This is a genomic window from Empedobacter sp. UBA1574 (genome assembly GCF_002322895.1).
Lineage (GTDB): Bacteria > Bacteroidota > Bacteroidia > Flavobacteriales > Weeksellaceae > Empedobacter > Empedobacter falsenii_B.
This window is the reverse complement of the sequence record NZ_DCOI01000017.1, coordinates 56,611-114,281: the sequence shown is the minus strand read 5'-3', so window position 1 is coordinate 114,281 and position 57,671 is coordinate 56,611. Positions and strand designations below refer to the sequence as shown.

Here is a 57,671-nt window from a genome sequence, read left to right as displayed (position 1 = left end):
GTTTGGCAATGGTAAAATTGTTGTTAGAACCTTATAATGTCTTGATTTTAGATGAGCCAACAAATCACTTGGATATGAAAACAAAGGATATTATCAAAGATGCGTTGAAAGAATTTGAAGGAACAGTAATTTTAGTTTCTCACGATCGTGATTTCCTAGATGGATTGGCAGAGAAAGTTTTCGAATTTGGAAATAAACGTGTCAAAGAACATTTCGAAGATATCAAAGGTTTTCTTGCAACAAAGAAAATGGAAAACTTGAAAGAAATAGAAAAGTAAATTTTAGATAAAAACAAAAAATCCACTCAACTGAGTGGATTTTTTTATGCTTGTTTTTTCACGAATTTCGTTAAAATAACGATTAATTGTCCGTCAACTTTTCCTTCAATTTGTTCGGTATTATCATGAACTAAACGAATGTTTCGAACAGCAGTTCCAATTTTTGCATTGATAGAAGAACCTTTTACATCCAAATCTTTAATCAATGTCACCGTATCTCCATTCACCAAAATATTTCCATTGCTATCTTTGTGCAAATCCACACTTCCGTCACCTTCGTGATCGCCAGAAGCTTTTGCCCACTCCATATTTTCGTCATCTAAATACATCATGTCTAAAGCATCAGCAGCCCAAGATTCGTTTCTAAAGCGATTTAGCATTCGCCAAGAAAGCACTTGTACGGCAGGAACTTCGCTCCACATAGAAGAAAGTAAAAATGATTCCCAAAAAGAAGCATCTAATTCCTCTTTCTTTTCAATTTGGTTGATACATTTTTGTGTAATGTAAACATTTCGATCAGGATTACTACTTGCATCAGGATTCACTTCATAAATAGCTAAATCCTCTGTAAATCCTGTCAACTCACATTGGTTGCCACTTCTTTCTTGTAAAAATGTTTCTAATTTCATATGTTGATTTTAAAGCTTTGCAAAGATAACCTTTATTTAGAATTTAAACTTTTAAGGATTTTTAATCAGAATTATTTAAATTCGTTAAGAATAAAATTCAACCTTAAAATATGTTAGTAAAGAAAAACTCAGGTGAGTTAATTCCATATAATCCAAAAGCTTTAAAACGTTCATTAACGAAATCTGGCGCAAAAAAAGAGGAAGTTGAAGAAGTTTTCGAATTAGTTTCGAAAGATCTTTACGAGGGTATTCCGACAAGAGAATTGTATAAAATTGCTTTTGCCCATCTCAAAAATTATAGAAATTCGTATGCGGCGCGTTATAGCTTGAAAAGAGCTTTGCGAGATTTGGGACCAGAAGGATACTATTTCGAAAAGTGGATTGGAAAAGTGATGCAAGCGGCAGGATATCAATCTTTGCATTCAGAAATTGTACAAGGAAATGCGGTAACGCACGAAATAGATGTGGTGGCTTCTAAAGGTGATCAGTTACTTTTTTGCGAATGTAAATTTAGAAATGACGAAGATGCCAAAATTTCGGTGACAACACCGATGTATTTTTTATCACGAATGAAAGATGTAGAAGGTCATACGTATCATTTTTTTGGACGAGATATGAAACCAACAAAAGGTTTCTTGGTAACAAATGCTTATTTGACAACTGATAGTATAGATTTTGCAAATTATTATGGAATTGGATTAATTTCTTGGGATTATCCAGAAACAAATAGTATCAAATATTTGGTTGATAATGCGGCTTTGTATCCAATTACATGTTTAACGACTTTGACGCCAGAGCAAGAAAAAGTTCTTTTGTCAAAAGAATGTATTTTGGTGAAAGATTTAAAACAAAATAATAAGTTTTTAGATTCATTAAATTTGTCTCAAGAACAACGAAACGAAGTTTTGGAAGAAACGAATGAATTGTTAGAAATCGAGAATTTTACGTGCGAAATTGCTTAAAATGAAATAAAAAAGAAGCTCAATATTGAGCTTCTTTTGCTTTATAATTCTTTAAAAATCTCAAAACTATCTTTGTGATCGCACCAAAATTCATCCAAATTAATCATTCGATCTTTTAGGAACGGAATAATTTGCGGCCAATCGGTTTCTCTAAAAATACTAATGTTTTCTAAACGTATTTTTATTGTCGAAATCATTTTTCCGTCTTCGTCATAATCTTCTTTTGTCCAAATCCATTTTTCGCCAAGATAATTTTCCAAAACATTTTCATATTCCTCAAACTGTTCATAGATCATCAGTTGAACTGACGGATCTGGATGCGAAATTTCAATCGAAACCTCTGCAAACTTGCGTTCGACATCCGTTCTAAAATAAACACCTTTTATATCCGTTTTGTAATTTATCCAATTAATACGCGTTCCTTCGGCATTCATCTGCAATTTCATATACGTTCCATACGAAATCCAAAAATCCTTTTTTATGCGATAAGCATCTTCTTTTGAAAACAAATTGATTATTTTTTTACAAAAATCGGTTTAATATTCTATTCAACAAAATTTCGAGAAAAATAGCTTGGATTGATTCTTGTTCTATTACATTTGAACAAATATTTTTAAAAAGTAAATATGAAACTATTTTCTTTCCTTGGTTTAATGGGAATTTTGGCTTTTTCTACTGTAAATGCACAATCTGTGGAAACTGTAAAATATGAAGCTTTACACGAAAAAATCACAACTTATAAAGATCAAGTTGTTGTCGTTAATTTTTGGGCAACATGGTGTGCTCCTTGCGTTGAAGAAATTCCTGCATTTATGGAAATTAATGAAAAATACAAAGACAATCCCAATTTCAAAATGCTGTTGGTATCTTTGGATCGACCAAAAGTATTGGATAAAGTAAAGAAATTTATAACAGATTATCACATCAATACAGAAGTTGTTTTACTGGATGACACCAAGCGGATGAATGAATGGATTCCTTCTTTCGATTCCAAGTGGGGTGGAAATATTCCTGTTACAATTATTTACAATAAAGGAGAAAAAGTTGTTTTTCATGATCAAGCCATGACCAAATACGAACTGGAGGATGAAATCAATGAAATTCTTCCATAAAATCAGATGTGATATTTTTTCAATTTAACTTCCATTCTTGCAAACTATTATGTACCTGTAATTGTTTCTATTGTTAAAATATGATTTTATTCATGTTTTTAATAAATATTATTGTATTTTTAGTAGACACTAATTAAATAACACTAATTAAATAACAATAATATGAACAAACTTATCTTTACATTAGCTACACTTGCTGTATTCACAGCTTGTAGTGATGACACTAAAAACGAAATGGATCCTCAAGCAGAATCTGCTAATCAAAAAGTTGCAAGTCGAACGTGCGCTTCTGATGAAGTTTTAAAATTACAGCTATCAGAAAATCCTAATCTGGCCTCAAAAATGGCAGATATTGAAGCCCATGCCCAAAACTTTGAAAAAATGCAAGGAAAACTAGTCAATGGAACTATTGTTATCCCTGTTGTTGTAAATGTTTTGTATAAAACGGCCGCTGAAAATATTTCTTTAGCTCAGATTCAATCTCAAATTGATGTTTTAAATAAAGATTTCAATGCACAGAATGCTGATTTTTCACAGGTACCCGCTTTGTTTTCAAATGTAAAAGCAAATGTTGGGATTAAATTTGAATTAGAAACGGTGAACAGAAAACAAACAACAAAAACTTCTTGGGGAACAAATGATGCCATGAAGAAAAGTACAGGAATTCTGCCAACTTCCCCTACAACAAAACTTAATTTATGGGTTTGTACAATCGGAAGTGGTATTCTGGGTTATGCACAATTTCCCGGGGGTAGTTCTGCAACAGACGGAGTGGTAATTGATTCAAGATATTTTGGAAATACAGGAACAGCAACTTACCCGTTCAATTTAGGGAGAACAGCTACTCATGAAGTTGGGCACTGGATGAATTTACGTCACATTTGGGGAGATGGTGGTGGATGTCTAACAGATTATGTGAACGATACGCCTTATCATAATGCACCAAACTATGGTGTCCCTGCATACCCTCATTATAGTACATGTTCAGGATCTCCTGTCGAAATGACCATGAATTATATGGATTATAGTGACGATAGAGGATTATATATGTTCTCTGAAGGACAAAAAAGTAGAATGTTATCTATTTTCAGTCCGGGAGGTGCACGCTATAGCTTCGCTCAATAACATCAGGATAATTAAATATAGTAGTAAAAAACTCTTGAATGAATAGTTCAGGAGTTTTTTATTTTTTGTAAGTTTATCTAAACTTAAAACTACAAAAATGAATAAAAAACATATCAGAAAAGATGTCATTCAGCATCTTATTCAACTTAAACAAGATGAAATAAACGCCTTAAAAGAATCGGAGCGAATTTATACTGAAAGTGCTGATTTAGATGAAGAATCGAGTTTAGAGCTTGATGATTTTGCACAACAAAGTCAGTCGACAGATTCCGCCAGAAATTTACAAATAAGAATTAATCAAGCAACAGAAGATTTAAATAACTTCAGAGTACTTCGCCCTGAGTTGATTGATGAAATAACGGAAGGAAATGTTGTTTTGACTGACAAAGTTAATTTTGTCATTGGTTTATCTTTCAAAGATTTCGAATGGGAAAATAAAAAGTTTGTAGGAATTAGTACACAAGCACCTATTTTTGAAGCGTTGGTTGGAAAACGAGCCGGCGATAAAATAGAATTTAATGGAATAAAATATACCATAGAAGAAATATTATAGCATGCCAAAAATACATACAATAGACCTGAATTTTCAAAATGAAAAGGAAGCTATCGCAACTTATTTAATCGAAACAGAACAGGGACCGGTTTTAGTCGATCCGGGCCCATACTCCACTTTCGAAAATCTGAAAACAGGAATAGAAGCTTTAGGTTGGCGGGTAATCGATATTGAAAACATATTAATTACACATATTCATTTTGATCACGCTGGTGCTGCATGGAAATTTACAGAACATGGCGCAACAATTTTTTTAAATCCGATTGGTTTACCGCATCTGAAAAATCCTGAGAAATTGTGGGAATCTGCAAAAATGATTTATGGTGACGATATGGATCGTTTGTGGGGAGAAATGAAACCAATTGACGAAGAATATTTGGTTGGTTTGGCAGATGGACAAAGTGTGGAGTTTGGTGATGCTGTTTTTCAGACTGTTTATACGCCTGGACATGCTGTTCATCACAATGCTTATGTGTTGGACGATGTTATTTTTACAGGTGATGTAGCGGGGGTGAAGATAGAAAATGGACCTGTTTCGCCTCCTTGTCCGCCGCCAGATATTAATATTGAATTGTGGAAAGAATCGATTGCTAAATTGAGAAAAATTAATGCAAAAGGAATTTATCCGACGCATTATGGTTATCACGAAGATTTAGAAAATCATTTTGATCAATTAGAAAAAGCTTTAGATGATTGGTCAAATTATATCAAACCGATGTATGATGATAAAATTCCGACCGAAGAAATTGTCCCTGTTTTTGTCGATTATGTCACAAAAAACTATAAAGACTTAGGTTTAACAGAAGATCAAATTCAGGTGTATGAATATGCCAATCCATGCTGGATGTCTGTTAATGGACTAATGCGTTATTGGAAATTAAAAGAACAAGGAAGATTATAAAACGAAAAGCTGTCAAAAATTTTTGACAGCTTTTTTATAGTGTTTAAAACTGAACGATGATTATAATCGAATTAATTTATCTTTTGCAACTTGATAATCTACTAATAAATCGTCGAAAACTTCTGCAACTGTCGGAATAGAATCGATTAATGACGAAACTTGACCAATTTCTAATTCTCCATTTACCAAATCGCCTTCAAACATTCCTTTCTTAGAACGTCCTCTACCCAAAAGTTCTTTCAAATCTTCTGCGGTTGTGCCTTGTTGATATTTTTCTTGAACTTGATTATAAAACTCATTTTTAATCAATCGAACAGGAGCCAATTCTTTCAATGTAAGTTGCGTGTCACCTTCTTGCGCATTTACAATCACATCTTTGAAAGCTTGATTAGCAGAAGATTCCTGAGTTGCAGCAAAACGAGAACCAATTTGTACTCCATCTGCACCTAATGCAAATGCTGCTAAAATTTGAGAACCTGTTCCAATTCCTCCAGCAGCAATTAATGGAATATCGATTTGACGTTTCACATTCGGAATAAGACAAAGTGTAGTGGTTTCTTCTCTGCCATTATGTCCGCCAGCTTCAAAACCTTCTGCCACGACAGCATCCACTCCTGCATCTTGAGATTTTAATGCAAATTTGGCACTACTGACAACATGTGCAACAGTTATTCCTTCTTTTTTTAAAGTTTCTGTCCACGTTTTTGGATTTCCGGCAGAAGTAAAAACAACTTTTACACCTTCCTCCACAATAATTTGCATAATTTCTTCAATATTCGGATAAAGCATTGGAACATTAACGCCAAAAGAATGATTTGTAGCAGCTTTACACTTCTTTATATGCTCGCGTAAAACATCAGGATACATGCTTCCAGCACCTATTAAACCTAGTCCTCCAGCATTACTTACAGCTGACGCTAATCGCCAACCACTATTCCAAATCATACCACCTTGAATAATTGGATATTTTATTGCAAATAATTTTGTTATATTCGTGTCCATTTTCGTTATATTTAGGCATAAAATTAAATAAATATAGAGAACGAAAAAATTTAATTTTAACATAAATACTGACAGTTTGACTTTGGCAGATTATTTGATTTGCAAAAAATCAAATTTTAGAAAATAAATTAGAGTTTAATTGTCTCTACTAATAATAAAAAATATAAGCTATGTATTGGACTTTAGAATTAGCATCTTATTTAAGTGATGCACCTTGGCCAGCAACAAAAGATGAATTAATTGATTACGCAATTCGTACTGGTGCACCTTTGGAAGTTGTAGAAAACTTACAATCTATTGAGGATGAAGGAGATTCTTACGAAAGCATTGAAGAAATTTGGGCTGACTATCCAACGGACGACGATTTCCTTTGGAACGAGGACGAATATTAAAAATAAAAAAGCCCAAATTGGGGCTTTTTTCGATTCTATAATCTATAACTAACATAGTTAACGTATATTTGCATCTTAATTAGTCTCAAATATATTGTGGCTAATTTTGACGAAGAACGCAGAAAAATATGAATATTTTAAACAAAATTTTACAAGGTTTCTTAGGTGATAAGAATGCCAAAGATGTAAAAGAATTACGAAAATATGTTGACTTAGCGAATGAAGCTGGTCAAAAGCTTAGTTCATTATCAATTGATGAATTAAGAGGGCAAACTTTAGAGTTTAAAGCTAAATTAGCTGATGCGACTAAAGATTTCAAAACTCAAATTGAAGAGTTAAAAAAACAAGTTGAGGAAACAGAAGATTTTGGTGTAAAAGAAGATTTATACGCTAAAATTGATAAAATCAATAAAGAAGCATACGAAGTAGAAGAGAAGATTTTATTAGAAATCTTACCAGAAGCTTTTGCTGTAATGCGCGAAACAGGGAAACGTTTTACTGAAAACGAAACGTTAGAAGTTACAGCTTCTGAGTTTGATAAAGTTTTGGTAAATCGTGGACACGATTTCGTTTCTCTTAAAGATGATAATACTGCAATCTGGAAAAACTCTTGGGATGCAGCAGGTCGTCAAGTAACATGGGATATGTCTCATTACGATGTTCAGTTTATTGGAGGTACCGCTTTACACTTAGGTCGTATTGCGGAGATGCAAACAGGGGAAGGTAAAACGTTGGTTGCAACTTTACCTATTTACTTAAATGCACTAACTGGTCGTGGAGTTCACTTAGTAACGGTGAATGATTACTTGGCAAAACGTGATATGGCGTGGATGCGTCCAATTTTCTCTTTTCATGGTTTATCAGTAGATTGTATCGATAATCACCAACCAAACTCTCCAGGTCGTCGCGATGCGTATGCATCTGATATTGTTTATGGAACAAATAACGAATTTGGTTTCGACTATTTACGTGACAATATGGCAAATACACCAGATGCTTTGGTACAACGTGAATTAAATTTTGCGATTGTCGATGAGGTCGATTCAGTTTTAATTGATGATGCTCGTACACCATTGATTATTTCTGGTCCAGTTCCACAAGGAGATCGTCACGAATTTGATGTATTAAGACCAAAAATTGATCGTTTATATCAAATGCAACGTGAGATGTTAGGAAAAACATTAAACGAAGCAAAAACATTATTCAAACAAGGAGATTTAAAAGAAGGTGGTTTCAAATTATACCAAGTTTACCGTGGTTTACCAAAATACAAACCATTAATCAAATTCTTATCTCAAGATGGTATTCGTGCTCAATTACAAAAAACAGAAGCGCATTTTATTCAGGATAATAACCGTGAAATGCCAAAAGTTGACGAGCATTTATACTTTGTTATTGATGAAAAACAAAATCAATCAGATTTAACAGATAAAGGAATCGAGTATTTGTCTAAAGGAATGGAAGATGAGAATTTCTTCATTTTACCAGATGTTTCGACAAATATTGGAGCAATTGAAAATTCAGGAAAAACTAAAGAAGAAATTCTTCAAATGAAAGAAGAATTTTTCCGTGATTTCTCAATCAAATCTGAGCGTATCCATACTTTAAGCCAATTGTTAAAAGCATATACATTATTCGAAAAAGATATCGAGTATGTTGTGGTTGAAGGTGAAGTAAAAATCGTTGACGAATCGACAGGTCGTATTATGGATGGTCGTCGTTATTCGGATGGATTGCACCAAGCAATTGAAGCGAAAGAGAATGTAAAAATTGAAGCAGCTACACAAACGTTTGCGACAATTACATTACAAAACTATTTCCGTATGTACAATAAGTTAGGAGGTATGACTGGTACAGCGGAAACTGAGGCAGGTGAGTTCTGGGAAATTTACAAATTAGATGTTGTTTCTATTCCAACAAACCGCCCAATTTTACGTAACGATAAAAACGATATTGTTTTCAAAACAAATCGTGAAAAATATAAAGCAGTAATCGAGGAAATTGTTCGTTTATCTCAAGATGACAAACGTCCAGTTTTAGTTGGAACAACTAATGTTGAGATTTCTGAGTTATTATCAAAAGCATTAAAATTACGTGGAATTAATCACAATGTTTTAAATGCAAAATTACACAAAAGCGAGGCTGATATTGTAACAGAAGCTGGTAAACCAGGAGCTGTAACAATTGCAACGAATATGGCTGGTCGTGGTACCGATATTAAATTAACGAAAGAAGTAAAAGAATCTGGAGGTTTAGCAATTATTGGTACTGAACGTCACGATTCTCGTCGTGTAGACCGTCAGTTACGTGGTCGTGCTGGTCGTCAAGGAGATCCAGGATCATCTCAATTCTTCGTTTCATTAGAAGATTCATTAATGCGTTTATTCGGTTCAGAAAGAATTGCAAAATTAATGGACCGTATGGGACACAAAGATGGTGATGTGATTGAACATTCTATGATTACAAAATCTATCGAGCGTGCACAGAAAAAAGTAGAAGAAAATAACTTCGGTATTCGTAAACGTTTGTTAGAGTATGATGATGTAATGAATAAACAACGTGAAGTAATTTACAAACGTCGTCACAATGCATTGTTCGGAGATCGTTTGGAAGTTGATATTGCAAATATGATTTATGATGTTGCGGCTTCTGTTGTAAAATCTAACAAAGATTTCGAAGATTTTGATCAATATGAATTAGATTTAATTAAATTCTTTACAATGGGAACTCCTGTTACTGAAGATGAATTTAGATCTAAATCAATCAAAGATTTAACAAATATTACGTACGACGCAGCAATTGAAGATTACAAAGCACGTATGAAATATGTTGCAGAAACAGCTTTCCCAGTAATTTCGAATGTTTTCGAGAATCAAGGACATATGTTCTCTCGTATTCAAGTACCATTTACAGACGGAATTCGTCAAATGACAGTTGTTTGTGATTTGAAAGAAGCATACGAATCTCAAGGTAAAACTTTAATAAAAGATTTCGAAAAATCAGTTGTATTAAGTTTGATTGATGATAACTGGAAAGAGCATTTACGTGATGTTGATGACTTACGTAAAACGTCTCAAAATGCGGTTTACGAACAAAAAGATCCATTGGTTGTTTACAAACAAGAGTCTTTCCATATCTTCCAAAGAATGTTAGACACAGTGAACAAAGAAATTATTTCGTTCTTGTTCAAAGGAGAATTACCAAATACTCAAAAAGAAGAATCTGTAGAGGAAACTGAATCAGTAAACTAAAAAGATTTTTTTATATAACTTTAACCCTTTCTGAAATTTTCTGAAAGGGTTTTTTAGTATTTTTACATTAACTACTGAAAGTTTTCAGTATCAAATTATTAAAATTTTAAACAAATGAAATTTGCATACTTACACGGCTACCAAGGTTTTGTAACAGATGAAAAGAGAGAATATTTAGATTCTTTGGGAGAATGTTATGCACCATCAATTGATTACGATAATGCTCCAACTTTGATTCAAGATTTGATTGAACATTTTACAAAGGAACCAATCGAATTTATTGCAGGGACAAGTTTAGGCGGAATGATAAGTTATTATTTGGGATTATTGTTAAATGTTCCAGTTTTGATGTTTAATCCTGCTGTAATAGCGGTAGAACGTTTAAAACCTTTTTTGCCAGAACAATTATTAAAAGGAGTTCCAACAAAATCAAATTTAATTTTTACAGGATTAAAAGATGATGTGATCGAACCAAAATTTCAGATTGAATTTGTAGAAAATCTTCAAAAACAAAACGGAAATATCGAACAGATTTTTGATGCTGAAATGACACATTTAATCACATTAGAAGAATTCGAAAAAGCTTTTGAAACTTTTTTGGAGAACAAAAAGTAGATAAAAAATCCCAATAAATTAATTTATTGGGATTTTTAAATTTTATTTATACAAACGCGCTAAATCCTGTGATAGATCGACCTACAATAAGCGAATTGATTTCTTTTGTGCCTTCGTAGCTGTAAATGGCTTCGGAGTCGGCAACAAAACGAGCGACGTCATGCTCTAATAATATTCCATTTCCGCCCATTACTTCTCGTGCTCGTGAAACGACATCGCGTGTTCTCATTGTACAAAAAACTTTAGCTAAAGATGCGTGTTCGTCTAGTAAAATTCCCTCGTCTTGCATTTCAGATAAGCGAAAAACTAAAGTTTGCATTGCTGTTAAATTAGATAACATTTCTACCAAATGTCCTTGTATCATTTGAAAAGAAGCAATTGGTTTTCCAAATTGTTTTCGATTTCGAGTGTAATCCAAAGCGCTTTCATATGCTCCACGAGCGCATCCAGTTGCCATCCAAGCAACTCCAGCTCTCGTCATTCGCAATACTTTTGCCGTGTCTTTAAATGAATTAGCATTTTGTAAACGATTTTCTTCTGTAATTAAACAATCTTTCAGAGTAATCAAGCCATTCTGAACAATTCGTAAAGCCATTTTTCCTTTAATTTTTTCTACAGAAAAGCCAGGATTATTATTCTCGACAATAAAACCTTTTACTTCACCATCATCTAAATCCCTTGCCCAAATAATCACTAAATCTGCAAAAGTCGCATTTCCAATCCATTTCTTTTGACCGTTTAAAATCCAACCTTCTTCTGTTTTTTTACACGTTGTTGTTAAACCTCCTGCCGCACCAGAACCAACTTCGGGTTCAGTTAATCCAAAAGCTCCAACTTTATCAAATTTTTGCATTTGTGGTAACCATTTTGCTTTTTGTTCTTCCGATCCACACATATAAATTGATCCCATAGACAAACCAGATTGTACGCCAAAAAAAGTTGCAATCGAAGCATCTACACGAGCCATTTCCATAGCCAAAACGCCTTCCATAATAAAAGGTAAATTTGGACAACCATAACCATCATAAGTGACGCCACAAATGTTGAGTTCTTTAAATTTTGGAATTAATTCAAAAGGAAATTGATCGCGAAGCCAATAATCATTAACAATTGGTTTAACTTCTTTTTCCATAAAAGCTCTTACTTTTAATTGTAATTCACGCTGTTCTGGAGTTAAAGTGTGAAAAACATCGTAGAAATCACCATCAATTGGAGGAAGTTCTTTGTGTTTTTTATTTGGATTTAACATTTTCATCATTCCTTGAAGTTGTTTATCATCAAGTTTAGAAAAGTTTTCCATTAAAAGAGGTAAATCTACTTTTTGAGAAATTTTATTTAATTGCTCTAAATTAACAGATTTTAGTAGATGGACGATATTTTTTAAATTAGAAAATGCTCCTGACATATTTTGTGGTTTTTTAACCAAAAATTATCAAAGAGCATTCCTAAAATATTGTATTGTAAGAAAAAATTAAGCTTTACCTAATTTTATTTTCAAATTGTCTAACATTGTAGTTGTCATTTTATCGATATCAAATTTTGGTTCAAATCCCCAATCTGCTTTTGCAACAGAATCATCGATAGAAGACGGCCAAGAATCTGCAATAGCTTGACGGAAATCTGGTGCATAATCGATTGTGAAATTTGGAATATGTTTTTTGATTTCTGCTGCTAAATGTTCTGGTGCGAAGCTTAAACCTCCTAAATTATAAGATTTAAATTCACCTAATTGTTTTGGATCAGCAGACATTAATTCAATAATGGCATTTATTGCATCATCCATATACAACATTGGTAAATAAGTTCCTTCTTTCAAGAAAGAAGTATATTTTCCATCTTCAATTGCTTTGTAATAAATATCAACTGCATAATCTGTAGTTCCACCTCCAGCAGGAGTTTTCCAAGAAATAAGACCAGGAAAGCGAACAGAACGAACGTCTACATTATGATTTTGTTGGTACCATTTGCACCAATATTCTCCTGACAATTTGGAAATGCCATAAACTGTAGAAGGAGTTTGAATTGTATTTTGTGGTGTATTGTCTTTTGGTGTATCTGGACCAAAAACACCAATAGAAGAAGGCCAAAAGATTTTATCGATTACTTTATCTTTCGCTAATTCAAGGAAAGTAAGCAAAGTGTCCATGTTTAATTTCCAACCAAACATTGGATTTTTTTCAGCTGTACCAGAAAGTAGAGCCGCTAAATGATAAACAGTTTTAATATTGTGTTTTGCAATGACTTCTTTTATTCGATCAGCATCCATTACGTCAATTACTTCGTAAATTCCGTCGTAATCAACATCTTTAGGATCACGTATATCAGAAATAATTACATTATTTTTTCCATGAATGGTTTTTAATTTCTCAGCCAATTCAGAACCAATTTGTCCTAAAGCGCCGGTGATCAAAATCGTATTGGTTTCCATCTTAAAAAGTTACTTTTGTTTGGTTCCAAATTTAAAGATTTTCTATTGAATATGGATATAGTAAAATAATATTTAGATATTAATAAAGAAATCGATTGTTTTTTGTTAAATATATAAATATGGAATGATATATATAGAAAAATTTTCTGTTTTAATAAGCTTTTTACAATATAAAATATCTTAAATGATAAAGAGTTTTGGTTTGAAAGTTTTAAAAATGTTAATCTTCCTCTTCAAAAGTGTCAAAAATTGCACGAATAATTAATACTTTATTTAGTAAATTTGTAACAAAGGTCGTATTAATTTCGACATATCATATCAAAAATACTTAGTAGAAATATGAAAAAACAACTATTTGTTGCTGCATTTGCATGTACTTCTGTTTTAGCAATTGCGCAAGAATCATATCAGGCTTTTAATCCAAATTATATGGATAAGTCTGTTCGTCCACAAGATGATTTATATAATTATGTAAATGGTAATTGGATGAAAATTACAGAAATTCCATCTGATAGAGCAAGATGGGGAAGTTTCGATGAATTGAGAGAGAATACAGATAAGGTTTCTTTGAAATTGGTAAAAGATTTATTGAATAATAAATATGCTCAAGATTCTAATGAACAAAAAATTTCTGACTTATACTCAGCTTACACAAACATGGAAGCTAGAAATAAAACAGGAATTGCTCCAATTCAGAAATATTTTAAGCAAATTGATGCAATCAAAAATTTGACAGATTTACAAGCGTATTTAACAGAAGTTACTCCAATTGGAGAGAATCCATTTTATGGTGTTTCTGTTTATACTGATATGAAAAATAGTACGCAAAATGCTGTTTATTTAGGAAGTGTTGGATTAACTTTAGGTAAAACATATTACCAAAAAGAGGATGCCAAAAATACTGAAACTTTAGCTAACTTAAATCAATATATCGATCAAGTTTTTCCTTTTACAGGATCTAAAACTCGTGATTTAAAAGGACCAAAAATTGTTGCTTTCGAGAAAATGATGGCAAAATATATCAAAACTGTTGAAGAAAGCCGTGATCCAAATAAATCTTATAATTTAGTAACATTATCGGAAGCAGGAGCTTTTTCTAAGAATGTTGATGTAGTGAAGTTTGTAAAGTCTTTCGGAATTAATCCTGACAAAGTAATCATCCGTGAATTAGATTATTACAAAAATTTAGATAAAATCATAAATCAAGAGAATTTACCAATCATCAAAGATTATTTGAAATTCAAATTGATTGATTCTTTTTCTAATTCTTCTACAACTGAATTAGAAAAAATTAATTTTGACTTCTATGGTAAAAAATTATCTGGTCAAAAAGAACAAAGAGCTTTAGATAAAAGAGGTTTGGCTTATGTAAATGGAACAGTTGGTGAGTTATTAGGACAAATTTATGTGAAAGATAATTTTCCACCAGAGGCAAAAGCAAAAGCGCAAGAATTGATTAGTTATTTATTTAAATCGTTTGATATGCACATCAATAATTTAGAGTGGATGTCAAAGGATACAAAAGTAAAAGCAATTGAAAAGTTAAATAAATTTACGGTTAAAATTGGTTACCCTGATAAATGGAAAGATTATTCAGGATTTAAAGTTAAATCAATTAAAAATGGAGGATCTTTAATTGAAAATAATTTAGCTTACAGTCAATGGAGATTCCAAGATAATTTGAAAGATTTTGGAAAACCAGTAGATAAAACACGTTGGGGAATGTCTCCACAAACAGTTAATGCTTATTTTAATCCAACAAATAACGAAATTGTATTCCCAGCAGCAATTTTACAAGCACCATTCTATGATTATAGAGCAGATGCAGCTGTAAACTTTGGAGGAATTGGAGCAGTTATTGGTCACGAAATTTCTCATGGATTTGATGATTCGGGAGCTAAATTTGACGGAGATGGAAATTTAGTGAACTGGTGGACACCTCAAGATGAAGAAAAATTTAAAGCAGCAACAGGTGCTTTAGCAAGACAATATGATGCTTACGAACCAGTAGCAGGAACACATGTAAATGGAATTTTTACATCTGGAGAAAATATTGGAGATTTAGGAGGAGCTTCTGTTGCTTTTGATGCTTTGCAAATGTATTTAAAAGATAAAGGAACTTACGGAAACATAGATGGATATACTCCGCAACAACGTTTCTTCTTATCTTGGGCAACTATTTGGAGAACAAAAGCGACTGACGAAGCTTTAGTAAATCAAGTGAAAACAGATCCACATTCTCCTGGATATTACCGTTCTTTTGGACCAATCGTTAATATTGATGCGTTCCACGATGCGTTTAAAACAAAACCAGGAGATAAATTGTACAAAGCACCAAAAGACCGTATTAGAATTTGGTAAGATGCTTGGCAAAATTATTGATTGGATAAAAAATAGAAATAGAATTATTAAAATGACAACAGTTGAAGCAATAAACAATGCTAATGTAACATTAGTGGATGTTCGTGAGCCTTTTGAATTGGATACAGATGGATTTGTTCCAAATGCAATCAATATTCCATTAGGAGAAGTTCCTACAAGAGTAGAGGAATTTAAAGCAATGTCAAGACCTATAGTAGTTTTTTGTAGAAGCGGTAACCGTTCAGGTCAAGCTGCACAATATTTGCAAGCGCAAGGTGTAGACAAAATTTTTAATGGAGGAGGTTTTCAAGATGTCTTAGATGTTTTGGAGAAATAATTCGTAATTAATTATTATTCATAAAAAACCGATAAATTTTTATTTGTCGGTTTTTTTTTGTATATTATTGTATTTTAAATAGATATTCGATTAAATTAAAATTATTTAATTTTTTTTGATAAAAAAAGCTAAAAAAATGAGTGACCAAATAAGAATAGGTGTGTCATATTAAATGTAAGCAGTTAAAATGTCAAAAGATTCTATAGAAAATATTGCAGATGACATTTTGGTGTATAAGATTGTCGAAACAAAAAATCAGCATTTGTTCGGTATATTGTATGATAGGTATGCACATACGGTATATAATAAATGTTTGAGTTTTGTAGAGGATCAAGCTGAGGCACAAGATATGACGCACGATATATTTGTAAAGTTGTTTGTAAAACTGAAAACATATCAATCAAAATCTAAATTCTCTACTTGGTTATATTCTTTTACATATAATTTTTGTGTCAATCATGTGCAACGAAAGATAAAAGAAGAAAGAAAAAATTATTCGGTAACGGATGATTTGGTTGATAACTATAATGATGAAATTATTGATGACAAAGAAATTTTTGAATTAAAAATCGAAAAACTAACGCAGTCCCTAAAGGAGTTGGATGTCGAAGAGAAATCTATATTACTCATGAAATATCAAGATGAATTTTCAATCAAAGAAATTTCAGAAACTTTAGAGATTGGTGAAAGTGCAACTAAGATGAGATTGAATAGAGCAAAAAATCGTTTACTAAAAATTTATAACGCTTTGTAAAATGGAAAATCCTTTTAAGACTATACTAGCCAATGAAAAGCTTCCAGAAACAATAAAACAAAAAGTTATGGATGATGTTGCTTTAATAAAATTATCGTTGGAGGTAGCCGATTTGGTTTCAGTAAAATATCCAAGCACAATTGGAAATTTCTTCGGAATCGGAAAAAAATCAACTAACAAACCGAACAAAAAAGATAAAGAAGGTTAACTATAAATAGATTATATTAATATAGGTTTAAATTTTAGCTTGTTAGAAAGTTTATATCAAGAAATGGTACTCGTTTTTCCTAAAGTTGTAGGAGGTATTATATTCATTATCCTGTCATATATCTTGCTAAGATTGATTCTAATATTGACTAAGTACATATTAAAATTATCTAAGATAGATAAATTAAAAAATGCTTTAAACAACAGTGAAGCGTTGAAAAACTCCTCTATTGAAATAGATCCTTCTAAGATTATTTTACAATTTGTACGATTGTTTATTATTTTGTTAATCATTATTATAGGATCTGATATTTTTGGATTAACAGTCGTTTCTAACCAAATAGGAAGAATTGTAGATTATCTGCCACAATTTTTTAGTGCAGTGTTAATATTTGCTGGAGGATTTTATTTGGCTAACTATATCAAAACTTTTTTAAGAAGTTTAATTAAATCAATTGATTTAAACGGAGCAAATATTATTAGTAATATCATTTTTTATATCATCCTTATTTTTACGATAATTACTTCATTAAATCAAGCAGGTGTTAATACAGAGCTAATTACAAATAATCTGTCATTAATTTTAGGATCAATATTTTTGACATTGGCAATTGCATTTGGATTAGGTTCTAAAGATATTATTTATAGATTATTATTGTCGTTTTACACAAATAGGAATTTTGAAATTGGACAAAAAGTAATCATAGAAGATGAGACAAAAGGCGTGATAATTGCAATTAATAATATATGTATGACAATACAAACAGAAAATGAAAAAATTGTGTATCCGATAAAAGTTATCACGAATAAAAAAATACGAATTATAGAAGATTAATCTTACCTACCCAAACCTATTTTTAATAATTATTAACCAACCTATTAATTACTTATTAAAAAACTAAGCCGACTTTTAACCTACCAACCAAAAATCGTGAAAGCAAGTCTTTTACAACTAACAAACCTATCTGATTTAGTAGAAAATTAAAACATCACTTTCTATTATCTATCTAAATCAAACTAAACCAAATTTTTAAAAAGTGACCGAATTAACCAATCGGTCACTTTTATTTTTGTACAAAGTTTATTATTTCATATAATAGTTGTACATTTGCACCTCATTACATAATAATTATTAAATAATATTGGCATGTACTTAACATCAGAAGTAAAAAGCGAATTATTCGCAAAGCATGGTAAATCTGCAACAGATACAGGATCTGCAGAAGGGCAAATCGCATTATTCACTTACAGAATTAACCACTTAACTGGTCACTTGAAAAAAAATCACAAAGATTTTAATACAGAAAGATCATTAGTTATGTTAGTTGGTAAGCGTAAAGCGTTATTAAACTACTTAAAGAAAAAAGATATCACAAGATACCGTGCGATTATCGCTGAATTAGGATTACGTAAGTAATTTTAAACACAATATAAAAGGGCAATTACGTAGAAATTGCCTTTTTTTTTGTTATAAATTAAAATAAGATATTTATCTTTATATAATGCAGTTAAAGCAAACGGCTTTAACTTTAGACGAATTAAATACTAAGAAGACGAATGATTCCACAGGCGATCACAGAAAAAATTACTCTTTCAGACGGAAGAGAAATTACAATCGAAACAGGGAAATTAGCAAAACAAGCTGACGGATCTGTGGTTGTACGCATGGGCGACACCATGTTATTAGCTACAGTTGTAGCAAACAAAGAAGCAAATCCAGGTGTAGATTTTTTACCTTTAACAGTAGATTATAGAGAAAAATTTTACGCTGCAGGACGCATCCCAGGGAATTTCTTCAGAAGAGAAGCAAAACCATCAGATGATGAAGTATTAACAATGCGTCTTGTAGACCGTGTTTTACGCCCAATGTTTCCAGAAGACTTTCATGCTGAGGTTCAGGTCATGATCTCACTTATTTCTTACGACAAAAATGTAATGCCAGAAGCTTTAGCTGGTTTAGCTGCATCAGCAGCCATTGCAATTACAGATATTCCTTTCACATTAATTTCAGAAGCTCGCGTTATTCGTTTGAATGGTGAGTTAATGATTAATCCTTCAAAAGAACAATTAGACCAAGCAGATATCGACATTATGGTTGGTGCTTCTAAAGATTCTGTTGTAATGGTAGAAGGGGAGATGAGCGAAATTTCTGAACGTGAAATGTTAGACGCAATTGAATTTGCTCATGCTGAGATTAAAAAACAAATTGAAGCACAAGAAAGTTTAGCAGCGAAAGTAGGTAAATCTTTACCAAAACGTGAATATAGCCACGAAACACACGACGAAGAAATTCGCGAAAAAGTATGGGCTTATGGATATGATAAATTTTATGATATCGCTAAACACCCATCTGATAAACACGAAAGAGGTGATAAATTTGCTCAAGTTGAAGCAGATTTCTTAGCTCAATACGAAGGAGATGAAGAAGAGTTAGCTCGTGTAACTCCTTTTGCTCACATTTACTTCCACGATGTACAAAAAGAAGCTGTACGTCAATTAATCTTAAACGAAGGAATTCGTTTAGATGGACGTGATCCAAAAACGATTCGTCCAATTTGGACAGAAGTTGATTATTTACCATCAACTCATGGTTCTGCAATCTTCACACGTGGGGAAACTCAAGCATTAGCTACAGTAACTTTAGGTTCTTCTAAAGATGCTAATATGGTTGATGGAGTTGTAACAAACTTCGACGAAAAATTCTTTTTACACTATAATTTCCCTCCATTCTCAACAGGTGAAGCTCGTCCATTAAGAGGAACTTCTCGTCGTGAAGTTGGTCACGGAAACTTAGCACAACGTGCTTTAGCGCAAATGTTACCTGACGATTGTCCTTATACAGTTCGTATTGTTTCTGAAGTATTAGAATCTAACGGTTCTTCTTCTATGGCAACAGTTTGTGCAGGAACATTAGCAATTATGGACTCTGGTTTACAAATGAAGAAACCAGTTTCAGGTATTGCAATGGGGTTAATCACAGATACTAAATCAGGGAAATTTACAGTATTGTCTGATATCTTAGGAGATGAAGATCACTTAGGAGATATGGACTTTAAAGTAACAGGAACTGCAGACGGTATCACAGCTTGTCAAATGGATATTAAAGTACAAGGTTTATCTATGGAAATCATGGAAACAGCTTTGTTACAAGCAAAAGAAGGTCGTGAGCACATTTTAGGTAAATTATTAGAAACTTTACCAGCACCTCGTCCACAATTGAAACCAAATGCACCAAAAGTTGTTGTAATTGAAATTCCTAAAGAATTCATTGGAGCAGTAATCGGACCTGGAGGAAAAGTAATTCAAGAAATGCAAAAAGAAACTGAAACAGTTATTGCAATTACTGAGTTAGATACAACAGGACGTGTAGAAATCAATGGTGTGATTCAAGAAAACATCGATCGTGTTGTAGAAAGAATCAAACAAATTGCTTTCGTTCCAGAAGTTGGTGAAACATATCATTCAGTTGTAAAATCTATCAAACCATTTGGAGCGTTTGTAGAGATTGCAAAAGGAGTTGAAGGTTTAGTTCACATTTCTGAATTAGAGCACAGACGTCTTGAAAAAGTTGAAGATTCTGTAAACATCGGTGATAAAATTGATGTTAAATTCTTAGGTTACGATGATAAAAAGAAAATGAAATTATCTCGTAAAGCTTTGTTGCCAAAACCAGAGAGAACAGAAAAACCTGCTAAATCAGCAGAGAAAAAAGAGGATAAACCTCAAGATAATAAAGAAGCTTAATTAAGTTTTGATATAAAGTAAAAAGTCCGAGATTTTCTCGGATTTTTTTGTTCTATAAAACCAATCATAACCTAAAGTAGATTAATGATTTTAATTTTTACTTTCACGATTCAAATTTTGTGTTAATTAAATAAAAATAATCTTTTTTTAACAATAAAACCTCAGTAAAACTTTATTAAATACTTAAAGATTAGGAGAACTTCAGATAATCAATTATTTTAGCAATTCGTAAAATTGAAGACAAACAAATAATGAAAAAATTTTTATTATCCACGCTTTTAGTGGTTATGCTTTTTCCTTTTAAAGTGAAAGCTGACGAAGGAATGTGGTTTTTGATGTTCATCGAGCGTCTGAATCACCGTGATATGCAAAAACAAGGTTTACAATTAACTTCAGAAGAAATTTATAGTATCAACAATAACTCTTTAAAAGATGCTATTGTACAATTTGGTGGTGGATGTACTGCTGAAATGGTTTCTGGACAAGGTTTAGTTTTGACAAATCACCACTGTGGTTATGGTGCTATTGCTGAATTATCTGCTCCAGAACATGATTACTTAAAAGATGGTTTTTGGGCGAAAGATAAAGCTGCTGAGTTAAAACCAAAAAGCTTAAAAGTACGTTTCTTCGTTCGTATGGATGATGTTTCTAAACGTATTTTAGGTGTTGTAAATGATAAAATGTCTGAGTTAGATCGTGAAAAAGCGATTAACCAAGAGATTGCAAAAATTGAAAAAGAGAACAGTGAAAACGGAAAATATGTTGTTTCTGTTCGTTCATTCTTCCAAGGAAATGAATATTACTATTTTGTTTACCAAGACTATGAGGATGTACGTTTAGTAGGAACACCTCCAAGTTCTATTGGAAAATATGGTGGAGATACAGATAACTGGGAATGGCCACGTCACACAGGAGATTTCTCTATGTTCCGCGTATATGGTGACAAAGATGGAAATCCTGCAGCTTATTCTACAAGCAATGTTCCGTTGCAACCAAAACATCATTTACCAGTTTCTTTAAAAGGATATCAACCAAATGATTTCGCTATGATTTTAGGTTATCCAGGTCGTACAAATCGTTGGATGCCAGCGCAAGGTGTTGCTCAAAATGTAGAGTACGCTTATCCTGCATGGGTTGAAGCTTCTAAAGTGACAATGGATCAAATGAAAAAATATATGGAGCAAAATCAAAAAGTAAATATTGATTATGCTTCTAAATATGCTGGAGTTGCGAACTATTGGAAAAATCGTGATGGAATGATCGAAGCTTTAAAACTTCACGGAACTGTTGCGAAGAAAACAAAAGAAGAAGAAAAATTCAATAAATGGGCTCAAAAAGGAGCAAACAAAGCCGAATATGGTGATGTTGTTTCGAATTTGAATAATTATTATGCGAAAACAAATTTAGATGCTCGTCATAACAATTACATCAACATTTTATTGCGTTACTCAACTTTAGCAAGTGCGCCATATTCTATTGGAAAAGCATTAGAAAACTATGCAGCAGCGAATGATGCAAAACGTGATGAAATGCGTCCGAAAATTCAGAATGCAATCAATGCATATTACGAAAAAATGTATTTACCTTTAGAAAAAGATTTATTGGCTGCTCAATTAAATCTTTATGCTTCTAAAGCGAGCGAAGCTGGTTTAGCGCCTTATGTTGCTGATTTAGCGAAGCAAAATAACAAGAACTTTACAGCTTATGTAAATGATGCTGTTGAAAGAAGTTTCTTCGCTGATCAAAAACAAGTTGAGAATTTCTTAATTTCTCCAGATGTAGAAGTCTTGAAAAAAGATCCTTTATATGTTTTGTCAAATGCTTTAGTAGAAAGAGCTTCTAAGCAAACTGATGAACAAGCAAAATTGAATGATGTTTATTCTAAAAACTTCCGTTTATTGGTAAAAGGTTTACGTGAGTCTAAAATCGGAAATATTTTATATCCAGATGCTAACTCTACGTTACGTTTAACTTACGGTTCTATTCAAAATTTACCAAAAAGTACAAATCCAAAACGTCAACCAGATGTTGCTTCTAACTATTTCACAACATTAGAAGGTACAGTTGCAAAACACATCGCAGGTGACGAAGAGTTCGAAAATCCACAACGTTTATTAGATTTAGCGAAAGCGAAAGATTATGGACAATATGGAGATAAAGATGGATATTTACACGTAAATTTCTTATCAAACAATGATATTACAGGAGGTAACTCTGGTTCTCCGGTAATGAATGGTAAAGGTGAATTAATCGGTATTGCATTCGACGGAAACATTGAAGCAATGGCTGGTGACGTTATCTTTGATCCTAAATTACAACGTACGATTTCTGTAGATATTCGTTATGTTTTATGGGTTGTTGATAAATTTGCTGGAGCAAAACACATCGTTGATGAAATGACAATTGTAAAATAAGATTTGAATCATAATAATTTTTAAGGCTTCCTATTTTGGAAGCCTTTTTTTGTAGAGAGAATCTAAACGAATTACCTTTGTAAAAAATAAAAGTAAATGAAAGTTATTCCTCTTTTAGAAGGTGTTTTTCATGTTGATGCAAAAAAAGAGTTTCATTATTTAGGTGATAATATTGATGTTAAAAATCCCGCTGACGGATATAATCTTATTGTTCGTCCATTTTTGATACAAATTGGAGATGAAAATATTTTGATTGATTGTGGTTTCGGAACTGAAGTAGATTGTGAACCTATCATTCTAAAAAAATTACGCGAATATAATATTAATCCAAATCAAATTACGAAAGTATTGATTTCGCATTTACATAAAGATCATATCAACGGAATTGGAAATTGGGTAGGGGATCAGTTTGTATGTAACTTTCCTGAAGCAAAAATTTATATTCAACAACGCGAGTATGATTATGCGGTTGTTCAAACAAATAATTCTTATAACTATGATCGTTTAGAAAAGTTGAAATCATTCAAAAATATTGTATGGATGAATGATGATAGTGGAAATATAACGGATAATATCAAATTCGAAGTAACAGGAGGACACGTTCCGTTTCAACAAGTTTTTTGGATCAAAGAAAATGATGAAATTGTATTTTATGGAGCTGACAATCTACCTCAATTAAATTATTTTAAATATCATGCTGCTTTCAAGAATGATGTAGATGGTGTAAAAGCGATGGAAGATCGTTTGCGGTGGGAAGTTGATGCGAAAACAGAACACTGGAAAATACTTTTCTATCACGGAAAAAGAACAGATATAAAACAATTTTAGAAATTATATTATAAATGAAAAGCTTTGTATTTGCAAGGTTTTTTGTATTTGAATTATATTTCAGTTTAACTTCGAGTACCTTTGTTGATTTTAAAATTAATTGACATAAACTATGCTAAAACTCTTAAAAAGATATTAACGTTTTATGATTTGTTTTTTATGGATTTAATAAAAACGTTTATTGAAAATACATTTTATATAAAAAATCCCCAACATGTGTTGAGGATTTCGTGTGTAGTTTTTTACATTTTTTCTTCGCTATATTCGCCGAGTAAAGCATAATATCCAAAAAGTGCCATTCCAATAACTATAATTGGTGTAAGGACAAATAGAATAATAATTCCGAATACTAAATCATCTTGCGAACCTGATGATAATTTTGGAATTCCAAATTCCATGATACAAAAGTAGGCTAAAACAAGTGATAATGCGATCCAAACGATTCCTAATATTTTTTTAATTGTTTCCATTTCTAATTAGTTTTTTAGTTAACATTTCTGTCTTTATTACTGATATAAATTGCTCCGATGATAAAACAAACAGCCGCAATTCCAATAGGATACCAAAGACCCTCTAAGTAAAACTGTGGATCTCCGTTGTTTTTGGCATTTGTTACCAAATAAGTAGAAACAGCAGGTAAAAGACCTCCAAAAATTCCGTTTCCTACGTGGTAAGGCAAAGACATCGATGTATATCTAATTTTAACAGGGAACATTTCTACTAAGAACGCAGCAATTGGACCATAAACCATTGTGATAAAAATAATTTGAATCCAAATTAATCCAACTAATTTCCATTTATCACCACTATTAATATGTGTCGATTTTTTTACAATTTCACTTACTTTTCCATCTACAATTTTTGCTTGACCATTTTCTAAATGAAGCGTTGTAACTTGTTTATAAGTCGTGCCATCTGTAAATGATTTTTGAATTGTATAAATAGAATCAGATTTTTCGTCAACATTTTTGATTTCAGCTTTTTCAATTGTTTGTGCTGCAATTACTTCTTTATTTTCAAGATTTGTTGTTTGATACATTGATTCGTAAATTGGTCGATACGAGAATACAGCGACAATCATTCCGATTAACATCACCCATTTTCGACCAACTTTATCACTCAGCCATCCAAAGAACACAAAGAAAGGTGTACCAAATAATAAAGCAATTCCTAACAAAGAATCTACTTGATCAGATTCTACATTCATCACCGTTTTCATGTAACTCATCGAGTAAAACTGACCTGTATACCACACAACTCCTTGTCCCATCACAGCTCCAAAAAGTGCTAATAAAACGAATTTCATATTGTAACGATTCCCGAAAGATTCTTTCAAAGGATTTTTAGAAGTTGTTCCTTCATCTTTTGCTTTTTTGAAAGCTGGCGATTCGTCCATATTTTTACGAATCAAATATGAAACGTAAACCATTAAGATTGATAAGATAAATGGAACTCGCCATCCCCAAAGGTCAAACTGCTCTTCTGATAATAATGTTTTCGTTAATAAAATAACCAATAACGAAACAAATAAACCAACTGTTGCAGTGGTTTGTATCCAAGAAGTCCAATATCCTCTTTCTCCGTCTGGTGCGTGTTCTGCTACGTATGTTGCAGCACCTCCATATTCGCCTCCAAGTGCTAAACCTTGTAATAAACGTAAGATTAATACTAATAAAGGTGCGATAAAACCAATTGATTCGTAAGATGGAATACATCCTATTAAAAAAGTTGCTCCTCCCATTAATACTAAAGTTGCCATAAATGTATATTTACGACCAATAATATCTCCTAATCGACCAAAGAATAACGCGCCAAATGGACGTACAACAAATCCAGCAGCAAATGTTGCTAATGTTGATAAAAAGGCAGCTGTAGGATTGTCAGCAGGGAAAAATTTAGTAGAAATTACAACAGCTAAACTTCCAAAAATAAAGAAGTCATACCATTCAATTAGCGTTCCCATCGAGGAAGCACCAATCACTTTCCAGATTGTTTTTTTGTTAGCAGTTTCGCTCATAAATAATGTGTTTTTGTGTTAATTCTTGTGTGTTTTTTTATAATAATATCATTGCTTGTATTGTTATCATGTCGTCCATGTGTTTTGGTTGATCGAAAGATTTTTGATATTCTACAGAAATTTTAGCATTCTGACCATCAATGTACCAGTTTCCACCTAATTTTAATTCGTTTGCAGGCTTTACTAGACCTTTGAAATCTCTGTAAGAATATCCTACATACGGCTGAATTCTATTACGGAATTTTCCTTCTCCTTCTTTGATGTTTTTAGGCAATAAATACCCGACATGTCCAGAAAACTGATTTCCATCTCCTACAACATTTCCTTGTACATAATTTTCGCCCATGTCCGAATTTTGATATTTCGCATAAGCTGTTATCGAAGAAGATTTTCCGATTGGCGCATCATAAAAAGCATCAACAGCAAGATGAGTTACATTTTCTCCAATCAAATTATCATTTTCTTTTTTGACAATTGCATTACTTTGATTGAAAAATCCTGCTCCGATGTTAAATACTTTTTTAGTTCCTAAATAGGTTCCAACGCGATAAGGTAAAGCATTTGATTCTTGATCTAAAAATTGATAATCAAAATATCCTGAAACCGCATATTTTCCTTCTCCAAGTATCGCTTTTCCTAAATACTTTTCTTGTCCGTTTTCTAAAACTGTCGAAGAGTTTCCATCTAAAGTATTAGTAATAGCATCACTTAATGCTAAACGATAATTCAGTTTTCCAATTCGCCCTTTTGCAAACATTCCCAAATGATTTGAAAATTGATCAGACAAACCAAGTGTTGACCAGTCAGCTCTGTTATTATCTAAGGTCAACATATTGATAGAACCTTGACCATTTCCACGAGAAATTCCACCAAAATTGTGAACTCCAGCACCAATTGCTAAATTGTTTGTTACCTTATATTGTAAAAACATTTCATGCAAGAAAAACGATACATCTGTACTTTTTCCCATCGGAGAAAGATTATTATCATAGATTCCATTTGCACCAAAATGTGTTAAAATCATAAATCGATCATTGATTTGTGAATAAGCAAGAACGCGCGCTCGTTTGATAGAAAATCCATCATTGGCGTGTTTTCCTTCGTAATCCTGAAACCAAGTTTGTCCCCAAAGAATAAATCGGACATATTTACTTCCTTCTGGATTTAATTTAACGACCAAACCGCCGTCATATTCAGAAGCATATTGAGCCTTCAATTCCGTGGCTCCAAAAATGGATAGTAGAGCAATTGCGACAAAAATTTTTTTCATTTTTTAATAAATGGTGTTAGTTGTACATTATTTGTGATTTTGTATTGACTTAATTAATAGACTTAAGTTTATCTAAAATAATGTATTGAATAATAATAATGCTTTTTTTGATAAAGAATTTCTTTTTTATTTTATTAGTGTAAATAATACGCTAATATTTTTTTTAATTTCTTTAAAAAATGTCAAGAAAAGTTTTAAGTTGATAATCTGAGTTGGATTTATTTCAGAAAATTTATCAAAAAAAGATGCAATAATAATCTTATTATTTATTAAATCAAGAAATAATTATTGACTAATTGATAAAATATAGAAGTAATTTATTCTAAAATGTTATGATTTAGTAAAATATAATCTGAAATTATTTATTCTGATTAGAATAGTATAAGTAGAAAGCATAAAAAAGGTTTCGATTTTATTCGAAACCTTTTTTTAATTTATTGTAATTCTAAGATAATCTAATAATCCAACACAATTTTCTTTGGAAAACTGCGCGCCTTTCAATTGATTATCATTCGGATTTATCGTGAAATTATAAGCCGTTTTGAAGTTGGCTTGCTTTAAATTGGTCTGATAGAAAATGGTGTGAGCCAAATTACAATTCATAAAATAAGCTTGACTAAGATCTGCGAAAGAAAATTCTACATTTTGTAAAGAACAATTGCTAAACTTTGTCTTTTTTAGCGGTAATTCATAAAAAGATGAGTCGTTTAACGTACAATTTTCAAATGAAATGCTTAACCCAAATTTGTTCGAATTTTCGAGATTAAAACCTATCATTTTACAATTCATAAACTCAACTTGCTGAAAGCTTGTGTTTTCTAAAGTTACATTACTCAAATTACATTCGATAAATTGACATTGAATAAATTTGATATCGCTTAAATCTAATCCATTCAAATCACAATTTATAAACTCGCAATTCTCGTATTCACCAGATATATTTTGATTTTCTGAGAAATTAATTTGTTCAAATTTTTCTTCGAAATGATAATCCATAAGTTATTTTTTTACGATTAAGTTTCTTAAGGCTAACCAGAAAATCATCACAATCATGTCAATATAAATAGTAACTTTTAGTTGATCGATTTGCGAACAAAGATTTTTTCCTGTTACAGTAGAAATACAAGTGTCAACTCCGTCGGTTTCATATTTTATACTAACCATAGTGTTAATAATCATGTAAAAAACAATTGGAATAATAAGAATAATTATCGCTAAAATAATGTTGTAATATCGTTTTGAGATCATAATTAATCTTCGAATGTAACTTCTATTTCTTGTCCAAATTGTAAGATATAACCATTGTTGTCGTAGATTGCAAACTCGCGCATATCCCATTCAAAGGTCTCAATTTCATATACAACTTCGCAATCATCTTTTACTTGATTCCACAACTCGTCTACGTTGTCTACAACAAAATAAAAAGAACCTGTGAAATTAGCTCGTTCAAAATCTGCTCCTTCATTTGGATAAGCCAACATAATTTCTACATCGTCTTTTTGCAAGCAAGCCCAAATCCAATCTTCATTTTGATCAGCAATCTTAAATCCTAATTTTTTATAGAATTTTGTTGTTTTTTGTAAATCTTTCGTCCAAATAATTGGGCGCAAACTTTTAAAAGCCATGTTATATTATTTTGGATAAAATTACTTCAATTTTTCTTAACTCTCAATTCCATTTTTAATGAAAATTAAGCTATTTATTCATATTATTTTACTGAAAGTTTATTCCATAAAAAACTCCTAACACGTAGGAGTTTCATACTATAAATCAAAATTGATTTATGGATTATATTTTTTGTTTAATGCTTTCAAGATTGCCCAAGTTTCAGCATCTACAACTCCATCGTATTTTTCTGGACGGAAATGCATCTGAAATGCCACAATTGCATTTTTTGTTTGCGCGTCTATCATTCCATTTGTAGGAACGTTGTACCCATATTTCTTAAGATCAGTTTGCACTTGTGTGATAAAAACGGAACTTGTTGTATCCCAAGGATATTGTTGCAAAAATACATACTTGTCTGTATCATCGTACCAAGCACCAACACCGTAATCTGTATATAATTTTTTCCAAGGGAAAAGTGGACCCGGATCTGGTTTTCTTCCTGGCGCAACATCAGAATGCCCAATTACATTAAAAGGAGAAATATTATAACGTTTTACAATATCTTGTGTCAATTCACCTACTTTTTTGATTTGATAATCTGGATAAGGCGTGTAATTTGGATAAGCATCCGTTCCTTTGTTTCCAAGATTAACGATTTCGATACCAATAGAAGAAAAGTTTATATTATCCAATCCTTTCCAACTACTAACACCTGCATGCCATGCACGTTTTGTTTCGTCAACTAAAAGATTAATTGTTTTGTCATCATAATCATTTACCAAATAATGTGCACTTACATCTTTCTGAGTCAATACTTTTAACGATAACTCTGTGTTGATTGCTGTGTAGTGTAACACTAAAAATCGTACACGTTCATCTTGCGAAATAGATGGATAATAATCTGTTGTCACCTTGTACTTGTCGAGTTTTGCAGCTCGAGTCATTTCCGGTTGATCTGTTTTTGAATTGATAATGACTGTGTCACGAATTACTTTTGTAATTGTTTTTGGTGGAACTGTTTTAGTTGCACAACTAGCCAAAATAAAAAAACAAGAAATTGCCGAAAATACTAATCCTTTAAAATTCATTCTTTTAGTTCTAAATAGTCTTTTGAATAGCCAAAATTAAGCCAAATAATTTAATTTTTTTTCTAAAAAGACTTGTTTTGCAATAAAAGTCAATATATATTTGCAACCGCTTTATGAGACTAATCAGTCTTATTTTTAAAAGTTAGGAGAGGTGCCAGAGCGGTAATGGAGCAGATTGCTAATCTGTCATCGGGAAACCGATGCCAGGGTTCGAGTCCCTGTCTCTCCGCTTTTTTAAAGCTAGAAATAAAACACCACTCGGGGTGTAGCGTAGCCCGGTCATCGCGCCTGCTTTGGGAGCAGGAGGTCGCAGGTTCGAATCCTGCCACCCCGACGAATTTTAGTAATAGAATTTTGGATTGGTCCAGTAGCTCAGCTGGATAGAGCAACTGCCTTCTAAGCAGTAGGTCTCAGGTTCGAATCCTGACTGGATCACAATCTAAAGAAAACCCATACTGATTATCAGTATGGGTTTTTTGTTTATTACTGCTTCAATACAATCAAATTTTAAGCAAAATTGTAAATCACTATTTTCAGTGAGATGCTTTCTGTAAAGTTTACTTATTTTTATTCAAATAAATTGTATGAATCAGCCAACCAAAATCAACATATCAAGAGTATTTATAGGATTGACAATATTCTTCTTTCTATGCTTTATTGTTATGTATAGTATTGATGGAACTGAAATAGCAAGAAATCAAAATTTTATGTTCGATTTTATAGCTATTACTGGATTTGGGTCTTTTATTTTATGTCCACTTTTTTCAGTAATATCCATTATTTTTAACTATAAAAATAGGAAATTATATCTTGTATTACTTTTAAGTTTTATTCCTTTTTTTGGAATTTTAAAACTATTTGAAGGTGCTAATTTCGGAGGAAGTTTTTAATAAATTTTCGTCTTTTATTGATTTTTCAAAAAACGAAGATTCATAAAGATACTAAAAAGTTAGAATAATTATAAAAAAAACATTTTTTGTGTCCGTATTTGTCCTATCATTATTTATTCAATTAGTAAAAAGAAAAATTCTTTTTTATGCCTCTATTTATCATCGTTTTGAGCGATATGAATTTTTAGTTGTTTTTTAGTTTGTTCGATTGTTGTTCGACCATTCTTCGACCGTTGTTCGACGAAACGGCATTTTCGTCGAACAACGGTCGAAGAAACCTCGAAGGAAAGTAGGAGAAAAAATGTAGAATTCTATTTTTTCAACAATGGATATTGTGTTGTTATTTAATTGTGTTTTTAGAGAAAATTATTTCAGCATATTATTGTAAAAAATCTTTTCCTTTTTCACTCAATTGTTTAAAGTTAATTGCAGGAATAGTTGGATTCAATTTAGATTTGAAATTAGTCACACTTGGCGTTTCAAAAAAATCTAATTCGTACAAACCATCTTCCACGAATTGAGAATCATCGGTTAAAATATAGATTTTAGGAAAACTTGGTTTTCGTTCTATTTTTACTTTTTTGATGTTATTTTGATCAGTAAAAACTTCTCCTTTCTTTGTGTTCGCCATTGTTTCTTATTTAGAGAACAAATTTCTTAATAAAATTGAATATTTAAAAAATCAATCCGTAATATTCAAAATATTTCTACCTTCGTTACAAATAAAACCACGTGAAATATACAATTCAAGCAATACTTTTGTTTTTTGTTTTAGGATTAACAAGTTGTTTACCAACCAAAACAGTTTCCGAAACTAAAGTTGTGACTTCAGAAATTAGCGATTTGTCGGGTAAATGGAATATAAATGATGGAGGAGATTACATTATTTTTGAAGATGCAACGAAAAAAATGGTAATGAAAACGGTTTGCGGAATTATTACGGCTGATTATACCAAAATAGATCAAGCTATAATTTTTAATCATTTAAAACAAGTGAATTCTGATTGCGAAATTCCTCAAAATTTGATTCAAAATTTGCAAAAAACTGCATATTTTAAAGTAAAATCATCAAATCAAATTACTTTTTATGATGAAGCTCATCAAGAAAAGTTAACTTTGAAATTAATAAAGTAAATCGCCTAGAAAAATATATTATGCTTAGCATAATTTTTTATTAAATTTGTCTAAATTTCTAATGTTGAAGAAAATTTTAAGTTATCCGTTATCTATAATCTTTTATATTTTTTATGGATTAACGTTGTTGGTAATGCATGTTGTGCAATGGTTGTGCTACAATTTGGGAGGTTATGCTGCTCATCACAAAAGTGTAAAAGTGATGAATGGTCTTTTGGTTTTTTGGACAAGAATTTTAGGTACAACGTATACCTATAAAGGAAGAGAAAATTTGAAACAAAATGTACCATTGATTTTTGTGAGTAATCACCAAAGTATGTATGATATTTCTCCGTTGGAATATGATTTGGCTGATTATCATCCTAAGTTTATTTCGAAAATAGAATTGGGAAAAGGAATTCCCAGTGTATCGTACAATTTAACGCATGGAGGTTCTGCATTAATCGATCGTAAGAACGGAAAACAAGCAATAGAGGAAATAAAAAAATTAGCGCAATACATTCAGAAAAATAATTATTCAGCTATTATTTTTCCAGAAGGTACAAGAAGCAAAAATGGAGTACCAAAGGCTTTCAAAGAAAATGGATTGAAAGTTTTGACGAAATATGCTAAAGACGCTTATGTTGTTCCCGTTACGCTAAATAATACGTGGGAAATAGAAAAGTGGGGTAAATTCCCGATGTATTTGGGCGCGAAAGTAACGATACAATACCATAAACCCTTAAAAGTGAGTGACTATAAGTTTGATGAAATATTCGAGCTTACCGAAAAAACTGTAAAAAGTAGTATAACCGCATAAAATAATTATATGTCAATAAATAATGTTCGCCTGGAAGTAATGCAATTTCTTGAGAAAGATATTGATGCTTATATGGACAAATTCTTAGTTCCAGCCGATAAAATTTGGCAACCAACAGATTTTTTACCGAATTCTCAAACAGATTCTTTTTTTGACGAAATCAAAGAATTACAAGAGCTTTCGAAAGATTTGCCAGATGATTTCTGGATTACATTGATTGGTGATACCATTACCGAGGAAGCTTTGCCAACCTACGAATCTTGGTTGATGCAAATGGACGGTGTGGTAGATGAAGAAGGAAATTACCTAGAAAATGGTTGGGCAAAATGGATTCGCCATTGGACAGGAGAGGAAAATCGTCACGGTGATGTTTTGAATAAATTTTTGTATTTATCAGGACGTATCAATATGCGCGAGGTTGAAGTAACAACGCAACATTTGATAAATGACGGTTTCGACATTGGAACAGCACACGATCCTTACAAAAACTTTGTTTACACAAGTTTTCAAGAATTAGCAACTTATGTATCGCACAATAATGTATCAGCAATTGCAAAAAAATACGGAGCGAAAAAATTATCGCGTATGTGTAAAATTATTGCAGGAGATGAAATGCGTCACCATTTAGCTTACACAGAGTTCGTTCGTCGTATCTTCGAAGCTGATCCTTCTGAAATGATGTTAGCTGTTCAACATATGTTCAAACTTAAAATTGTAATGCCAGCGCATTTCTTAAGAGCTTCTGGTGAAGAAAGAGGAACTTTGTTTGATGCGTTTTCAGATGCAGCGCAACGCATTAATGTGTACACAGCGTTTGATTACATCGATATTATGCGAAAATTAATTGAAGCTTGGCAATTAGATAAAATCTCTGGATTGAATGCTGAGGCTGAAAAAGCAAGAGATTATATCATGAAATTCCCAGATAGAATGGATAGAATTTCGCAACGTATTGTAATTCCTGAAGTAGGACCACAATTCAAGTGGTTAGTTCCTGCGACAGCTAAATAGAAAATCAATTTTATTAAGATGTATATCAAGATTGTTTTACTTTTTCTATTTATAATTTCATGTTCAAATATTGATAGGTTAAATTATCCATCTAATATTAATGAAATTAAAGAAGTTATATTAGAAAGACCTGATAGTAATTCAAATGGAAAATTTTCAGAAATAAAACAATTAAATGACAATCAGATAAAACAACTTTTAGTTATTTTAAATAAAGCTAAACAAATAGATTCTAAAAATTTTGATGAAGATTTTCAAATTATTTTTTCAACAGAGTCTGGAACTAAAAGAATTATGGTAAGGGGTAATAAAATTAAAAATTTTGATAGTAATAAAGTTTATCAAATACCGAATGTAGATTATTTGAATAATTTTTGAAAATCACATATAATCAAAATCATATAAAAAGAGGCAATTCAAAATCGAATTGCCTCTTTTTATTTAGTAACTTTAACCAACAAACAAATTATAAACAACTACTTATGGACGATTTTATTGCTGCCAGAAGTCAAATGGCGATGTCGCTTGCCTTTCACATTGTTTTTTCGTGTGTTGGAATGGTGATGCCGTTTATGATGGCAATCGCTCACTACAAATACCTCAAAACTAAAAACGAAATTTACAAAGGGTTAACCAAAGCTTGGAGTAAGGGAGTTGCAATTTTATTTGCTACGGGAGCAGTTTCTGGTACAATGCTTTCGTTTGAGTTAGGATTATTGTTTCCTAAATTTATGGAACACGCTGGACCAATTTTCGGAATGCCATTTTCGTTAGAAGGAACAGCTTTTTTTATTGAAGCCATTGCTTTAGGTTTTTTCCTTTATGGTTGGGACAAATTCAATAAATGGTTTCATTGGATTTGTGGTGTAATTGTAGGGATTAGTGGTTTAGCTTCAGGGATTTTGGTTGTTGCTGCAAATGCTTGGATGAATTCTCCGTCAGGTTTCGATTTTATAAATGGCGAATATTTAAACATAGATCCTGTAAAAGCTATGTTCAACGATGCGTGGTTTTCACAAGCGTTGCACATGACAATTGCAGCTTTTTGTGCGACTGGATTTGCGGTTGCGGGTTTACATGCTTATCTTATTTTGAAAGGTAAGAATGTAAATTTTCATCGCGAAGCATTCAAAATTAGTTCTGTTTTAGCGATTACAGCAGCAATGTTAGCACCTTTGAGTGGTGATATTTCGGCGAAAGATGTAGCAAAACGTCAACCGATTAAATTGGCTGCGATGGAAGCGCATTTCAAAACAGAAGAAAGTGCTTCATTTGTTTTGGGTGGAATAGTGGACGAATCAAAAGAAGAGATTAAATATGCGATAAAAGTTCCGGGTGTATTGAGTTTCTTGGTTCATTCAGATTTCAAAACACCTGTAAAAGGTCTAGAAGAATTTCCGAAAGATGAATGGCCGCCTGTGGCAGTTGTACATTATGCTTTTCAGATTATGATAACATTCGGAATGTTGATGATGGGAATAGCTGTTATTTATTTGATTGCGCAATTTTTTAAGAAAGATTGGCGAACAAAACGCTGGTTTTATAAATTGTTTATGATTGCGACACCTTTCGGATACATCGCTTTAGAAGCAGGTTGGACGGTAACAGAAGTCGGTCGTCAACCGTGGATTATTTACGGAATTATGCGAACGGTAGATTCCATCACGCCAATGCCAGGAATACAATATTCGTTTTACATTTTCACGTTTGTATTCATTACATTGTCCATTATTTTAGTGTTCTTAATGAATCGACAAATACAAATGGTTGCGAAGCTTTACGATCCAGAAGATCCAAATTATAAACCAGAAAAACATTAAGTATGATTTACGTAGTAATAGCATTTTTGTGGGTTGCCATCTGTTTATATTTAATTTTAGGTGGAGCAGATTTCGGTGCTGGAATTGTCGAATTATTCTCTGAAAAGAGTTACAAAAAACGTACGCAGAAGATTATGTACAATTCGATTGGACCTATTTGGGAAGCAAATCATATGTGGTTAATCATTGCCATTGTAATTTTGTTTGTCGGTTTTCCTAAGGTTTATGCAGATGTTTCTAATTATTTACATATTCCGTTAGTGATTATGTTGTTAGGAATCATAGCGCGTGGAACATCGTTTACGTTTAGAAATTATGATGCAATCAATGATAAATGGCACAATCTGTACGATGTCATTTTTACCTATTCAAGTGTTGTGACGCCTTTGTTTTTGGGAATAATTGCAGGATCTATCGTTTCAGGAAGTATTGATGATAATGCATTTTCGTTTCAAGATGCATATATATTTTCGTGGCTAAGTTGGTTTAATTTTTCAGTTGGAATTTTTACTGTTGTGATTTGTGCTTTCTTGGCTTCGGTTTATTCAATTCAAACTGTTAAAAACGAAGAAGATAAAGTGATTTTAAGAAAACGTGCGAAGCTTTATACAGCTTTAATTTTTGTTGCTGGTGCATTGGTATTTGCAGTTTCACTTTGGAAAAACATTCCATTATTTAGTTGGATAACATCAGAAATTTACGGTTATATCGCAATTGCAATTGCTTCAATTTCGATTGTATTATTACTTTCAGCCTTAAATAAAGCGAAGGATTCTTTGTTGAAAGTTTACGCAGGAATTATTGTGATGATGATTTTATTTGCGGCAACTTATTCGCATTTTCCAAATTTGGTATTATTTAAAGATGGTTCAACATTATCTTTATTAACAGATTACGGTGCGTTGAGTACGATAAATATGTTAGCTTGGGCATTATTACTCGGCTCGATATTTATTTTACCATTCTTGTTTTACTTGATTTATTCATTCAATCAAAAACAAAAAATATAAATATCCGTTCCAAATTTTATTACAAACATACTTGTTTGTAATGTTTGTCAAGAAGATTTTATTACAAACACATCTGTTTACAATCAACTGAGTCCTCGGGATAGGATAAACATAGCTGTTTGTAATTAACCGAGCCTTAGAAAAGAACAAGTGAATTTGATAAATGAAATAAATCTATTTAAATCTTTAGAACAAGGATGATAAGAGAAGAGCCTTATTTCAATTCGAAATAAGGCTCTTTTATTTTAATTATGTTTTGCTTGCCATTCAGCAATTTCTTGCTCATTCAGCAAACAAGAGTTTAATTCTTGTGTAACTTTTTCTTTATCCAAACCTTGTCCAATGAAAACAAGTTCTATCATTCGATCTCCCCATTCTTTCGACCATTTGGCTTCAATCGTTTTTTGATTAAATTGATACGCTGCAAACTGAATTCTTTCGTCATATGGCATCGAGCACCACCAAGCCCCCGCAGGATCAATTCGGATACTACCACCAGCTTGACTCAAGAAAATAGCTTCATCAGGACGATTTGCTAACCAAAATAAACCTTTTGAACGGTAAATTGTTGCTGGAAAATTATCATTCAAATAGGTTAAAAAACGTTCTGCATGAAATGGAATTTTTTGTCTGTAAACAAAAGAAGTCATTCCATATTTTTCTTCCAAATGATCGTGGTGTTCGTGTGTACAATGTTCGCCACATTCTTGATCATGGTCGTGATGATGGTGATGGTGATGTTCCTCTTTTTCTTGCTCTTCTAATAATTTTACCCAGGCGTCTATATCCTGAATTTTTTCGAAATCGAATAGATTGGTATTCAAAATTTCAGTTAATTCAACGTGAGAAAAACTTGCAGGAATTATTTTAGCAGAAGGATTTAATTTTGTCACAAACGCTTCAATATTCATCAACGTTTCTTCTTCAACCAAATCCATTTTATTTAGAATAATCACATTCGAAAATTCAATTTGATCGATTAAAAGATTTACAATCGGACGATTATCGTCTCTATTTTCTGTGAAACCACGATCAAAAACATCTTCATCAGTTCCTAAATTTTTGAAGAAATTATAAGCGTCAACTACAGTTACCAACGTATCTAAACGCGCAACTTTTGGCAAATCAATTTTACCATCTGGCGAAACAAAATCCAATGACTGCGCAATAGGACCTGGATCAGAAATACCAGAACTTTCGATAACCAAATAATCATATTTCCCTGATTGTGCCAACTTCTCTATTTCTACGATCAAATCTTCTCGTAATTCACAACAAACGCAACCGTTGCTTAATTCAACCAATTTTTCATCCGTTTGAATTAAATCATTTTCGCGAGAAACCATTTGCGCATCAATATTTACTGCGCCCATATCGTTCACGATAACTGCTACTTTTAGTCCTTTTTTATTGTGTAATATATGATTAAGAAGTGTCGTTTTTCCGCTTCCAAGAAATCCAGAAAGTACCGTTACAGGTAGTCTATTTTTCATAATTTATGCTTAAAAATATGCTACAAAGTTACGTTTTTATCACGCAAATTTTTGTGTAGAATCATCTATAAATTTTATAATGTTCTGTTAAGAATTTAATAATAAATCACTGTTAGAAAGATTTCTTTTATTTTTGTTCAAAATCAAATAAAATAATGTTTGTTTATAGTGTTATCACGTCAATAATTATTTCAATCGTACTTGAAATTTACCTGTATTATAATTTTAAAAAATTCATTCAAAATAAGTATATTCTTTTCGGGAATATGCTTTTGTGGTTACTTGTTTTGGGTAATTTTGGATATAATCTAATCTTTTTTGATCGTAATGTTGGTCAAACGCAAACGACAATGTGGGCAACAGGTTTGTTTATGTTGTTTGGTTTTCCTCGAATTATTTTGGTTCTATTTTTCTTGGTTCAAGATATTTTTAGAGGCTTTGGGTGGCTATTTAATCGTGCAACAAATCATCAAACAAAAGAAGATTCTTATTTACCTTCTCGTCGAAAATTTGTAATGATTTCTGGATTAATAGTAGCTTCAATACCTTTTTTTAGTTTGATTTATGGAATGACTTTAGGAAAATATAATTTCAAGGTAATCAAGAAAAAATTGGCATATCAACGTTTACCAAAATCGTTTGATGGTTTCAAGATTTTACATATAACGGATATTCATTCGGGAAGTTTGGACAATCGTGAGAAAATAGAATATGCAGTGGATTTAATTAATCAACAAGAGTTTGATATACTATTGTTTACGGGTGATATTGTGAATAATTTTCATTGGGAAATGGACAAATGGTACGATGTTTTTTCTAAAATAAAACAAGCGCCGCACGGAAATTTTGCAGTGCTAGGAAATCATGATTATGGAGAATATTCGGATTGGAAAACGGAGGAAGAAAAGCAAGATAATTTTGAGAAAATTAAAGCGATTTTCCCTAAGATTGGAATGAAATTATTATTGAATGAAAACCGATTTATTACAAAGAATGGTGAAAAAATTGCATTGATTGGCGTTCAGAATTGGGGAACACGATTTAAGAAATTAGGTGATATTGATGCAGCTTCGAATTATGTAAATACAGAAGATTTTAAAATTGTGATGTCTCATGATCCTTCGCATTGGAATGAGATATTGAAAAATCATCCGAAACATTTTGACTTGACTTTGTCTGGACATACGCATGGAATGCAATTAGGAATTGAAGTTCCGAAAATTGGTTTGCGTTGGAGTCCGGCGCAATATGTGTATCCGCAATGGGCAGGTTTTTATGATTTTGAAGGAAAGATTATCAATGTAAATCGCGGATTTGGTTATCATTTTTACCCAGGAAGAGTAGGTGTTTGGCCAGAAATAACATTAATAGAGTTGAAATCAGTATAAAGTATTAGGAAAAAGCAATCAAAGTTTTTGATTGCTTTTTTGATGTATATCAATTCTGATAACAGATTTTTATCGGATTATTGTCATAAAAAAAGAAATAATATGAATGAAGAATTAATTCCTTTACAGGTTGTAAAAAATGAATCAGCTTTTCGTTTTGAGCTGAATGTAGACGGATACATCGCTTTTATAGATTATAAAGAAGAAGATGATATTATCAATTGATTCATACCGAAGTTCCTGAAGAATTAGGAGGAAAAGGCGTTGCTGCTGCTTTGGTTGAAAAAACATTGGTTTATTTGGAGGAACATAAAAATCCTTTGTTTCCGTATTGTCCTTATGTATATGCCTACATCAAGAAACATCCGGAATGGAAACGAATTGTTCATCCTAAATTCTCTAACTATAACGAATTGTAATCGGTTAACGAATGAGATTATTACAAGAAATGCGACCTTAATCAGGTCGCATTTCTTGTAATATTTTTGAAAAGCAATTTATTTAAGCTTTGTGATGATCATCATCGTGTGTATATGTTTGCTCAATTGCGACGTGTCCTTCCCATTTATCAACTGCAACAGTCGATAAAGCATTTCCAAGAACATTCGTCATCGAACGAGCCATATCACAGAAATGGTCGATTGGTAAAATCAATGCGATTCCTTCTGGTGGAATTCCAAACATCGAACAAGTTGCAACCACTACAATTAATGAAGCTCTTGGCACACCTGCAACACCTTTTGAAGTAAGCATTAAGACTAATAACATCAAAATTTGTTTCTCGATCGGCATGTGAATTCCATAAACCTGCGCGATAAATAGCGACGCGAACGTCATGTACATCATCGATCCATCTAAATTGAAGGAATATCCGAGCGGTAAAGTAAACGAAATAATTTTCTTTTGAGCCCCAAATTTTTCTAATTCTTCAACTAATTTTGGGAATACAGCTTCTGATGAAGTTGTAGAGAAAGCGATTAATAATGGCGCTTTGATGTGTCTTAATAAGTCGATTACTCGTTTTCCTAAGATGAAATATCCAACCAAAATTAAAACAGCCCAAAGAAGCAAAATACCAATTACGAAGGCGATTAAATATTTAACATAAAGTAAGAATATACCGAATCCGTACGTTGCAATAGCAGCAGAAATAGTTCCTAAAACTCCTAATGGCGCAGTCCACATTACATATCCAACCATGATTAAAACGATATGCGAAATTTTATCTAACGCTTTCGTAATCATTTCGCCTTCTTTTCCATAAGCTGCCATTGCGACACCAAAGAAAATAGAGAAAACAACGATTTGTAAGATTTCATTTGTTGCAAATGATTCGAAAACAGATTTAGGAATCATATGTGTAATGAAATGTTCTAATGTAAGCGAAGCTTGACCTTTTAATAAATCTTGAGCAGAACTTGAATCGATTTCAATATTCAATCCTTCTCCAGGTTTCATTACATTGATAACAATAGCACCAATCACCAAAGAAGTAAGTGAAGCTGTGATAAACCAACCCATTGCACGTCCACCAACACGTCCAACCATTTTCATATCACCCATTTTAGCAATACCAACTACTAATGTTGAGAAAACTAAAGGCGCAATAATCATCTGAATAAGACGAATAAAAATAGTACCAAGAAGTTTTATGTTAGTCGAAAATGTTTTAATAAATTCTGGCGAGGTATTATAATGTACATATCCTCCAAGCGCAACCCCGATAAGAAGGGCAATAATAATAGCTATAAAAAGTTTATTGTTTTTCATTATGCGATTTTAAACTTTTCCAAAACTACTATTTTTTAGCAAATTATTAAGAATATAAATCAATTTATACACCAAATAAAATATAAAACCCTTTGTATGTAGTATTTATAAAGGGTTTTCTTTATAGTGTATTGTGTACTATTCTGGCTGTTTGAACGGAATTTCTTGATTTAAAATCTCTTCAATTAATGTTGACATTGGCGCGTTAGAATTCTCGACAATCGAATAATCGATGGTTGTATTTTTATCAACCGAAAGTTTAATTAAATCTTTATTTGGAAATTTGATCGGATAAATACACAATTCAATGTCTTTATTTAGATTTTTTTTGTCTGCATAAAATAAATGAGCATAGAAAATTAATTGCAATTGTTTGGCTTTATCTTCTTTTTTGTAAACGGTTTCTATTTCTTCGGTTTTAACCGAAATATCTTTCGCATAACCAGTTTTGTAATCAATAATTCGAGTTTGATTATTGACAGAATCAATTCTATCAATCACCCCTTTCAGTTTTACAATTTTGCCATTTGTAAGTGTAAAATCAACTTCGAGCTTGCTCTCCAAAGCTCGAATAACAAATTCATTTTCTTTTGCAGTAGTTGTATCTTTAGACAAAACGCCATCTACAATTCGCTCTGCAATTTTATAAATCAAATAATTTGGTCCTTTATCTAAATGCCCATCTTTATATTCTTTGCTAAAATGTTTTTGTAAGGTTTTATCTTTTATTTTTTCGATATTTTTGAAATCATTTTCATGCAAAATATGTCCAATATAAGGCGTGTACAAATCCTCTAAAGCTCCGTGTACAATGTTTCCTAACGTTCTTGCGCTTACAATTTCTTCGGCTTCTTCGACTTCATTTACATTAAAAACACGTTGTTCATAAAAATCTAACGGATTGCGTAAATATGTCGAAAGTGAAGAAGGTGAAATTCCATATTCAGCCCAATTTTGAAGTTTAGCCATTGTTTCGTCAGTTTTAGGAACAATGATTTCTTTCAAAGGTTTTGTAACAAAACTTGGAGCAGCAAAAGTTTCTTTCACTTCGTGATTACTTTCAAATTTGATTTGAGCCAAAAAGCGAGATTTTTCTCCAGAACCCATTCCGTCAGCTTCGGTATCGTACACGAAATAAGCGTTTTTCGCACGCTGAATCAAACGATAAAAGTGATATGCATAAATCGAATCATTTTCGGTAAATGTATTCAATTTCATTTGTTTGCGAATGTCATACGGAATAAATGTATTGTTTTGTCGTCCCAAAGGCAAAATTTCGTCATTCACAGAAGTCATGATAATATTATCGAAATTCAATAAACGAGTTTCCAATAATCCCATCAATTGTAAACCTTTCAAAGGCTCTCCAATAAAGGAAATTGTCTCGGAAGAAACGATTTTATTGTACAATAAAAACAAGGTTCTGTAATCTTTGATATCATCAACACTCAACAAATTTTCGTGCAATTGATTGAAAACTTTTTTGAAAAAGAACAAATATTCTTTTGTCAACAAATCGTTCATCGAAGGATGATGCAGTAATTCGTCTGTCCAATTTTTTAGATGATGAATAAATTCAGTGATGCTTTTCGGAATATGAAAAATAGATTTAAAGATTGATTCTCTTAAGGCATTTTGAATCGAATTTTGAGAATTAAATATTCTATTTTGTAAACGAATATCACCGATTAATCTTCGACTTTCTTCTGTGCTAAAAAGAGATAATGTTTTATTTTCAAGAATTTGTAAGACATTTTTGAAATAAAACATGGTTCCTTTTCCTAACTTCTCCCGATTCATTTGCAACTCAAAAATTGATTTGAAAAATTGCGCTAACGGAACAGAACGTAACGGAATTCCCATCGAAATGTTGAGATGTGTGATATTTTCGGGCAACGAATTGAGAATTGCTGGTAAAATAGATTCATCAGCCAAAATCAACGCGGTATTTTTTATCTCATCTTCGTTGAGATTTCTAATTAAATCTGCAATATATTTTGCTTGTCCAACTTGTTTTGCAACACCAATTGTCTGTAAATTTTTTGGTCTCGAAAATTCATCAACCACCCAATTGATAGGTTTTATTTTTTCTTTGTATTTTCTTAGAAAAGAACCAGCTTCTTGATTCGGATTTTCGTAATAATATTTATCTGCATCCCAATATAAAGTGGCTAATTTTTCTTTTTCTAATCGAAAAATTAGTGCTTGTTCTGCTTTTGTCAAGGCATTAAAACCAGCAAAAACATAATGTGAAGTTCTGTTTTCGACAATCTCTTCAACCTTTTCACTTGCGATTCTAAAAACCATCCCAGCATAACCTTCTTTCGAATCCAACAGATCTTGTTGTAATTGAAAATATAATTTTGAAACAATTCCCCAAAACGTTAAGTGATTTTGAATGATTTCATTTTTCCCAATCTCAATTTTTCCATCTCCCCATTGACTAATTCGTTCTACCGAAATCAAATAGTCTAAAACTTTATGCGCAGGTTGCAAAGAAGCATCGATATCATCGAAATCTTTCAAAACAGTTGGTCCCCATTTGATAAAATCTTCGAAAGAATCAGGCTTGTCAACGATTTTTTTATAGGCTTGATACGCTTTGAACCATAGATTAATTCCAGAAATAATTTCTAAACCAGAAAGTTCGCTCATCAATTCTTCGATACTTTTCATTTGTGGAAGAATGATATTTTGCGCTTGACGCTGAAATTCTTGTTTGAAGAATAACATGGGACGTTTTCCTGGTAAAACTAAAGTGGTGTTGATAAAGTTTTTTTGATTTTGGACTAAATCTTTTACAACATTTTCTATGAATTGAGCCATTTTGAAATTTTCTTTCGTTGAGTTGTTGTAAAAGTAAGGATTTTGAGAGACAATTCGTGGCGTTGAATTATTTTACTTCTTGAACTTTTTCTTGAAATAATTTTTCAAAAGTTTCAGTGATTTTATCCTCAGACATTTTTGTAGCAACAAAATATAATATGAATCCAAAAAATAACATCGGAATAGAAATTAAAGGTAAAAAATTATGAATTCCATTAGTAATAATTTGAAAAAGTGAGATTATAAAAAATAAAGTCACAATACTTATCCAAACAATGAAAAATATTGAAACAAAAGAGTTTAATTCTAAATTGTAAACAATAGTGGTTTTATTGTCGTTGGTATTGAAATGACCAATAATTTGAGGATTAAAACTATTTCGTCCGCTAATCGTTTTCATCAAATTGAAATGATCTTTATAAACTATCCCTTCAAATTCATATTTACTTTTAGAAAAACGAATTCTTTTTTCTTCTGTATTATCATTCAGTATTTTAAAAACTTCTTGATCAGAAAGATTTGTCGTTATTTGATATGTTTTATTTTTGAAAAGCATAAGTTAAATATATAAAAAAAGCGACTAAAAATATTTAGTCGCTAATATAATATTGAAAAAACAAATTCTTATTTAATCACTCCTAATTCTTTACCAACTTTTGTAAAAGCAGCAATTGTATGATCTAATTGCTCTTTTGTATTTGCAGCTGATAATTGTACACGAATACGTGCTTTGTCGCGAGGAACAACAGGGAAAAAGAATCCGATTACATAAACACCTTCATCTAATAATTTGTCTGCCATTACTTGAGATAATTTTGCATCATACAACATAACAGGTACAATTGCAGCATCACCTTCTGGAATATCAAAACCAGCAGCAACCATTTCTTTGCGGAAATATTCAGCATTCCACATTACTTTATCACGTAAAGTTGTGTCATTTTCTAACATTTCTAACACTTGCAAAGCAGCGCCAACGATTCCAGGAGCTAAAGAGTTAGAGAATAAATATGGACGAGATTTTTGACGTAACATTTCGATTACTTCTTTTTTACCAGAAGTAAATCCACCCATTGCACCACCTAAAGCTTTTCCTAAAGTAGATGTAATGATGTCTACACGTCCCATTACTTCGTTGTGCTCATGTGTTCCACGTCCAGTTTTTCCAATAAAACCAGTTGCGTGAGAATCATCAACCATTACCAAAGCATCGTATTTATCAGCTAAATCACAAACACCTTTTAAGTCTGCAACGATACCATCCATAGAGAAAACTCCGTCTGTTACAATAATTTTGAAACGATGATTTTTTTCTGAAGCTACAATTAATTGAGCCTCTAAATCAGCCATATTATTGTTTTTATAACGATAACGAGCAGCTTTACATAAACGAACACCATCAATAATAGAAGCGTGGTTTAATTCATCAGAAATAATAGCATCTTCTTCTGTAAACAAAGGCTCAAAAACACCACCATTTGCGTCAAAAGCAGCAGCATATAAAATCGTATCTTCCATTCCTAAGAAATTAGCGATTTTTTTCTCTAATTGTTTGTGTACATCTTGCGTACCACAAATAAAACGAACCGAAGACATTCCGTATCCGCGGTCATCTAACATTTTTTGAGAAGCTGAGATAACGTCTTTATTATCAGATAATCCTAAATAGTTGTTCGCACAAAAATTAAGTAATGTTTTACCATTTTCTAATGTAATTTCTGCACTTTGAGGAGAAGCAATGATGCGTTCTTTTTTGAATAATCCTTGTTCTTCTAAATCATTCAATTGCGTTTGTAAGTAGTTTTGAAATTTATCGCTATACATAATAAATCACTTTTTGTTTTGATATGTTTCATACAAATATAAATGTTTGCGGGCATATTTTTCGTATTTTTGTGAGACATAAAAAATAATAAACAGTGTTTCTAATCATCATATTTAGTTTTCAGTTCTATTTCTTAGCAAAATTTTTCAAAAAGGATAAATTAAAAACGGTTTTATCAGCAGTAGGATTATACATAGCGGGTGAGATTGCTTTTTCTTTTGTATTTGTTTTATTGTTTGCTTCAGGAATTATTGATATCGGTGTTAATTTTAATAGTTCATCTATGGATAATTTGATGGAAAATAGCCTTAAAATGAATAAATTTTTGGCCGAAAATTATGTGTCAATTGCTGTACAAGTCTTTTTATACATTGGTATCGGAATGTTTTATTACAATTCATTAAAGCGTAAATGGACATTGCAAATGTTAGAAGTCGAAATTGATAAACGTAAAGATGAAATTCTACAAAATTTAGAAGTTAATCAAAAAATAAATCCAGTAAAATTGGACGTTTATCCTCATTTTCACACTATTAATGAGAAAAACATTCATTTAGTTCAACCTTTGGCAAATGAGATTTGGAACGAATGTTACAAGGATTTGTTATCACAAGATCAAATCAATTATATGATTGATATGATGTATAATACTGATAAAGTAAACGAAGGAATTGTAAATGGAGATGTTTGGGAAATCCTGAAAATTGATAATGTTCCGTCTGGTTATTTGCATTACAAATTAGATGAAAATAATACTGTTTTCTTATCCAAAATTTACTTGAAAGAGTCTAATCAAACCAAAGGAATTGGACAATTGATGTTGAATAGAGTTGTAGATTATGCGCGAGAAAAAGGAGCAAAAGCTGTTCATTTAACGGTGAATAAACACAATGCGAAAGCAATTCGTTTTTATGAGAAAAATGGTTTCAAGAATATGGAATCAAAAACATTTGACATTGGAAATGGATATATTATGGATGATTATATTTATCAGAAATCCATTTAAAAATAAGGTTTTAATCAAAATATAAAGTCATTACGGTTTGTAATGGCTTTTTTATGTTGTAAACAAAGTGTCTAGAACCAAGCTGACTTAATTCGTAATGTCGTGAGGTTGATTTAGTTTTTAAAGTGATGAGAAGCTGAATTGAATTCAACTTGAAATTCTCCCTTAATTTATTATTGAAAATAGATCTTAATTTATCGAAGTTATATTGAACTTGTTTCAATATCGCATCTAGAGTTTAGAAATGTTAATTCTTAATATAAAACAAAAAGGACTTCAATAAGAAGTCCTTTTGTTATTTTTCTCTTTCGATTACGTATTTCACCATTGTTTCCAATGAATTTCGAAATTCACTTTCGGGAAATTCGTATAGTATATCTAAAGCCTCTTGGCTATATTGTTTCATCATTTTTTGCGTGTACTCAATTCCGCCGTGATCTTTCACATACTGAATAATTTCGCGTACACGTTTTTTGTCATTGTTGTAACGTTTTACCGAATTAATTAACCATTTTTTGTCTTTTTCATTCGCTGTGTTAATTGAATAAATCAACGGTAACGTCATTTTTTGTTCTTTGATGTCAATTCCGACAGGCTTTCCAATTGCATTAGAAGTGGTATAATCAAACAAATCATCTTTGATCTGAAAGGCAATTCCAACCAATTCACCAAAGCGATGCATTTTCTTCGCTACTTCTTCCGAACAACCAACAGAACGCGCACCAGCTTCACAACAAGCTGCGATAAGCGTTGCCGTTTTCATTCGAATAATCTCGAAGTATACATCTTCTGTAATATCAAGTTTTCGCGCTTTTTCGATTTGCAATAATTCACCTTCCGAAATTTCCTGTATCGCAACCGAAACAACTTCAAGTAAATCGAAATCTTTGTTTTTAGTCGAAATAATTAAGGTCTTTGATAAAAAATAATCTCCCACCAAAATAGCTACTTTGTTCTTCCAAATCGCATTAAGTGAAAAGAAACCACGACGCAATGTACTATCATCCACTACATCATCGTGTACCAAAGTTGCGGTGTGAATAAGCTCGATAAAAGAAGCTGCACGATAGGTACGTTCTTGTACTTCGCCATTTAATTTTGCAGTTAAAAATACAAACATCGGACGCATTTGTTTTCCTTTTCTACGCACGATATAATTGGAAATACGGTCAAGAAGCGAAACATTACTCTTCATCGATTCGAAGAATTTCTGTTCAAACAATTTCATTTCCTCCGCGATCGGAGCTTTAATCAAATCTACCGTGTTACCCAAAATTTAGTTTTTTAATTCGTAAAATTATTGATGCAATGTACAACCTGTTTTGCATAGAATCCTTTATAATTAAATTCCTCTCCGCTAAAACAAATTTTGTTTTCGGTTGGCAAAACTGAAATACCTTCCAATTGTCCCAACTGTGTCGTGAAGCCCAAAGGTAAACTTATTTTTTTAACTTGAGAAGTGAAGAATAACTGATTGTTATCTTTTGGCAAATCAAACCAACTGATAAACGTTAACGCTTCTTTTGTGTAGCCTAACAGATAAACTCCTTTGGTAGAACTATTTACATCAGCATCGATATAAGCAGCAGTTACAGCGTAATTTGTAGGAAAAGTTTCTAACTTTTTGGCTGCGTGTTTTTTAGAAGAGTCAATAGGAACAACATAATGAGACGTTGACATATTTGACCATTCTTTTGTAAAAATATGCAATTGATTTTGGTAGACAAAAAATGCTTCTGCGTCCCAATTTGTCGTCATATTTTTGAACTGAAAAGTTTCTTGATCTGGATAATAAAATTCTATTTTTTCAGCTTTTAATTGCTGATAAGATTTTGAATAATCGATGTTTGATTTCTGGATAAAATAAATGGCTAAATCTTTTCGTTTGCCCAAATTATTTCCAAAATCAGCAAAATAAATTCGATTATCATCCGAAGACATTTCTTCCCAATCGATATTTGGAGCATTTGTGATGAAAATAGTATTGATAATTTTACCTGTTTTTGCATCAAAACGATACAATTCTGGTTTGGAATCAGAATCGTTTAAACCCCAAAAAGAAGCCACATTTTTATCTTCTTTTTCATATTCTAAAGTCGAAATTTCGTTCAAAGTAGGCGGTAAGTTGATACTTTCCATTTTATAATCATCAATAGAAATTGTATCGATGTTTTCTACTATTTGCGCGAAAGAGAATTTAGTCAGAATCAAAAATAAAAATATGGCTAAATATTTCATTTGATTATGTTTTAATCATTTCCAGTTTTATTGGCTAATTGTCCGCAAGCTGCATCAATATCTTTTCCGCGACTACGACGTACATTTACCACAATATTGTTGGATTCTAAAGCTTTGATATAATTGTTAACTGCTTCTTCTGATGCTTGTTTGTAGATTCCGTCATCAATCGAATTATATTCGATAATATTCACTTTAGAAGGAATTTTTCGACAGAATTTTACCAATGCATCGATATCTTCTTTTTTATCATTAACACCGCCCCAAACAATATATTCGAACGTAATTCGTAAACCTGTTTGTTGGTACCAATATTGAAGACTATCCATTAAATCCGTCAACGGAAATTTAACAGAAAAAGGCATAATCACATTACGAACTTCTTCTCGAGCCGAATGTAAAGATACCGCAAGGTTAACACGTAAATCTTCGTCAGCCAGTTTTTCAATCATTTTAGGAATTCCCGAAGTAGAAACTGTAATTCGTCTTGGAGCCATTCCTAGTCCTTCTGGCAATGTGATTTTTTTGATGGCAGAAATTACTTCGTTATAATTTAACAAAGGTTCTCCCATTCCCATAAATACGATATTGCTTAAAGGACGATTGAAATAACGTTTACTTTCTTCATCGATAATCACAACTTGATCGACGATTTCGGCAGCTGTTAAGTTACGCATACGTTTTAATTGCGCTGTTGCACAAAAAGTACAATCCAAGCTACAACCAACTTGCGAAGAAACGCATGCAGTTGTGCGAGAATCAGTCGGAATTAAAACAGATTCCACAACGTTACCATCATGAAGTTTAACCGCATTCTTGATGGTTCCGTCGTTAGATTTTTGTAGAAGATCAACTTCAACAGGTTGAATTTGGAAAGATTCTCCCAATTGCTCACGTAGAGCTTTTGAGATATTCGTCATGTCATCAAATTGATGCGCATTCTTTTTCCATAACCATTCGTACACTTGTTTTGCGCGGAATGATTTTTCTCCAATCTCTTTGAAATAATCTTCAATCTCAGCTTGTGAAAGCTTTCGTATATCTTTTTTTGTTGTACTCAAACTTGTCTTATAAGATTAACATTGCATCTCCGTAAGAGTAGAATTTGTATCCTTCTTTTACAGCTTCGTTGTATGCTTTCATTGTTAAATCGTGTCCAGCAAACGCAGAAATCATCATGATTAATGTAGATTTTGGTGTGTGGAAGTTTGTAATCATACAATTTGCAATAGAGAAATCGTATGGTGGGTGAATAAATTTGTTCGTCCAACCATCAAATGCATTTAAATGACCATCTGCAGAAACAGAAGATTCGATAGAACGCATAGAAGTTGTACCAATAGCACAAACTTTTTTCTTCTCGTCAATTGCACGATTTACAAGATCAGCAGATTCTTGAGGAATAATAACTTGCTCAGACTCCATTTTGTGTTTAGATAAATCTTCAACCTCTACAGCTTGAAAAGTTCCTAAACCAATGTGTAATGTTAATTCAGCAAAATCAACACCTTTAATTTCTAAACGTTTTAATAAGTGTTTAGAAAAGTGTAAACCAGCTGTTGGTGCAGCAACAGCTCCTTCGTGTTTTGCATAAATTGTTTGGTAACGCTCTGCATCTTCTGGTTCAACATCACGTAAAATATATTTTGGAAGTGGAGTTTCTCCTAATTCTTTCAATTTTGCACGGAATTCTTCGTAAGATCCATCAAATAAGAAACGTAAAGTACGTCCACGAGAAGTTGTATTGTCAACAACCTCTGCAACTAATGTATCATCATTATCGAAGAATAATTTATTTCCGATACGAATTTTACGCGCTGGATCAACCAAAACATCCCATAAACGAGTCTCAGCATCTAATTCTCTTAGCAAGAAAACTTCGATTTGAGCACCAGTTTTCTCTTTGTTACCCATCAAACGAGCAGGGAAAACTTTCGTATTGTTACGAATCATTACATCTCCTTCGTCGAAATACTCGATAAGATCTTTAAATTGTCTATGTTCAATTTCTCCGGTGTCACGGTGAACAACCATTAAGCGAGCTTCGTCTCTGTTTTCAGAAGGGCGATCTGCTAAAAGTTCTTCAGGTAAAGTAAAGTCGAAATCGGAGGTTTTCATTTTCATAATTGTACAATTTTTTGCAAATATACGATGTCAGATACCCCTTTGTCAAGTGAATTGAGGTATTTTATGAAATTGCTAACGTTTAAATGTTTATTTTTGACGAAAGACTTATAGATATTATCAAGTTTTTTAATACTTATTTGAAAAATAAAATGAAAACGAAACTACTATTACTATCAATGTTTTTTACATTTTTTAGTTGTAATAAATCCGAACAAAAAATTGAAGAATCTGCTGAAATAGAAAAGATTGATTCTGTTGCAAAAAAAGAATCACCAGAATCAGAAATTCCGAAAGAATTGATAAAAGCACCAGATTTTTCTTTGGCTGATATCAATGGAAAACGATTTGACTTATCAGATTTCAAAGGAAAATATGTCTACATGGATATTTGGGCAACATGGTGTGGACCTTGCAAAGTTCAAATTCCTTTTATGAAAGAATTGGAAAAACAATTTCATAATGCACCAATTCATTTTGTAAGTGTTTCTTTGGATAAATTAGAAGATAAGCCAATTTGGGAAAAAATGGTGAGAGAAAATCAGATGTCTGGTGTACAGTTATTTGCAGGAAGAGAAGATAACTTTGGCTTTGATTATAAGATAGAATACATTCCGACTTTTATTATTTTAGACAAAGAAGGAAATATTATGATTGATCGCGCGCCTGCACCGATGGATTATCAAACAGGAGGAATCAATCAACAATTGGTTGATATTCTCAAAATGATGAAATAAAAAAAGCTTCCATTTGGAAGCTTTTTTTTATTATTGAGCTCATTATGCTCTAACTTTTGTTTTCAAATTAATACGTTGACCAATTTTAGGTTGTTCACCTGGTTCCATACGATTTAGTTTATATAGGTTGTTTACTTTTACACCAAAACGTTGCGAAATCGTGTACATATCATCACCTTCTTGTACTTTGTATGAATAATCAGAACCTTTTGTTTTCTTTTTTCCGAAAAATACAATTTGTCCATCTTTCAATTTAGAACCCATTTGTATTTCATTGAAATTCGCAATATCCGAAGGAACTTTGTTGTATGTTTTAGAAATAGTTGCAATTGTTTCTCCCGCTTGAGCAACAATATAAGGAATATTATTCTTGTGATTTTTAATGCGAGTTGTAGGATTTTGAGGACGAGTTTCGTAAGCAATTGTTTTGTTATTTACACTAGGCTCATTTTTCTCTATACTATTATTATTTGGTTGATAAGACGCTAATGCAATTTCTTCTTTGATTGTTTTAGATTCTTTCTTCGTTTTAGATTTCGATGAATTATTTGCCATCATCATATCATCCTGATTGTTGTATAATGTATACAATTTTGTATAAACTTCTTCTGGAGAAATCTTATCAAATTGATCTAAATTATATTTCTCAATTCTCGAAATTAATTTTGAAGCATATTTTGGATCAGTTGCATAACCAGATTTTTTCAGACCATTTGCCCAAGCGTTATAATCTGTCGGATCTAAGAAAAATAAAGCTTTGTAATAAGGTCTTAAAGCCAAAAATTTAGAATGATCTCTATAACTTTCTTCAACTGAAGAATATTTTCTAAAACATTCTCCTTTCGAATCATCATCGTGATAAATACGAGGTTTATCCAACGACCATTCTTCAGGACCTTTACATTTTATTCCAAAATGATTATTGGCTTGATCGGCTAATTTACTTTGTCCGCCTCCAGTTTCCAATAATCCTTGTGCTAACGTAATACTTGCTGGAACTTTGTAAAGTTGCATTTCTTCAACAGCTAAAATAGCATGTTTTCGAATGTAAGTTATGTCTCTACTTTCTTGTGCTTGCGTCGAAATCGACAACACTAAGCTAAAAATGTATAACAATTTTTTCATTCTATAATATTTTTGTTCTTCTTCTTTAAAAGTTTGTTCATTCCTTCAATTCCTTGCAATCCGCCTGTATGAACCAAAAGAATTTTAGAATTATCACTAAAATAATGATTTTTAATTAATTGAAAAATACCAAAAACCATTTTTCCAGTGTAAATAGGATCCAATTGAATATGGTTAATTCGCTTGAAATCATTTACAAAAGTAATTAATTCATCCGAAACTTTCCCATATCCGCCAAAATGATAATCATTAAAAATAGTGAAATTCGTTTTATTTGTCAATTTTTCGATTTCATTTTGGATAAAATCTCCCTTTAAACTCGGAAAACCTAAAACTGTTTGATGAGGTTTCGAGCTTTCAATCAATCCAGCAATTGTTCCACAAGTTCCGATTGCCGAAGCAATAAAATCATATTCGAAACAATCATCGTACAAAATTTCTTCGCAACCTTTTATCGCAAAATCATTTGTACCTCCTTCTGGAATAACGTAAGTGTTTGGATATTTAGTATTTAAATGATTAATAAATTCTACTTCATCTTTTTTTCGATAATCTTCTCTGGAAATAAAATGCAATTGCATTCCACATTTTTGAGCAAAACGTAACGTAGGATTTTCATCGATTTTATCACTTAATTCTTCTCCACGAATTATACCGATAGTTTCGAAATGATGAAGTTGACCAGCTGCCGCCGTTGCTGCAATATGATTGGAAAAAGCGCCACCAAATGTTATCAATTTCTTGAAACCAAGTTTTTCAGCTTCAATAAAATTATATTTCAGTTTTCGGTATTTGTTTCCAGAGATTTCTGGATGAATCAAATCTTCTCTTAATATAGAAAGTTGAATATTTTGAGAAGTTAAATGTTTGATGTCAATGTTTTGAATTTGAGCTTTAAAATCGTTCCAAATCATTTAGATATATTTTAGAAAATTATAAAATTTTCGTTTTTTTAAATAATTCAAATTGTGTTCGTTTGCATAAGCTTCACGCTCAAAACTAATATTGCGATATGCTTTGTGTTGATCGCGATATTGAATCAATCGAATGGCATATTCAATAAAATAAAAAGGATAGAAAAAAACGACCAAAAGTTCGAGTTGTTGAATGATATGAATGGTTTCGTGATTGATTAAAACTTCATCATTTTTCAGTTTTTTATCTCTCAAAAAAATGAAAGGAAAAATGGTAATTCCAATAAAATTCTTTCGGAATAAATGACGCAAAACAACTACAAACATGATTTAGGTAATTCGATTTTATTGCAAAATTAATCAATCTGAAAAGATATTGATTTAAAAAGCGTTAAAAAGCGTAAATTTAGAAGAAGTTTCGCAAATAATTATCATACCAAAATTAATGATAGTTTATAGATAAAAGTTGTAAATTCACAGCGTTAGAAATGAAAAAGTTTGAAGAAGGAGATTATTATTTATCTCCAGAAGGTTTCAGAATATTTACTGAACAATATCTAAAAAAAAGAGGGTATTGTTGTAAAAGTGGATGCAAACATTGTCCGTATGGATACGATAAAAAAACAGATAAAATAAAGAATAAGAAATAATTATATGAAAATAACATCAACAGTTTTAGCTTTGTTAATAGGAAGTTGTGCTTTTGCTCAAATGAAATTTCCCGCGGTAAGTTCTCATGCTGAAGTTGAACAAAAAGTAGGTTTAACAGAATTTGAAGTTGAATATAATCGACCAAATGTAAACGGAAGAAAAGTATTTGGAAAATTGGTACCGAATGGAGAAGTTTGGCGAACTGGTGCGAATGAAAATACGGTCATCAAATTTGATAAACCAATCAAAGTGAATGGACAAGAGTTGGCTGCTGGCGAATATGCGTTGTATAGCATTCCGAATAAAGAGGAGTGGGAGGTAATTTTTTACAAAGACACGAAAAACTGGGGAAATCCGAAAGAGTGGAAGGAGTCGAATATCGCTTTGAAAGTGAAAGCTCCGTCAACAAAATCGATGAACAATAAGACAGAAACGTTTGAGATTCGTTTTACAAATGTGACGCAAAAATCAGCGAATTTGGTATTAGCTTGGGATAACACAACGGTTGTTTTGGATATTGAAACGAATACAATTAACGAAGTTTTAAAAATGATTGGAGATCAATTGAACGAAAATTCTTCTGCAAGAGATTTTTACAATTCGGCAAACTTCTATTATTCGAATAAATTGGATCGAAATCAAGCGTTGAAATGGGTCAATACAGCTTTAGAAAAAGATGCAAATGCGCCAGATTATTACAAAGAATTGAAAGTTAATTTGGAAAAAAATAAATATTAATTAAAAATCCCTTCAAAAATTTTTGAAGGGATTTTTTTATTCAGAAATATTCTTTTTTAAGATAATTTGTAAGTAAGAAAACATCAACGCAGTTGACCAGCCAACCATCATAATTCCGTTTATAGCTTCTAATCCAGCCATGATTTTCCATTCACTATCAATCACAACAACACCATAACCAACGGTTGTAAATGTGATTAATGAAAAATAGATTGCTTCTTGAAAACTATACAAATTGTCAATATTTGGATTGAAATAAAAAGTAGCCGCCCAAATTGTATATTGTGCGCCATGTAACAAAGTAAGCAAAGAAACAGATAATGCCATTTGCCAAATTACTTGACTAAACGTTAAATGTTGTTTTTTGAGATTAAATTTATGTAGATATTTTAGCGAATAAACAGTGACAGTTGATTGTAAAATAACATTCACACAAATAATCAATACGCCATAACATATAATTAGAAACATATTTTTATCTATTATAGGCGAGTACAAAAATGTAAAGAATAAAATTTATATAATACTTTTTGAAGCTAAAAATTTTGTAAATTTAATAGAGAAGTAAAATCTAGATATCCTAAATATTTGATAAAATCTGGATTAATAAAGCTTTATTACTAATTTTGTAACGTTAAAAATACATATTTCAACGAATGAATATTAATTTTAAATATATTTTGATGTGTTTCGGAATAGCTACAATTGGCTTATCTTCGTGTGCTTCAAATAAAAATTCGAAAAAAATAGTTTATAAAAAAGTAGAATCTAAGCAGCCTATAAAACCTGTAGAATCTACGCAAACAACTATTCTTACTACATCAAAAACTGAAATTTCGAATAAGAAAGATGAAGTTTTTACAGTGAAATTACCAGAAGTAAATCGTGAGTTCCGAGCGGCTTGGGTAGCTTCTGTTGCAAATATTAACTGGCCTTCTAAAAAAGATTTAACGACAACGCAACAAAAAGATGAAGCGATAAAGTTGTTGGATATGTTAGAAGCAAACAATTTTAATGCAGTTATTTTTCAGGTTCGTCCAGCGGCAGATGCTTTGTACAAAAGTAATTTTGAACCTTGGTCTTACTTCTTAACTGGAGAAGAAGGAAAAGCGCCTTCTCCATATTATGACCCGTTAGAGTTTTGGGTGGAAGAAGCGCACAAACGTGGAATTGAGTTGCATGTTTGGTTAAATCCTTACAGAGCGCATCACAGTAGTGGAGGGCCGGTGACAAGTGAGTCGATGGTGAAAAGGTCGCCAAGTAATGTGGTCAGATTGAAGAATGGTATGTATTGGTTTGATCCTGCTGACAAAAAAACGCAAGATCACGTTTCGGAAGTTGTTCGTGATATCGTTTCGCGTTATGATATTGATGGTGTTCATTTTGATGATTATTTCTATCCATATGCATCGTATAATGGTGGTGCAGACTTTCCAGATAATTCAACTTGGAATGTTTACAAGAATAATGGAGGAATGTTGTCGAGAGCAGATTGGCGTCGTCAAAATGTGAATACAATTATTGAGCGTATTTATAAAGAAATCAAAGCAGAAAAACCTTTCGTTAAATTTGGAATTAGTCCTTTTGGAATTTGGAAACCAGGTTATCCTTCTGGAATTACAGGTTCTTCGCAATATGATGAATTGTACGCAGATGCAAAATTATGGTTGAACAAAGGTTGGGTTGATTATTTTTCACCACAATTATATTGGCCAATTAATTCGACAGGACAAAGTTTTCCTAAATTATTAGAATGGTGGAAATCAGAAAATACACATAATCGTCATCTTTGGCCAGGTTTGAATACTGTAGAAGTTAAGGTTTCGGATAGAACAACTGAGATTAAAAATCAGGTAAAAATGGCTGGTGAGATTTTGCAAAACAATGTGGGTGTTATTCACTGGAGTATTGCTGGATTAACGAAAAATCCTTCGATGTTGAGTTATCTAAAAGAAGGCCCATACAAAGCTAAAGCTTTGGTGCCAACTATGAATTGGATTAAGGCAGATCGTTTGGCAAAACCAAGTTTGTCTGTAAATGCAAAAGCATCAGAAGTTGTGATGAATTGGAATGATTATAAAATGAATTCGAATGTTTCGAAATGGATTTTATATACACGTTACAACAACGATTGGGAAACATCTATTTTGGATAAAACCAAAACAAACCAAACAATTTTGAAACATAAAGATGGTAAAAGTTTAACGGCAGTTGCACTAAAAGCTGTTGATCGTTTAGGAAACGAAAGTGATTACGTTGCTCAAAAAATTAATTAAGAATACCCGTTGTGCATTTT

57 protein-coding genes, 3 tRNA genes and 1 pseudogene (1 of these 61 running past the window's edge) are annotated in these 57,671 nt (G+C 32.0%); 35 read left to right on the top strand and 26 right to left on the bottom strand.

The genetic code is table 11. The features are described 5' to 3' along the window. A protein-coding gene (locus tag B3578_RS03970; RefSeq protein WP_291047093.1) for an ABC-F family ATP-binding cassette domain-containing protein crosses the window boundary here: on the top strand, positions 1 to 278 show its 3' end. It extends 1,354 nt beyond the left edge of the window; the window shows 278 of its 1,632 coding nt (coding positions 1,355-1,632); its start codon lies beyond the left edge, outside the window; it ends in the stop codon at positions 276 to 278. Between the two features lie 44 nt (positions 279 to 322). Here B3578_RS03970 and B3578_RS03965 read toward each other — a convergent pair whose 3' ends face one another. Beyond that, complete coding sequence (locus B3578_RS03965) at positions 323 to 907, bottom strand: PhnA domain-containing protein (protein ID WP_291047092.1); 585 nt, start codon at positions 905 to 907, stop codon at positions 323 to 325. Positions 908 to 1,017: 110 nt separating this feature from the next. Here B3578_RS03965 and B3578_RS03960 point away from each other — a divergent pair, with 110 nt between their 5' ends. After that, a complete protein-coding gene (locus B3578_RS03960; protein WP_125350186.1) occupies positions 1,018 to 1,869 on the top strand; it encodes an ATP cone domain-containing protein in 852 nt (283 codons plus the stop codon). A gap of 41 nt (positions 1,870 to 1,910) precedes the next feature. On the opposite strand, the gene B3578_RS03955 is transcribed toward B3578_RS03960, so the two are convergent. Further along, a complete protein-coding gene (locus B3578_RS03955) occupies positions 1,911 to 2,378 on the bottom strand; it encodes a DUF4268 domain-containing protein (protein WP_125350185.1) in 468 nt (155 codons plus the stop codon). 117 nt (positions 2,379 to 2,495) lie between these two features. Here B3578_RS03955 and B3578_RS03950 point away from each other — a divergent pair, with 117 nt between their 5' ends. The 4 genes from B3578_RS03950 to B3578_RS03935 all read left to right on the top strand — a co-directional run bounded on the left by B3578_RS03950 (position 2,496) and on the right by B3578_RS03935 (position 5,560). Continuing rightward, positions 2,496 to 2,981 carry a TlpA family protein disulfide reductase gene (locus tag B3578_RS03950; RefSeq protein ID WP_280037360.1) on the top strand — a complete coding sequence of 162 codons (486 nt, stop codon included), beginning with the start codon at positions 2,496 to 2,498 and terminating at the stop codon, positions 2,979 to 2,981. Between the two features lie 162 nt (positions 2,982 to 3,143). Then, positions 3,144 to 4,106, top strand: coding sequence for a zinc metalloprotease (locus tag B3578_RS03945; RefSeq protein WP_219035149.1), 963 nt, complete (start codon positions 3,144 to 3,146; stop codon positions 4,104 to 4,106). A gap of 97 nt (positions 4,107 to 4,203) precedes the next feature. After that, a complete protein-coding gene (locus B3578_RS03940; protein WP_219035148.1) occupies positions 4,204 to 4,659 on the top strand; it encodes a GreA/GreB family elongation factor in 456 nt (151 codons plus the stop codon). Between the two features lies 1 nt (position 4,660). Then, entirely contained in the window at positions 4,661 to 5,560 is a 900-nt protein-coding gene (locus tag B3578_RS03935) for an MBL fold metallo-hydrolase (RefSeq protein ID WP_219035147.1), read from the top strand. 60 nt (positions 5,561 to 5,620) lie between these two features. Here the strand turns inward: B3578_RS03935 and B3578_RS03930 are convergent, their stop codons facing one another. Beyond that, entirely contained in the window at positions 5,621 to 6,562 is a 942-nt protein-coding gene (locus tag B3578_RS03930) for an NAD(P)H-dependent flavin oxidoreductase (protein ID WP_219035146.1), read from the bottom strand. Between the two features lie 170 nt (positions 6,563 to 6,732). Between B3578_RS03930 and B3578_RS03925 the strand changes: the two genes are divergently transcribed. The 3 genes from B3578_RS03925 to B3578_RS03915 all read left to right on the top strand — a co-directional run bounded on the left by B3578_RS03925 (position 6,733) and on the right by B3578_RS03915 (position 10,820). After that, complete coding sequence (locus tag B3578_RS03925; protein ID WP_019976296.1) at positions 6,733 to 6,954, top strand: DUF2795 domain-containing protein; 222 nt, start codon at positions 6,733 to 6,735, stop codon at positions 6,952 to 6,954. A gap of 128 nt (positions 6,955 to 7,082) precedes the next feature. Beyond that, entirely contained in the window at positions 7,083 to 10,205 is a 3,123-nt protein-coding gene (gene secA, locus B3578_RS03920; protein WP_125350181.1) for a preprotein translocase subunit SecA, read from the top strand. Positions 10,206 to 10,319: 114 nt separating this feature from the next. Then, positions 10,320 to 10,820, top strand: coding sequence for a YqiA/YcfP family alpha/beta fold hydrolase (locus B3578_RS03915; RefSeq protein WP_280037347.1), 501 nt, complete (start codon positions 10,320 to 10,322; stop codon positions 10,818 to 10,820). Positions 10,821 to 10,866: 46 nt separating this feature from the next. Here the strand turns inward: B3578_RS03915 and B3578_RS03910 are convergent, their stop codons facing one another. Then, entirely contained in the window at positions 10,867 to 12,225 is a 1,359-nt protein-coding gene (locus B3578_RS03910) for an acyl-CoA dehydrogenase family protein (RefSeq protein WP_219035144.1), read from the bottom strand. 66 nt (positions 12,226 to 12,291) lie between these two features. Beyond that, on the bottom strand, positions 12,292 to 13,248 hold the full coding sequence (locus tag B3578_RS03905; RefSeq protein ID WP_219035143.1) for an NAD-dependent epimerase/dehydratase family protein: 957 nt from the start codon (positions 13,246 to 13,248) through the stop codon (positions 12,292 to 12,294). A 339-nt stretch (positions 13,249 to 13,587) separates the two neighbouring features. Between B3578_RS03905 and B3578_RS03900 the strand changes: the two genes are divergently transcribed. The 9 genes from B3578_RS03900 (at position 13,588) to B3578_RS03860 (ending at position 23,893) form a co-directional block, all read left to right on the top strand. After that, positions 13,588 to 15,609: a M13 family metallopeptidase gene (locus tag B3578_RS03900; protein WP_286496203.1), complete on the top strand. Its 2,022-nt coding sequence runs from the start codon at positions 13,588 to 13,590 to the stop codon at positions 15,607 to 15,609. Between the two features lies 1 nt (position 15,610). Then, complete coding sequence (locus B3578_RS03895) at positions 15,611 to 15,946, top strand: rhodanese-like domain-containing protein (protein WP_291047091.1); 336 nt, start codon at positions 15,611 to 15,613, stop codon at positions 15,944 to 15,946. Positions 15,947 to 16,133: 187 nt separating this feature from the next. Beyond that, positions 16,134 to 16,700 carry an RNA polymerase sigma factor gene (locus tag B3578_RS03890; protein WP_038333651.1) on the top strand — a complete coding sequence of 189 codons (567 nt, stop codon included), beginning with the start codon at positions 16,134 to 16,136 and terminating at the stop codon, positions 16,698 to 16,700. 1 nt (position 16,701) lies between these two features. Next, positions 16,702 to 16,908 carry a hypothetical protein gene (locus B3578_RS03885; RefSeq protein ID WP_038333652.1) on the top strand — a complete coding sequence of 69 codons (207 nt, stop codon included), beginning with the start codon at positions 16,702 to 16,704 and terminating at the stop codon, positions 16,906 to 16,908. Between the two features lie 144 nt (positions 16,909 to 17,052). Then, positions 17,053 to 17,742: a mechanosensitive ion channel family protein gene (locus tag B3578_RS03880; RefSeq protein ID WP_291047090.1), complete on the top strand. Its 690-nt coding sequence runs from the start codon at positions 17,053 to 17,055 to the stop codon at positions 17,740 to 17,742. Between the two features lie 312 nt (positions 17,743 to 18,054). Continuing rightward, on the top strand, positions 18,055 to 18,324 hold the full coding sequence (rpsO, locus tag B3578_RS03875) for a 30S ribosomal protein S15 (protein WP_038333654.1): 270 nt from the start codon (positions 18,055 to 18,057) through the stop codon (positions 18,322 to 18,324). Positions 18,325 to 18,464: 140 nt separating this feature from the next. Beyond that, positions 18,465 to 20,651 (top strand): polyribonucleotide nucleotidyltransferase, encoded by a 2,187-nt coding sequence (locus tag B3578_RS03870; protein ID WP_038333655.1) that lies wholly within the window; start codon positions 18,465 to 18,467, stop codon positions 20,649 to 20,651. Positions 20,652 to 20,902: 251 nt separating this feature from the next. Next, a complete protein-coding gene (locus tag B3578_RS03865) occupies positions 20,903 to 23,065 on the top strand; it encodes a S46 family peptidase (protein ID WP_038333656.1) in 2,163 nt (720 codons plus the stop codon). Between the two features lie 96 nt (positions 23,066 to 23,161). Continuing rightward, on the top strand, positions 23,162 to 23,893 hold the full coding sequence (locus tag B3578_RS03860; RefSeq protein ID WP_038333657.1) for an MBL fold metallo-hydrolase: 732 nt from the start codon (positions 23,162 to 23,164) through the stop codon (positions 23,891 to 23,893). A gap of 242 nt (positions 23,894 to 24,135) precedes the next feature. On the opposite strand, the gene B3578_RS03855 is transcribed toward B3578_RS03860, so the two are convergent. The 7 genes from B3578_RS03855 to B3578_RS03825 form a co-directional block, all read right to left on the bottom strand. Continuing rightward, entirely contained in the window at positions 24,136 to 24,363 is a 228-nt protein-coding gene (locus B3578_RS03855) for a DUF6814 family protein (RefSeq protein ID WP_125350389.1), read from the bottom strand. A 14-nt stretch (positions 24,364 to 24,377) separates the two neighbouring features. Then, positions 24,378 to 25,910: an MFS transporter gene (locus B3578_RS03850; protein WP_180906341.1), complete on the bottom strand. Its 1,533-nt coding sequence runs from the start codon at positions 25,908 to 25,910 to the stop codon at positions 24,378 to 24,380. A 37-nt stretch (positions 25,911 to 25,947) separates the two neighbouring features. Beyond that, the gene (locus B3578_RS03845) at positions 25,948 to 27,180 is read right to left on the bottom strand and encodes a hypothetical protein (protein WP_114999950.1); all 1,233 of its coding nucleotides are present in this window, start codon (positions 27,178 to 27,180) and stop codon (positions 25,948 to 25,950) included. A gap of 429 nt (positions 27,181 to 27,609) precedes the next feature. Next, positions 27,610 to 28,176, bottom strand: a complete 567-nt coding sequence (locus B3578_RS03840; protein WP_180906343.1) for a pentapeptide repeat-containing protein — start codon at positions 28,174 to 28,176, stop codon at positions 27,610 to 27,612. A 3-nt stretch (positions 28,177 to 28,179) separates the two neighbouring features. Then, positions 28,180 to 28,428: a hypothetical protein gene (locus B3578_RS03835; protein WP_180906344.1), complete on the bottom strand. Its 249-nt coding sequence runs from the start codon at positions 28,426 to 28,428 to the stop codon at positions 28,180 to 28,182. Positions 28,429 to 28,430: 2 nt separating this feature from the next. Continuing rightward, positions 28,431 to 28,805: a VOC family protein gene (locus B3578_RS03830; RefSeq protein WP_038333665.1), complete on the bottom strand. Its 375-nt coding sequence runs from the start codon at positions 28,803 to 28,805 to the stop codon at positions 28,431 to 28,433. A gap of 156 nt (positions 28,806 to 28,961) precedes the next feature. Continuing rightward, positions 28,962 to 29,876: an N-acetylmuramoyl-L-alanine amidase gene (locus tag B3578_RS03825; protein ID WP_291047089.1), complete on the bottom strand. Its 915-nt coding sequence runs from the start codon at positions 29,874 to 29,876 to the stop codon at positions 28,962 to 28,964. Positions 29,877 to 30,021: 145 nt separating this feature from the next. On the opposite strand from B3578_RS03825, the gene B3578_RS03820 reads away from it, so the two are divergent. From B3578_RS03820 to B3578_RS03805, 4 genes are all read left to right on the top strand, one after another. Beyond that, positions 30,022 to 30,105: transfer RNA gene (locus B3578_RS03820), tRNA-Ser, on the top strand. Between the two features lie 30 nt (positions 30,106 to 30,135). Beyond that, positions 30,136 to 30,210, top strand: a tRNA-Pro gene (locus B3578_RS03815). 27 nt (positions 30,211 to 30,237) lie between these two features. Continuing rightward, positions 30,238 to 30,311: transfer RNA gene (locus B3578_RS03810), tRNA-Arg, on the top strand. Positions 30,312 to 30,460: 149 nt separating this feature from the next. Beyond that, positions 30,461 to 30,766 (top strand): hypothetical protein, encoded by a 306-nt coding sequence (locus tag B3578_RS03805; protein ID WP_291047088.1) that lies wholly within the window; start codon positions 30,461 to 30,463, stop codon positions 30,764 to 30,766. Between the two features lie 379 nt (positions 30,767 to 31,145). Here the strand turns inward: B3578_RS03805 and B3578_RS03800 are convergent, their stop codons facing one another. Continuing rightward, positions 31,146 to 31,397, bottom strand: coding sequence for a hypothetical protein (locus tag B3578_RS03800; protein ID WP_291047087.1), 252 nt, complete (start codon positions 31,395 to 31,397; stop codon positions 31,146 to 31,148). A gap of 101 nt (positions 31,398 to 31,498) precedes the next feature. On the opposite strand from B3578_RS03800, the gene B3578_RS03795 reads away from it, so the two are divergent. From B3578_RS03795 to B3578_RS03770, 6 genes are all read left to right on the top strand, one after another. Beyond that, complete coding sequence (locus B3578_RS03795; protein WP_221855789.1) at positions 31,499 to 31,900, top strand: hypothetical protein; 402 nt, start codon at positions 31,499 to 31,501, stop codon at positions 31,898 to 31,900. 64 nt (positions 31,901 to 31,964) lie between these two features. Then, positions 31,965 to 32,699: a lysophospholipid acyltransferase family protein gene (locus B3578_RS03790; RefSeq protein WP_125350403.1), complete on the top strand. Its 735-nt coding sequence runs from the start codon at positions 31,965 to 31,967 to the stop codon at positions 32,697 to 32,699. A gap of 9 nt (positions 32,700 to 32,708) precedes the next feature. After that, positions 32,709 to 33,710 carry an acyl-ACP desaturase gene (locus tag B3578_RS03785; RefSeq protein WP_286495596.1) on the top strand — a complete coding sequence of 334 codons (1,002 nt, stop codon included), beginning with the start codon at positions 32,709 to 32,711 and terminating at the stop codon, positions 33,708 to 33,710. Positions 33,711 to 33,728: 18 nt separating this feature from the next. Then, entirely contained in the window at positions 33,729 to 34,088 is a 360-nt protein-coding gene (locus B3578_RS03780) for a hypothetical protein (RefSeq protein WP_125350396.1), read from the top strand. Positions 34,089 to 34,192: 104 nt separating this feature from the next. Next, entirely contained in the window at positions 34,193 to 35,530 is a 1,338-nt protein-coding gene (locus B3578_RS03775; protein ID WP_114999963.1) for a cytochrome ubiquinol oxidase subunit I, read from the top strand. Between the two features lie 2 nt (positions 35,531 to 35,532). Then, complete coding sequence (locus tag B3578_RS03770; RefSeq protein WP_284583858.1) at positions 35,533 to 36,540, top strand: cytochrome d ubiquinol oxidase subunit II; 1,008 nt, start codon at positions 35,533 to 35,535, stop codon at positions 36,538 to 36,540. 245 nt (positions 36,541 to 36,785) lie between these two features. On the opposite strand, the gene B3578_RS03765 is transcribed toward B3578_RS03770, so the two are convergent. Continuing rightward, positions 36,786 to 38,033 (bottom strand): GTP-binding protein, encoded by a 1,248-nt coding sequence (locus tag B3578_RS03765; RefSeq protein WP_284583857.1) that lies wholly within the window; start codon positions 38,031 to 38,033, stop codon positions 36,786 to 36,788. 266 nt (positions 38,034 to 38,299) lie between these two features. Here B3578_RS03765 and B3578_RS03760 point away from each other — a divergent pair, with 266 nt between their 5' ends. Then, positions 38,300 to 39,421: a metallophosphoesterase gene (locus tag B3578_RS03760; RefSeq protein ID WP_312066987.1), complete on the top strand. Its 1,122-nt coding sequence runs from the start codon at positions 38,300 to 38,302 to the stop codon at positions 39,419 to 39,421. Positions 39,422 to 39,523: 102 nt separating this feature from the next. Further along, positions 39,524 to 39,840 (top strand): annotated as a pseudogene (locus tag B3578_RS03755) (GNAT family N-acetyltransferase). An 82-nt stretch (positions 39,841 to 39,922) separates the two neighbouring features. On the opposite strand, the gene B3578_RS03750 reads toward B3578_RS03755, so the two are convergent. The 4 genes from B3578_RS03750 to kbl form a co-directional block, all read right to left on the bottom strand. After that, positions 39,923 to 41,191 (bottom strand): dicarboxylate/amino acid:cation symporter, encoded by a 1,269-nt coding sequence (locus tag B3578_RS03750; RefSeq protein ID WP_280037926.1) that lies wholly within the window; start codon positions 41,189 to 41,191, stop codon positions 39,923 to 39,925. Between the two features lie 138 nt (positions 41,192 to 41,329). Beyond that, positions 41,330 to 44,017 carry a PD-(D/E)XK nuclease family protein gene (locus B3578_RS03745; RefSeq protein ID WP_291047085.1) on the bottom strand — a complete coding sequence of 896 codons (2,688 nt, stop codon included), beginning with the start codon at positions 44,015 to 44,017 and terminating at the stop codon, positions 41,330 to 41,332. A 67-nt stretch (positions 44,018 to 44,084) separates the two neighbouring features. After that, positions 44,085 to 44,573, bottom strand: a complete 489-nt coding sequence (locus B3578_RS03740; protein WP_221855776.1) for a hypothetical protein — start codon at positions 44,571 to 44,573, stop codon at positions 44,085 to 44,087. 68 nt (positions 44,574 to 44,641) lie between these two features. Next, a complete protein-coding gene (gene kbl, locus B3578_RS03735) occupies positions 44,642 to 45,841 on the bottom strand; it encodes a glycine C-acetyltransferase (protein WP_291047084.1) in 1,200 nt (399 codons plus the stop codon). A 95-nt stretch (positions 45,842 to 45,936) separates the two neighbouring features. Here kbl and B3578_RS03730 point away from each other — a divergent pair, with 95 nt between their 5' ends. Beyond that, positions 45,937 to 46,848, top strand: coding sequence for a GNAT family N-acetyltransferase (locus B3578_RS03730; protein ID WP_286495590.1), 912 nt, complete (start codon positions 45,937 to 45,939; stop codon positions 46,846 to 46,848). 295 nt (positions 46,849 to 47,143) lie between these two features. On the opposite strand, the gene B3578_RS03725 is transcribed toward B3578_RS03730, so the two are convergent. Genes B3578_RS03725 through queA form a run of 4 tightly spaced genes read right to left on the bottom strand, consistent with a single transcriptional unit; the run spans position 47,144 to position 51,204 of the window. After that, positions 47,144 to 48,076 carry a polyprenyl synthetase family protein gene (locus B3578_RS03725; RefSeq protein ID WP_180906365.1) on the bottom strand — a complete coding sequence of 311 codons (933 nt, stop codon included), beginning with the start codon at positions 48,074 to 48,076 and terminating at the stop codon, positions 47,144 to 47,146. Between the two features lie 56 nt (positions 48,077 to 48,132). Continuing rightward, a complete protein-coding gene (locus tag B3578_RS03720) occupies positions 48,133 to 49,086 on the bottom strand; it encodes a hypothetical protein (protein WP_286495588.1) in 954 nt (317 codons plus the stop codon). 11 nt (positions 49,087 to 49,097) lie between these two features. Beyond that, positions 49,098 to 50,147: a 23S rRNA (adenine(2503)-C(2))-methyltransferase RlmN gene (gene rlmN, locus B3578_RS03715; protein ID WP_038336309.1), complete on the bottom strand. Its 1,050-nt coding sequence runs from the start codon at positions 50,145 to 50,147 to the stop codon at positions 49,098 to 49,100. Positions 50,148 to 50,154: 7 nt separating this feature from the next. Further along, positions 50,155 to 51,204, bottom strand: a complete 1,050-nt coding sequence (queA, locus tag B3578_RS03710; protein ID WP_038336356.1) for a tRNA preQ1(34) S-adenosylmethionine ribosyltransferase-isomerase QueA — start codon at positions 51,202 to 51,204, stop codon at positions 50,155 to 50,157. Between the two features lie 158 nt (positions 51,205 to 51,362). On the opposite strand from queA, the gene B3578_RS03705 reads away from it, so the two are divergent. Continuing rightward, complete coding sequence (locus B3578_RS03705) at positions 51,363 to 51,947, top strand: TlpA family protein disulfide reductase (protein WP_181816294.1); 585 nt, start codon at positions 51,363 to 51,365, stop codon at positions 51,945 to 51,947. A 42-nt stretch (positions 51,948 to 51,989) separates the two neighbouring features. Here B3578_RS03705 and B3578_RS03700 read toward each other — a convergent pair whose 3' ends face one another. From B3578_RS03700 to B3578_RS03690, 3 genes are read right to left on the bottom strand one after another with little or no spacing between them, the layout of a single operon-like run. Continuing rightward, on the bottom strand, positions 51,990 to 53,072 hold the full coding sequence (locus tag B3578_RS03700; RefSeq protein ID WP_219034192.1) for a glucosaminidase domain-containing protein: 1,083 nt from the start codon (positions 53,070 to 53,072) through the stop codon (positions 51,990 to 51,992). Further along, positions 53,069 to 53,986, bottom strand: a complete 918-nt coding sequence (locus B3578_RS03695) for a 1-aminocyclopropane-1-carboxylate deaminase/D-cysteine desulfhydrase (protein ID WP_291047083.1) — start codon at positions 53,984 to 53,986, stop codon at positions 53,069 to 53,071. Before B3578_RS03695 ends, B3578_RS03700 begins: the two co-directional genes overlap by 4 nt. Further along, positions 53,987 to 54,313 carry a hypothetical protein gene (locus B3578_RS03690; protein ID WP_038336313.1) on the bottom strand — a complete coding sequence of 109 codons (327 nt, stop codon included), beginning with the start codon at positions 54,311 to 54,313 and terminating at the stop codon, positions 53,987 to 53,989. It lies immediately after the preceding gene. 161 nt (positions 54,314 to 54,474) lie between these two features. Here B3578_RS03690 and B3578_RS03685 point away from each other — a divergent pair, with 161 nt between their 5' ends. Further along, complete coding sequence (locus B3578_RS03685; protein WP_160279602.1) at positions 54,475 to 54,636, top strand: DUF5522 domain-containing protein; 162 nt, start codon at positions 54,475 to 54,477, stop codon at positions 54,634 to 54,636. Between the two features lie 4 nt (positions 54,637 to 54,640). Further along, positions 54,641 to 55,375, top strand: coding sequence for a DUF2911 domain-containing protein (locus tag B3578_RS03680; RefSeq protein ID WP_291047082.1), 735 nt, complete (start codon positions 54,641 to 54,643; stop codon positions 55,373 to 55,375). A 36-nt stretch (positions 55,376 to 55,411) separates the two neighbouring features. On the opposite strand, the gene B3578_RS03675 is transcribed toward B3578_RS03680, so the two are convergent. Continuing rightward, positions 55,412 to 55,846, bottom strand: a complete 435-nt coding sequence (locus B3578_RS03675) for a potassium channel family protein (RefSeq protein ID WP_291047081.1) — start codon at positions 55,844 to 55,846, stop codon at positions 55,412 to 55,414. Between the two features lie 185 nt (positions 55,847 to 56,031). On the opposite strand from B3578_RS03675, the gene B3578_RS03670 reads away from it, so the two are divergent. After that, complete coding sequence (locus tag B3578_RS03670) at positions 56,032 to 57,651, top strand: glycoside hydrolase family 10 protein (RefSeq protein ID WP_291047080.1); 1,620 nt, start codon at positions 56,032 to 56,034, stop codon at positions 57,649 to 57,651. The last annotated feature ends 20 nt before the right edge of the window (positions 57,652 to 57,671 follow it).

What these genes read in the sequence shown, in the direction of transcription:
- B3578_RS03965 (WP_291047092.1), bottom strand. Translation starts at nt 907, where the DNA reads ATGAAATTAGAAACATTTTTACAAGAAAGAAGTGGCAACCAATGTGAG.
- B3578_RS03960 (WP_125350186.1), top strand. Translation starts at nt 1,018, where the DNA reads ATGTTAGTAAAGAAAAACTCAGGTGAGTTAATTCCATATAATCCAAAA.
- B3578_RS03950 (WP_280037360.1), top strand. Translation starts at nt 2,496, where the DNA reads ATGAAACTATTTTCTTTCCTTGGTTTAATGGGAATTTTGGCTTTTTCT.
- B3578_RS03945 (WP_219035149.1), top strand. Translation starts at nt 3,144, where the DNA reads ATGAACAAACTTATCTTTACATTAGCTACACTTGCTGTATTCACAGCT.
- B3578_RS03940 (WP_219035148.1), top strand. Translation starts at nt 4,204, where the DNA reads ATGAATAAAAAACATATCAGAAAAGATGTCATTCAGCATCTTATTCAA.
- B3578_RS03935 (WP_219035147.1), top strand. Translation starts at nt 4,661, where the DNA reads ATGCCAAAAATACATACAATAGACCTGAATTTTCAAAATGAAAAGGAA.
- B3578_RS03930 (WP_219035146.1), bottom strand. Translation starts at nt 6,562, where the DNA reads ATGGACACGAATATAACAAAATTATTTGCAATAAAATATCCAATTATT.
- B3578_RS03925 (WP_019976296.1), top strand. Translation starts at nt 6,733, where the DNA reads ATGTATTGGACTTTAGAATTAGCATCTTATTTAAGTGATGCACCTTGG.
- secA (WP_125350181.1), top strand. Translation starts at nt 7,083, where the DNA reads ATGAATATTTTAAACAAAATTTTACAAGGTTTCTTAGGTGATAAGAAT.
- B3578_RS03915 (WP_280037347.1), top strand. Translation starts at nt 10,320, where the DNA reads ATGAAATTTGCATACTTACACGGCTACCAAGGTTTTGTAACAGATGAA.
- B3578_RS03910 (WP_219035144.1), bottom strand. Translation starts at nt 12,225, where the DNA reads ATGTCAGGAGCATTTTCTAATTTAAAAAATATCGTCCATCTACTAAAA.
- B3578_RS03905 (WP_219035143.1), bottom strand. Translation starts at nt 13,248, where the DNA reads ATGGAAACCAATACGATTTTGATCACCGGCGCTTTAGGACAAATTGGT.
- B3578_RS03900 (WP_286496203.1), top strand. Translation starts at nt 13,588, where the DNA reads ATGAAAAAACAACTATTTGTTGCTGCATTTGCATGTACTTCTGTTTTA.
- B3578_RS03895 (WP_291047091.1), top strand. Translation starts at nt 15,611, where the DNA reads ATGCTTGGCAAAATTATTGATTGGATAAAAAATAGAAATAGAATTATT.
- B3578_RS03890 (WP_038333651.1), top strand. Translation starts at nt 16,134, where the DNA reads ATGTCAAAAGATTCTATAGAAAATATTGCAGATGACATTTTGGTGTAT.
- B3578_RS03885 (WP_038333652.1), top strand. Translation starts at nt 16,702, where the DNA reads ATGGAAAATCCTTTTAAGACTATACTAGCCAATGAAAAGCTTCCAGAA.
- rpsO (WP_038333654.1), top strand. Translation starts at nt 18,055, where the DNA reads ATGTACTTAACATCAGAAGTAAAAAGCGAATTATTCGCAAAGCATGGT.
- B3578_RS03870 (WP_038333655.1), top strand. Translation starts at nt 18,465, where the DNA reads ATGATTCCACAGGCGATCACAGAAAAAATTACTCTTTCAGACGGAAGA.
- B3578_RS03865 (WP_038333656.1), top strand. Translation starts at nt 20,903, where the DNA reads ATGAAAAAATTTTTATTATCCACGCTTTTAGTGGTTATGCTTTTTCCT.
- B3578_RS03860 (WP_038333657.1), top strand. Translation starts at nt 23,162, where the DNA reads ATGAAAGTTATTCCTCTTTTAGAAGGTGTTTTTCATGTTGATGCAAAA.
- B3578_RS03855 (WP_125350389.1), bottom strand. Translation starts at nt 24,363, where the DNA reads ATGGAAACAATTAAAAAAATATTAGGAATCGTTTGGATCGCATTATCA.
- B3578_RS03850 (WP_180906341.1), bottom strand. Translation starts at nt 25,910, where the DNA reads ATGAGCGAAACTGCTAACAAAAAAACAATCTGGAAAGTGATTGGTGCT.
- B3578_RS03845 (WP_114999950.1), bottom strand. Translation starts at nt 27,180, where the DNA reads ATGAAAAAAATTTTTGTCGCAATTGCTCTACTATCCATTTTTGGAGCC.
- B3578_RS03840 (WP_180906343.1), bottom strand. Translation starts at nt 28,176, where the DNA reads ATGGATTATCATTTCGAAGAAAAATTTGAACAAATTAATTTCTCAGAA.
- B3578_RS03835 (WP_180906344.1), bottom strand. Translation starts at nt 28,428, where the DNA reads ATGATCTCAAAACGATATTACAACATTATTTTAGCGATAATTATTCTT.
- B3578_RS03830 (WP_038333665.1), bottom strand. Translation starts at nt 28,805, where the DNA reads ATGGCTTTTAAAAGTTTGCGCCCAATTATTTGGACGAAAGATTTACAA.
- B3578_RS03825 (WP_291047089.1), bottom strand. Translation starts at nt 29,876, where the DNA reads ATGAATTTTAAAGGATTAGTATTTTCGGCAATTTCTTGTTTTTTTATT.
- B3578_RS03805 (WP_291047088.1), top strand. Translation starts at nt 30,461, where the DNA reads ATGAATCAGCCAACCAAAATCAACATATCAAGAGTATTTATAGGATTG.
- B3578_RS03800 (WP_291047087.1), bottom strand. Translation starts at nt 31,397, where the DNA reads ATGGCGAACACAAAGAAAGGAGAAGTTTTTACTGATCAAAATAACATC.
- B3578_RS03785 (WP_286495596.1), top strand. Translation starts at nt 32,709, where the DNA reads ATGTCAATAAATAATGTTCGCCTGGAAGTAATGCAATTTCTTGAGAAA.
- B3578_RS03780 (WP_125350396.1), top strand. Translation starts at nt 33,729, where the DNA reads ATGTATATCAAGATTGTTTTACTTTTTCTATTTATAATTTCATGTTCA.
- B3578_RS03775 (WP_114999963.1), top strand. Translation starts at nt 34,193, where the DNA reads ATGGACGATTTTATTGCTGCCAGAAGTCAAATGGCGATGTCGCTTGCC.
- B3578_RS03770 (WP_284583858.1), top strand. Translation starts at nt 35,533, where the DNA reads ATGATTTACGTAGTAATAGCATTTTTGTGGGTTGCCATCTGTTTATAT.
- B3578_RS03765 (WP_284583857.1), bottom strand. Translation starts at nt 38,033, where the DNA reads ATGAAAAATAGACTACCTGTAACGGTACTTTCTGGATTTCTTGGAAGC.
- B3578_RS03760 (WP_312066987.1), top strand. Translation starts at nt 38,300, where the DNA reads ATGCTTTTGTGGTTACTTGTTTTGGGTAATTTTGGATATAATCTAATC.
- B3578_RS03750 (WP_280037926.1), bottom strand. Translation starts at nt 41,191, where the DNA reads ATGAAAAACAATAAACTTTTTATAGCTATTATTATTGCCCTTCTTATC.
- B3578_RS03745 (WP_291047085.1), bottom strand. Translation starts at nt 44,017, where the DNA reads ATGGCTCAATTCATAGAAAATGTTGTAAAAGATTTAGTCCAAAATCAA.
- B3578_RS03740 (WP_221855776.1), bottom strand. Translation starts at nt 44,573, where the DNA reads ATGCTTTTCAAAAATAAAACATATCAAATAACGACAAATCTTTCTGAT.
- kbl (WP_291047084.1), bottom strand. Translation starts at nt 45,841, where the DNA reads ATGTATAGCGATAAATTTCAAAACTACTTACAAACGCAATTGAATGAT.
- B3578_RS03725 (WP_180906365.1), bottom strand. Translation starts at nt 48,076, where the DNA reads ATGAAATTGTTTGAACAGAAATTCTTCGAATCGATGAAGAGTAATGTT.
- B3578_RS03720 (WP_286495588.1), bottom strand. Translation starts at nt 49,086, where the DNA reads ATGAAATATTTAGCCATATTTTTATTTTTGATTCTGACTAAATTCTCT.
- queA (WP_038336356.1), bottom strand. Translation starts at nt 51,204, where the DNA reads ATGAAAACCTCCGATTTCGACTTTACTTTACCTGAAGAACTTTTAGCA.
- B3578_RS03705 (WP_181816294.1), top strand. Translation starts at nt 51,363, where the DNA reads ATGAAAACGAAACTACTATTACTATCAATGTTTTTTACATTTTTTAGT.
- B3578_RS03700 (WP_219034192.1), bottom strand. Translation starts at nt 53,072, where the DNA reads ATGAAAAAATTGTTATACATTTTTAGCTTAGTGTTGTCGATTTCGACG.
- B3578_RS03695 (WP_291047083.1), bottom strand. Translation starts at nt 53,986, where the DNA reads ATGATTTGGAACGATTTTAAAGCTCAAATTCAAAACATTGACATCAAA.
- B3578_RS03690 (WP_038336313.1), bottom strand. Translation starts at nt 54,313, where the DNA reads ATGTTTGTAGTTGTTTTGCGTCATTTATTCCGAAAGAATTTTATTGGA.
- B3578_RS03685 (WP_160279602.1), top strand. Translation starts at nt 54,475, where the DNA reads ATGAAAAAGTTTGAAGAAGGAGATTATTATTTATCTCCAGAAGGTTTC.
- B3578_RS03680 (WP_291047082.1), top strand. Translation starts at nt 54,641, where the DNA reads ATGAAAATAACATCAACAGTTTTAGCTTTGTTAATAGGAAGTTGTGCT.
- B3578_RS03675 (WP_291047081.1), bottom strand. Translation starts at nt 55,846, where the DNA reads ATGTTTCTAATTATATGTTATGGCGTATTGATTATTTGTGTGAATGTT.
- B3578_RS03670 (WP_291047080.1), top strand. Translation starts at nt 56,032, where the DNA reads ATGAATATTAATTTTAAATATATTTTGATGTGTTTCGGAATAGCTACA.